This is a genomic window from Verrucomicrobiia bacterium, assembly GCA_035946615.1.
Classification (GTDB): Bacteria; Verrucomicrobiota; Verrucomicrobiia; order Limisphaerales; family UBA8199; genus DASYZB01.
This window is the reverse complement of the sequence record DASYZB010000040.1, coordinates 1-42,076: the sequence shown is the minus strand read 5'-3', so window position 1 is coordinate 42,076 and position 42,076 is coordinate 1. Positions and strand designations below refer to the sequence as shown.

The window sequence follows — 42,076 nt, the reverse complement described above, 5'->3', positions numbered from 1 at the left end:
AAATCCCGACTGAATCCGAAGAGCAATAATCCGAGCCGCCGGCTTACAGAGGAGTCCGCAACATGCGCTACAACACGAAAGCTGCCGCGTCTCTGTCGATTGATGACGTGTCAGGTCACCCCTACGGGGTTTGGCGCCGCTCATAGCGGGACGGGTACTATAAACAGGTTACCCCTACGGGGTTTGAACCCGCGGCTAGCTCTGGGGCCAAGCCACCGAAAACCACCTGCGATTAGAAGTCCTCAAGTTTCCTCGAAGAAAACGTGGGTAACTACAAGGGTTGGAACCTGCGCTACGAAGCGCTGGCGCGAGCGGGCTAAACAGATACCCCTTCCGACTCGCCGCGCTGTCGCGCCGTCGCAGCGGGAGGGGAGAGGGGTCCTTGCCTGTAATCTATGCCGCGGCCCCTTATATAAAACACGCTCTAGCACCTTCCCGAACTCCGGGCGAGCAGCATTTCCATGAAAAACCCAACCTTCAGGCGCTGTTGCGCAGTCGCTAGCCTCCTCTGGTTGGCCCTTTGGCTCGCCGGGTGCAAAGTCGGCCCGAATTACCAACGCCCTGCCCCTGCCGGCGCCAATGCCATGCCAGCGGTCTTTTCCGAGCCGCTCACCCACGCGGGCTCTTGGAAACCCGCCGCTCCTTCCGCCGGTCTCCCGCGCGGGGCCTGGTGGCGAATCTTTAGTGAGCCTGAATTGGACCGCCTGGAAGACCTCGCCTTGGCCAACAACCAGGACTTGGCGGCGGCCCTCGCCCGGTTCGATGAAGCCCAGGCCTCCGTCAAAGCCGCAAGGGCCCAGTTGTTTCCTCAAGTCCAAACAGCGCCCAGTTACGCCAGGCAACGTACGAGCCGGAACGCCCCTTTCAACGGGCGGCCCGCAGGGGTGAGCCCTACCTTTAACACCTGGAGCGCCACACTGACCGCAGGCTGGGAAGCCGACCTCTGGGGGCGCGTGCGACGCCAGGTCGAGTCGGCGCGCGCGCAACTCACAGCCAGCGCTGACGATCTCGAAGGGGTACGGCTCGCCATCAGCGCTGAGCTGGCCTCCGATTACTTCCTCTTGCGCGCCTTGGATAGCGAGGACGACCTCCTGGTGCGCACCATCGAGGCCTATCGCCGCTCGCTTGAGCTCACCCTGAACCGCCGGCGCGGCGGAGTTGCCAGCGATCTCGATGTCTCGGAAGCCCAAACCCAGCTCCGGACGACCGAAGCTGCCCTGCCCGCCCTTCGTCTGCAACGGGCGCAGGTGCTCCATGCGATGGCCACCTTGTGCGGGCGCTTGGCCACAGGGTTCGCACTCGCGCCGGCCAGCGCGGAACTCGCCCCCGCCCCAGCCATCCCCCTGCTCTTACCCAGTGAACTGCTTGAACGGCGGCCAGACATTGCTGCTGCGGAAGAGCGGATGGCTGCGGCCAATGCGCGGATTGGGGTCGCCCAAGGCGCCTTCTTTCCGGCTGTCCAGTTCAATGGCCTGGCTGGATTTGAATCGCTCAGCGCATCGACCTGGTTTGATTGGCCCAGCCGGTTGTGGGCGGTCGGTCCCAGCCTTCAACTGCCGCTCTTCACCGGAGGCGCACTGCGCGCTCAACTGGCTCTGGCCCGCGCCACCTACAAGGAGACCGTGGCCGCTTACCGCCAAACGGTCCTCGGCGCATTCCAGGAAGTCGAAGACCAAATCGCCACTCAGCGCCTGCTGCAAGCCCAGGCCGATGCCCAATTCCAGGCGCTCACCGCCGCCCGTCGCACCCTCGACATCGCCAATAACCGTTACAAAGCCGGCCTGGTAACCTACCTGGAAGTTGCCACAGCTCAAAGCGCAGCCCTCGACATCGAACGCTCCGTTGTTGAGCTTCAAGGCCAGCAAAAAATTGCTGCTGTGGCTTTGGTCAAAGCCCTGGGCGGAGGATGGGAAAGGTTGAGTGGGGCCAAGAACGAAGCGCGGAGGCAGAATAAAGCTTAACGATTCAAGAGCGTGTTTGGAAAATGGTCGGGCTCCCGTCCTCCTCGTCCTCGAAACCCCTGGAGAAATGGAGGACGAGGAGAATGGGGGAATCCAGGCGAGGTTTTGGGAATACCATCACCCCTTATCGCTCTGCAGCACTTCCAACATCTTGCGGTCGAGTTTCTGGCCGCGGAAATCTTCGTAGGCGACGTCTTCGCGCTGGCTGTCCAGAACGCCAAAGCCGCCTTGCAAATTCCATAAGGCCCAGCCCCAGCCGGCTTCTTTCCATAACGCCAGGCAATCGCGCATCCAGGCCAGCACGACATCGTGCGGCGTGCGATTGAACGCGCCCCATTCGCCCACATGAATGCCCACCCCCTTGCTTTCAAGCCGCTGCCAGGGCTCGATGTGTCGGCGGCGGAGGGTCTCTTTGTTGATCTCGTCCTTTTGGCCTTGGCGCAGCGGCCAGGTCGGGACCGGCCACTTGTCTGAACCATGCATCCAACTGGCTTTGTAGTGCGAAATCTGCACCGGCTCATAGCCCCGGGTGCTTTGGGCAATACCCAATGAAGCGAGGCCATTGACCGGACTGCCACCCCAGCGCAGGCCATCGGCAATCACGAGCCGGGCCGGGTCCTCAGCGCGAATGGCCTGCACCAGACGGGTCACTACGCGCACATAGGTTTCTTCGTTGATGTCTGGAGGTTCGTTCAGCAAATCAAAACTCACTCGGGCATTGGGAATGCCTTTGTATCGTTTGGCCAAATGCGCCCAGTGAAAGGCGCAGGCATCCAAGGCATTCTCATCTGTCCACAAGTCCAGCGGTTCCCGGGGCGGGTTGACGCAGTAACCGGGCGCGCGGTGGAGGTTCAAGTTGGTATGCACACCGTGTTTCCTGCCCAACTCGACAGCGGCATCGACGTCCTTTAACTCCGGCTCTTGCAGCTTCAGCCAGTCAGCCGGGTCGGTCCAACACAGGTACGACATCGGCATCCGGGCGAAATCGAAGCCCCATTCCTGCAGAAGAGCAAAATCCCTCTCCTGGTACGGCGGGTTGCCCTCAGGGCGTTTGGTGAACTTTTCCAGCAGGTTAAAGCCGCGCCAGCGGGGCAGGTGTTGCGCGGTCGGATTGGTGGCGAAGGCGGCATAGACCACGGGGGCCGCAGCGGCAGCGGCAAGCGCGGTGGTGGTGTGCAGCAGGAATTGCCGGCGATTCATTTGAACCCGCGCTCCATCGATCTGGTGATCACGCTGATTGGGCCGGTTGACCGTGTTCGGACGCGCCAGAGCCAAATCATGCCCAAGGCTAACCCGAAACAGCCGCCCCCCGCAAGCCAGAGGAACGGGTTCAATGAAATTCGATTGGAAGGGGTTGTCTGGGCCGGCGGGCTCAATGGTGAGGCCGCGGATGCCACGAGCTTTGGCATGTCGCTGTGGCCGCGAACCTCGAGGGCCGTTTTTGGCGCAATAGGTGACACTGGCTGTGCCGTGCCTGATGCTGCAGATGCTCCTGTTTTGACCGATTGCCCGAGGGGTTCCGGGCTTACAGTGCGGTCCTGACCCGCGCTCGATGCTCCCGTTGTGGAGGCCAAAACACCAGTGCCGCCAGCCGGTTCGGTTGCAGCCGCCGCGACCGGAGCTATGCTTTTGAGGTTTGCGGGCTGCTGGTTCGATGTGACAGAAGCTGTGCTGGATGGAGTCCCAGCCGGCCCGTTCGAGGCTGTAGCAGGGGAGGTATTCGCCAACTGGTCGGCGGTTGCCGTGGAGCCGGTGGCTTTGGCTGTCTCCGTTTGGAGCGTCGTTTGGGAGACAGGTTTTCTCCCGATAAAAATCAGCGGGGCCACAGTGGCGGCGGGGGCGTGGTGGGTAACGACGGGGGCAGGCTTTGGCGCTTCCTGCGCCGCCAGCAATTCCTTAGGTAACGGGGGCAGGGCCGGGGTCCATGGCGCGGGGTTGGCGCAGTAATCCGTGATGGCGCCGCCCTTGGCTCGGAGCACCGTGACGAAGGGCATCCGGTTTGCTCGCTGCTGGTCGCGCCAGGCGCTATAGGCCGCATTGATCTTGTCATCAAACGGTGTGCCGTGCATCTCCTGGGCGCCGTCTGTGATCAAAATCACCGTAATGAAATCCGATTTGTTGATAATACTGCTCATCACCGGCAGCACCTTCTCCAGCCGCGCAGAGTTTTCAAATTTCTGCGCTTGAAGGTAGCCCAGCAAGCGAGCGGTGATCTGTTGCTGCGAATTGGGCAGCCAGTGTTGGAGTCGAAACTGGCCGCCATGGAGCCGGTCGTTATAGGTCCACAGGCCAATCGTGTCGCCCGGGAGCAATTGGCCGTTCATGGCCGAGCTAAATAACTCCTGGATCACCTGCACAACCCCCTCGGAGCGGTGCTGCATCGAGCGTGAGGTTTGGACGATCAACAGGTAGCGATTGTGAATGCTCGCCGGCGCGTTGGTTGCCGCTGTGGTTTCGCGCGGGAGCAAGGCGGCAAAAAGAGCCAGGCACAAAACACCCCACCAAAGGGCGCGCCGCGGCGCCATCGCGGCTAAGACCCCGTCACTGGCGCTTTTGGAACCGGCGCCGTTCCTGCCTGTTGTGTTGTTTGATGTCATCAGCCAGGTCCGCTAAAGTGTTTTCAACCGTTTGAATAAAATTGCGGCAACTGGATACCAGCCCGCCGACGCTGCTGACGGTCTCCCGCTCGGCGAGGTCATCGGTCACTGCCAGCACTTCCCCATAAGGCTCGAAACGATGCGCCGCCCGCTCGATCATCTGGTCAGCGGTTTGTCCGGCGCGCGAATAAAGGACTTCCAGTTCAGGCTTAGACACAGCAGCCGGCGTGCCGAACCGGGCGGTGGCGCCGTCGAAAAAGATGGTAATGGGGGTGCCGATGGCGTCCTGGTACAAGGTCATCCGGCGAATGAGTTCATCGCGGGCGGCGGCTGAATGGCGAGCATGGCCTCGGGCCAGCTCAGGCCAATGATGCAGCAGACTGTAACCGTCTATCAGGATGCGTATCAATGCCATGGCTTACATTCCCTTTTAAAGCTGGTGGAGTCCAATGCCAAAGGAATGCCGCAGCAATCCGCATTTATGCGGCAGCGGCTCCAAAATGAGAATTGTCTCTGATCAAAATTGTCTGCCGGCCGCCTTTGCTTTACCCAGAAGTTGCTGATCAGAGACTCCTTACGTCGTCTCCTACATTCAGCCCGTTGCTTGGACTTTTTCACGAGCCCCGCTAACGCCTTTTTGTGCTCCTAAAAGAAGGATTGCTCTGAGCAGGGCTTTTGTTATTGTAAGGCATAGCGAGGCTCTGATGCGGCATGGATTAACCGTTCTTTTGGCCCTGCTGCTCGGCGGGGTGGTCTGCTCTTTCGCCGCGCCCCAGGTTGGCCTGATTAGAATCGACGGCGCCATTGGACCCGCGACGGCGAGTTATGTGGCGCGAGCCATTGACGAGGCGGGGGCGCGCCACGATGCCTGCTTGGTGGTTGAACTGGATACACCGGGGGGCTTGCTGGATTCCACAAAGGAAATTGTCCAGAAATTCTACGCATCGAGTGTCCCAATCGTGGTTTATGTGGCGCCCTCGGGCGCCGGGGCCATGAGCGCCGGTTGCTTCATCACCCTGGCCGCCGATGTGGCCGCCATGGCCCCCCATACCAGTATCGGCGCCGCCCATCCCGTTTCCATGGGCATGGGTGGTGAGGAAAAGATGGATGATGTCATGAAGCAAAAGCTGGAGAACTACGCCAGCAGTTGGATCGAAACCATCGCAGAAAAGCGCGGACGCAACGTCGAGTGGGCTAAAGCCGCCGTCATGAAAAGCGAATCGATAACATCCGAGAAGGCACTCGAACTCAAAGTCATCAATCTGATTGCAACCGATATGCCTGATTTGCTGCAGAAGCTCGATGGACGCCTGGTCAATGGCAAGCCTCTAAAGACCGCCGCGGCCACCGTCGTCGAGATTCCCGTGTCCGCCCGCGAGCGGCTGTTCCAACTGCTCTGGCGTCCGGAGGTGATGTTGATTCTTATGCTGGCGGCCATCTATGGCATTATCGGTGAGGTCAGCAGCCCGGGAGCAATCTTGCCCGGGGTGATAGGCGGCATCGCCCTCATCCTGGCGCTTTATATGGGGTCCATTCTGCCGGTCAATCTTGCCGGGGTCGCTCTCATTGGCCTGGCCATCTTCCTGTTCATTACCGACATCTTCGCGCCAACACATGGCGTGCTCACCTTCGGCGGCATCATCGCGTTCTTCCTCGGCGCCCTGATGCTCTTTAATCGCGCCGAACCGGCCTTCCGGTTGTCTTTGGCTTATATCATTCCCGCCACGCTGGTCACGGCTGCCTTTTTCATTTTCATTGTTGGCGCAGGATTGCGCGCCCAGTTCCTCCCCTCGCGCACCGGCAAAGAAGCGATGCTGGGCAAAACCACCGCCGCAATTGCCCACATCGATGCCCATAGCGGCAAAGTCTTTGTCGAAGGCGAATATTGGAACGCTATCAGCGACGCCCCGGTCGAGCCGGGGCAACCCGTTGAGATTATCGGCATCGAGGGCCTCACGCTGAAGGTCAAACCAAAGTTAACATGAACAAATAGCGAAAGGACCTATGGAACAGTTCTCCGCCCTTGCTAAAATTATCCCCTCGGTCATCGTCGTCTTGATACTGGTGGCAACCATCATGCCCCAGGCTCTGCGCATCCTGCGCGAATATGAGCGGGGCGTTATCTTCCGGCTGGGCAAACTGCTCGGGGCAAAAGGGCCGGGGGTGATCCTGCTCTGGCCGATGGTGGACCGGATGGTCAAGATGGACCTGCGCGTCGTTACCATTGACGTCGCCAAGCAGGAAGTCATGACGCGCGACAACGTCCCGGTGACCGTCGATGCGGTGGTTTATTTCCGTGTCATTGATCCCATCGCCGCCGTGATCAAAGTCGAGAATTTCTGGAAGGCGACTTCGCTGATTTCCCAGACCACTCTGCGCAGCGTATTGGGCCAGGCCGAGCTGGACGAGTTGCTGTCCCACCGTGACAAGATCAACCAGACGCTGCAGGAGATCATCGACCGGCAAACCGACCCGTGGGGCATCAAAGTCACCTCAGTGGAAGTTAAGGACGTCTCGCTGCCTGAAGGGATGAAGCGCGCCATGGCCAAGCAGGCCGAAGCCGAGCGGGAACGCCGCGCAAAAGTCGTCAATGCCGAAGGCGAATTCCAGGCGGCGGAGAAAATGGTCCAGGCCGCCGCGATGATGGCCAAGGAGCCAATCGCCCTGCAGTTGCGTTTTCTGCAGACGATGCGCGAGATTTCAAGCGAACATAACACCACCACCTTTTTACCTGTGCCTATCGATTTGTTCGGCCCATTTTTGAGCGGGCGCCCCAAGAGCTGACCCTATGCCCTTATACGAGTACGAATTGTGCGAAGGCGACTGCGCCGTGTGCGGCGGAAAATTCACCCTGCGCCGGCCCTTGTCCGCTGCGCCATTGACCCATTGCCCGGCTTGCAAGAAGCCGGTGCGCAAGGTCCTGTCCTCATTCAATTCACCCAAAACAGCCTCGATTTCCGACGCCAAAAAAGCCGGCTTTACGGTGCTCAAACGAGTGAGCAAAGGGGAATACGAGAGGCAATAATCCGAGGCGCATCAACAGTCCGGGTCACGTGTCTTCGTCGAGCGGCTATCGAATCGTTAAACTCACCAGTGGCGCCCATAGCGTCCACTCGCTCGAACACGGCGAGACCTTTCATCCGGGGGTGGGTCCGGTGGCGGAAGCCGAGGCGCTTTATGTGCGCCAACTCGAGCTTTTGGAATGGTTGCGGTGTCACACCGGAGAGTTTGTCGTGTGGGATGTTGGGCTGGGAGCCGCAGCCAATGCGGTAACGCTGTTGCGCGCGGCGCGTGATGTTCCAGCCGCCATTCGCATCGTCAGCTTCGATCACACGCTCGAGGCGATCCAATTTGCCCTGGAACATACCGGGGTTCTCGAGTACCTCGTTGGTTACGAGGCTGGTCTGCGGCAACTTCTACGCGATAAACACGTTTCATTCCGCCACGGCGCGCTGGCCGTGAACTGGACCCTGCACCTGGCTGATTTCCCAAGCCTCATCGCACAGCCGGCAGCAGAGACTTTTCCCAAGCCGCATGTCATCCTGTTCGATGCCTTTTCGCCTGCCAAGAATCCGGCGATGTGGACTCAGCCGCTGTTTGCAAATGTTTTCAAATTGCTCGATCCCAAACGTCCGTGTGTCTTGCCCACCTACTCGCGCAGTACGCTGCTCCGGGTTACCCTCCTGCTGGCAGGCTTTTTTGTTGGTATTGGGCACCCGACGGGCGAGAAGGAGGAAACCACCATGGCCAGCAACACATTGGACCTGATCAAAGAACCTTTGGAGCGGCGTTGGCTGCAGCGGGCTCGGCGCTCGACCAGCGCCGAGCCCATGTGGGACGCGGCCTATCGACAGCTTCCCCTCTCGAAAGCGACCTTGCAAAGATTGGAACAGCACCCGCAGTTCGTACAAGGCCTGTTTTAAAATTCCGCCGGGTCATGGTGACCCTGCGAGTTCGTAGCTGCTTAACCATTCCGCTCAGCAACCCGGCACCATTGGCACTCCGGCATGACATTGATGCGTCGTCGCAGGATTTGCTGCTGCCGGATGGCTCAGCGATACCATATCCCGCTGAATTGAAAGGAATTTAAAGGAATTTGCTTTTGGCTCCGCCGGGTATGACCTAGGTGGCGTCGAAGTCGGTGGCGAGGCCGACAGCGGGTTCCTGGTGGGCGCGGGTTTGGGCGAGCCAAGCCTGTTCGAGGAGCCAGTCCTGGTGGCCTCGCTTTTTCCAAGGGGAAAGGTTGTCGGGTGTGAGGTTTTTGCCCTGGTCGCCGAGGCGCTGGATGATGTTGGGGTAGGAGAGGCCATCGAGCATCCAGTTGGAGATGGTGTCGCGGATGGGTGGGGAGTCTGGCGACTTTGCCGTTGCCGCGGTAGGCGAAGGGAGTGGGAGGTTTGAGGTTAGCGGTTCAGGCGAGGAGACCGGGGTTTCAAGTGGGGATGTGGGTATCGGGGTTCATCTGGGTGAAAAAATTACTCAGATTTAGTCAGATTTGGTCAGATGGACGGTTGGAGAGGGGTTGGCAATGGGAGTGGCAGTTCGGTGTTCACTTTCGATTCTGATTTTGAGTGCATCGTGGGTCTTGTCGAGACCCGGACTTTAGACTTTAGGCAACAGCCCCGGGACAGTGGCCGCTGAGTTGCAAGGGTCTTTAATACAGATATAATGATTTCTGGCCAAACCATCGAATCATCCAGCACCATGATTTGCACCCAATAAGGCACCGAGTATACCACATCCGAGTAGAAACATGGGGCCGAATAAAAGCCCAATCGCAATAAGCCGGTGTAGTCGATTTCCGAGCACAACCACAGGCGCCAGGGTGATCACTGCGCAACAGGGGAGAACAACGGCGAGTAACCCTTTCAGCGCTTCACCGCCATACGAATGAGGTTGTGACGTGAAGAAGCCAATAACGATATTGAGAAACAAGCCAGATGCGATGCGATAGTTTGGGTGAAGGTTTTTACCCCCCGGATAAAGTGGCAAGCGCAAATTCACCTAAAATCAGGATTTCAAGGGCTTGCGGAGGTTGCGGCATTCGATATCCCACCTTGGGTGGGAAGTCGAACCGAGTGCAGGAGGAGCATGTTGCTACGACCAACATCAGTTAACGTCTCAAACTCCCGGTCTGAAATCATTAACAGCTTTTCAGGATCGACAATGGCCAATGGGGGACCCAGGAAAAGGCTCTTGTCCATCACGTGGTACTCTATTAACTGACGCGTTGCGCCAAAGACCGCAGCACTTGCAGTAACGCGCGCACGCGACCCCGGTTCAGCGCTGGAGGGGGACCGCCACTCGACTCTGAACACAGGCAACATTACGCTTTTGCCTTCGCCGTTAGGATCGTAATGCCGTTGAACGATTTCGACGGGGCAGTTTTTCTCGAGAATACTTGTGTTTACGCCAATGGACCGCAGTTTTTCCACTGCGAGTTGATGCGCCCCATTGGCATCAATCAGACAGGGCAGCTTGGCAATTTTCGCGTTGTGCTCTTTTATAGATTTCTCGGAATTGGGGTGAAACTCCCATACCCAAAAAAGTTCGCTGGCTGGCCCCAGAAGTACCCGAAAAAGAACTTATCTGAGACTAGGCTTCCTGTAAAGTTCGTGGCAAAACTGCCGTCCGGCCTTGGCACGGTGAGCGGCAGGAAGTGACTCCCTGGACGGATGTCCCCATATGCCAGCGGGTGTCGCAACGAAAAGCCTGACTTTGTGGCCACAAGGTTGGCAGCCTGTAACATAAGTGAAATCGCTATAAATTTATAAGCCAGATTTAAGGTATTTGTACTCATAGGGTCAAGAGGGTGTTTTAAAAGCGGCTCTACCACCATCGGGTCAAATCATGGCATCCCGAGATGCACCAGGAATCCTGTCCGTAGAAATTGTAGGACAATGCGGTGCTCGCAAAATTGTCGAGGCATGAATCGAGAGGAAATCCTGCCATCCAACTGCCAAAGAGTTGTAAACCATAGAAAAGTTCATCTTTAATCTATTGACATCGGCGTGAGGAAGACTCATGTAAGGCGTGATGCCACGCAAGCTGCGGGTGGAATGCGCGGGTGCTATTAACCACGTCATGAGTCGTGGGACCGGGACGAGGACATTTTTCTAGACGACGTCCCGCCAGCTTGCCCAGTTCAGCCAGGCTCAGGCCTCCCCGTTTGCGGCCCAGCCACAGCGCCGCGTCCCGGCCCCAATCACCATGGCGTTGGGCAAACTGATCCCAGGTTTCACCTTTGAGATATTGCACTGCACTCACAATTTGCGCCCAATCGGCACGCGCGGCAAGCTTTCGCACTGCAAGCTGCTCCCGCCGGTTGCCGCGAACCTCCCGACTCAAACTCCGGGCGAAGGCTTCGGTTCCCAGCACCAGGCCCGCCACCAGGCGGTCCCATGGCCGCTCGACTGTGCCCTGACGGACCGCTTGTTCGGTGTACTTTCGGAAGGCCGCGCGTCGCTCCGGCTCCCCCTGCCGCCGCAAAGTCGCTCCACAGGCTGGCACTAGAGCCAGCCGACACCGGCGCCGTACCCCGCGTAAGCCCGATACGAACTCCAGCGAAACTCGCGCAATTGCCGGAACCGTTCTGCCACCAACTCAGGGTGCGGGGCTCGAATGGCGCCGAGGCGGGCGGCCGCTTGCTGCCGTTTGTTGAGGCCCAGGCCAGCTATACGGACAGGATTGAAGTGGACGTAACGGGCCACTTCTTGCCACCCGAGGTTGTCTTGCACCACCACAGCATTGAACCGACCCTGGAAAAGGTGTCCCACTCTTTGGCGCCTGCGGTTAAACCAGACACTGTGGCTGACGTTCAGCCACTGTATGGCCCGGCTGAGGTTGGCCTCCGGCGCTTCCGCCATCAGGTGAAAGTGATTGTCCATCAGCACATACGCATGGATTCGTATTCCGAAGCGTTCGGTTGCTTCGCAGAGCAACCCCAGGAAATGGGCGCGGTCAGAGTCGTCACGGTAAATGGCCTTGCGCTCGTTCCCCCGAGCCATCACGTGATAGCGCCCGTCCGGCCACGTCTATTCATTGTTTCTTTTTGCGCCGCATCCGGGTCTGGGTCGCCGCCAGTGCGTCGCGCAGAATCGGGATCGTCAGCTTATCCTTGGGCCGATTCGCAGCCAGTTTGCTGGCAAGAATTCGGTCAAGCCCAAGCACCTTGAGCTTTTGGCGGCCAAGCGGGATTTCAACGCAGTGTTTGATTTCGTCGGCAAATGTTCCCAAACCGTCCATTCGGATCACGATGTCGAACAGCTCCGAACCAGCGCCCGCGAGCATAGGCGGATTGTTGATCGACGGCGGCACATAGGCGGCTCCGATTTCTCGCAAGGCGAGGGAGATTGTTTCATCTCCAAGCTTCTCGAACCAAAGATCGATGTCCTGCGTAACGACCGGCGCGCCCTGCAGTGTAGCGGCCGAAAGGCCCACAATCATAAAACGGACTTTGTGCTTGAGCAAATTGCCAAGCAGGCGAATTTCACTTTCTGTAAATGGCAGAGGTGCGGCCACGGATCAGACTCCTTTGCAACCGTTCCAAAGGGGGTTGCTCGAGCAAAATAAGAGTGTGGCGGACATTATCACGGTCTGCAGAAGGATGGGCCGCGAGAATCTTCTCAATCCGGGCAGACAGCCGTCTCGCCCAGCGTTTTGCGCTGGCGGGGCTTTTGGATCGGGCGCGACGTCCCATGCTCCCCGAGAATATAAGGCTCCTTCTTGAACGCTGTCACGGAAATTTCCATGGCCTTTGCATCTGGTGAGCATCTCAAATTTTGGTCATTCAGTTCTCTCATTAACACCCGGCTTCAGCCGGGTGATCCTCGGGGCGAGGGAGCGTTGACCCGTTTCAACGGCTTTTGAGGTTTCCGCCACGTGGCCGCGACAGCAACACCGAGAAGCACCGGCCGTGTATTCACTCGTCGTCGCCCAGCCACAGGAAAACTCTGCTGCTAATGCCCCGCCTCAAAAATCCCGCGCTAGCCCGCACCGCCCGTGAACTGCAGCAATACCCGATCGCCGCCGTTGACCTGAACCTCAATTCAACGATGCATTCCATCTCCGCAACGGGCGCTTCCAGGTATCATTGTCGGCACATGCTCATTGAGGAGTTTTGCCAGAATGGCCGGGCATTCCAATGGAATGAAATGCCCAGAAGCCACGGAGGCGGTCTGGGCGTTGGCTAAATACGGCAACACGCTCGCGCGCTGATACGCCTCCCCGTAAACGGGGTCGCTCCTACCCATCACCAATAAGGTGGGCAACGGGAGGTTTCCAACCACCCGCTCAATGGATGTCCACAAAGTCATTTCCGCGGTGGCCATCAACACATCCACCGGGGTCGCGGCGATGGTGTCGCAATAAGCATCCACGACTGCCTTAGCCGCTCGAGGGCCAAACCAATTCCCAAAAAACAGCTTGTTTTTGTTTCGGTCATTCGCCGCGCGGCAGATTTGCAAACCCGCCTCGCGCTCGATCGGAACCAACCCGGGCCCGGCTGAGGAAACCAATACCTGCGCCGGAATTCGTTCTGGATGAAGCGCGGCCAGATGGCACGCCAGCTTCCCGCCCATGCTGAAGCCAACCGGAACAAATCGCGATAGCCGCTCGCGGTCAGCAACAGCCAACACATCCTGAGTAAAATCCGTCCATGTGTAACCGACGGCCGGTTGGCCGGACTGCCCGTGCCCGCGCAAATCCACACAAATAGATCGAAATTGCGCGGCATCCAATTTGGGTAAGATCGGGTCCCAGGTGCGGCAGTTGCCGCCCCAGCCATGGAGAAACATCAACGGGACCTGCCCTGTCCCGTGCGGTTCATAGTGAATCTCAACGCCATCGAAGTCCGGGGTGACGGGCTTCTTGCCGCTCACCATCCCGGGAAAAGCGTCGCACGGACCTCGGATTTGGCTCGTTGCAAAAGGCATCGCTGGGAAAGCTCAGAGCCGGCGCAGGTCCCTACCCACTCGCTGCGCCGCCGCCCGATTGGCAACCGCGAGTTTAGCGAATAAATGCTCGACGTGCTTGTGAACGGTGCGGGGGCTGATGCCCAGAATAGCTGCGATCTCTCGATCCGCTTTCGCCTCCGAAATCCAAAACAAAATCTCCCCCTCGCGCTGGGTCAGCCCCAGTGAATTGACCAGAGTCTTTCCAATCACCGCGCGCTCGCGGTCGAGCACGATCACGAATTTTCCTGGAGACGTTTCGATAAAGCGCGCGGTCAGTTGCTGCGCAGGAGAAATAGAGAGGTGCGCTTCAAAGCACGACTGTGGCTTGTCCCGCCTCGACTCCCTTAGGGACAGCCTGTTTAAAAGCGGCGGCGGCAGGCGCATGACCGAATTCAAACTTTCGGGGAAAAGTTCAAGGAGCCATTCTCTCGCCAGAGTGCTCAACCAAATCATTCTTCCATCAGCGATGGCGAAGATGACCGCGCGTTCTATCGCAGCCAGACCTTCGCCAATTTGCGCGAGGTCGGCGGTCCATTCGGCTCGCGCGCGCGCATTGTGGTAAGCCTGGCTAACGTGCGGCGACAAAAAGGCCGCAACCCCCTTGTCTCGCGAGGAAAAACACCGCCCCTGCCGATTCAGAGCAATCACGGCGCGCGGCTGTTTGCCCCCTTCCTCCTCCAACGCGAAGGTCATCTGGCTCGTCACATGAATATGCCGGTAATATTCCCGAAAGACGGGCGTTTCGCGGAACTGCAGAGAACTCGCCACGTCCACAATCCTATGCGGCGACGTTTTGAACATATGGCTGGTGAGAGGATGGGTATGGAAATAGGCCCTCAATTGGGGGAGCAACCGCCGGGCGTCGGGGCGTTCGGGGACAAATTGCGCCACCGATATCCGCGCCTCGAGACCGATTTCATTGAACGTGAGATGTTCCACCGGGACGAGCTCCGATAAAGTGGTGAGGGCTCGCCGGGGAAAGTCCTCGGGGGTGGACGCTTCGGCATATAGGGCGCTCACAGCGCGCGAGCACGCTTCCAAATCCCGGCAAGAGAGTCGCATCATACGCACTTTGGCGGCGGGAGGCCGCCTTCGGATAATCGCTTCTTCTTACCACAATGAGAAAAAATACGCAAGATTGCGTACAGACAAATTCCAGGCTGTGCGCACAATGATTCGGCCATGAAAACCATATCTCCGTTCCGAACCGGCGCCGCTCTGGCGGTGGCCGCCTTGTTGGCTCAAATGACCACCGCACAGAATAGCTTGGCCGGGCAGCAAATAGCCCCGGGCTATGCCCATCCGGCGAGTCATGTGAAAGTGGCTCGATCGCAACCGGCGGCCACGACTTCGCCGACAGGCTTTACCCCGGACCAAATCCGGCAGGCCTACGGATTCGACCAGCTTTCGCTGGATGGAACAGGTCAAACCATTGCCATCATCGATGCCTTTGGTGACCGCTACTCAACCATTACCACCAATACGGTCACCGTCCACCACAAAACCAAGACCACTTACACCACAAACTACTTCGACGCCACAGAAGGCGACTGGACAACTTTCTGCAACCAGTTCGGCCTGGCGACCAATGGCCTCACAGTGGCGTATCCGCAGGGGCAGGGTAGTGTCAGTACGGATTGGGCGCGGGAAACCGCGTTAGACATCCAATGGGCGCATGCTATCGCGCCAAGGGCGAAGATCATGCTCGTTATCTCTTACGATAACACTATGGCGAACCTGTACGGCGCTGTGGATTATGCGGTGAGCAATGGCGCCAACATCGTCTCAATGAGCTGGGGCAGAGGCGAATTCAGCGGTGAGGCAAGTGATGACGCGCATTTCAATCATCCTGGGGTCACGTTCCTGGCTGCCTCGATGGACTCCGGCGAGATCAGCAGCGGGGTTTTCTATCCGTCGGCTTCGCCGTACGTGGTTGCGGTGGGCGGCACCCAATTGACCAATTATAATGGGACCTGGTCTGAAACCGCCTGGTCTGGTAGTGGCGGTGGCATCAGTCTCTACGAAACCATGCCCGCTTTTCAGAGCGGCTGGCAGCAATATACCACTGGCAACATGCGCTCGGCGCCGGATGTCTGTTACCAGGGCGGTCCTAGCCCGGGTGTCTCGGTTTACGTTACGCCCTATTATGGCGGATGGATTCAGGTCTATGGCACCAGCGTGGGCACCCCGCAATGGGCTGCCTTAATAGCGCTGGTCAACTCGGGGCGTGCATCGAGCCTCAGTTCTGCCAACTCCGCCATCTATTCGCTGGCCCCGACGGGCACCACTCCGCCCAGTGTGGATACGGGACTCTTGAACGATATAATCTCGGGCAGCAATGGCGGCGACCCGGACGATTTCGCGATCCCAGGTTACGATTTTGTCACTGGGCTGGGTTCGCCGGTAGCCAGCCAACTGGTCCCCGCGCTGACGTCCTGGTGAGCAGTTTCCGGGGTCTGTATCTTGCCGGTATTGCCTGGCTGCTATGCCACGAAATAGGCGAAAAGGGGGAAGTGGACTGGAGAGCCAGATCCAGCAGGAACTATCGGACGATTGGACAATCGCCCGATAGTTCCGCTACCCTTTGCGCGGCGGTCATGTGCTGACTTGCGCGCCGTCCGAGCGCCACGGATTCGACTCTGGACGTTTATGCGGGGGTCGCCCATGCTCGGGCCATGCGAGTTCACTTTTTTGGGGCAACGCGCACAACGACAGGGTCGATGTACCTGTTTGAGATCAATGGGAAACGGCTGTTGCTCGAATGCGGGCTGTTCCAGGGCCGGCGGGGGGAGTCGATGGAGCGCAATCGCAACTTCCCGTTTGACCCAAAATCGATTCACCACGTTGTGCTGAGTCATGCCCATATTGATCATTGCGGAAACCTTCCCAACTTGTGCCGGCAGGGTTTTGAGGGGGACATCCACTGCACGTTTGCCACTCGCGACCTGGCCAGCATTATGCTGGAAGACTCCGCTCAAATCCAACGGGATGATGCCGCTTTTGTTTCGAAGAAGCGAGCCAAACACGGCTTGCCGCTGGTCGAACCGCTCTATAGCACCACCGACGCCGAGAAAGCTGTGCGGCAATTTGTTGCTTTTAATTACGATCGGCCATTTGCCGTGATGGAGGGTACGACGGTCACGTTTCGCGATGCGGGGCATATCCTGGGCTCTGCGCAGGTGGTATTGGACATCGAGGACAACGGGCGGCGGTTTCGCTACCTGTTCAGTGGGGATGTCGGGCGCGGCGGAGATGATATTTTACGGGACCCGGAGGCAGTGGAGGGGGTGGACTACTTGCAGGTCGAGAGCACCTACGGGGCGCGGGAGCACGCGCCCAAAGCCCATGCTAATGACGAGGTGGGCCGGCTTGTGCGCCAAACGCTGGAAGCTAAGGGCAAGGTCATCATCCCCTCGTTTTCGGTGGGGCGCACCCAACAGATTGTCTATACGCTCCATCAACTCACTCTTGCGGGGCAGCTTCCCCGAGTTCCGATTTTTGTGGACAGCCCGCTGAGCGTCAATGCCACCGAGGTTTATCGGCTGCATCCGGAATGCTTCAATGCGACCATCTATAAGTTTCTGCGGGAAAAAGAGAATCCGTTTGGGATGGAGAACCTGACGTACATCCGGGAGGTGGCCCATTCGATGAAGCTCAACGACCTGCACGACTCTGCGATTATCATAAGCGCCTCGGGCATGGCCGAGGCTGGGCGTATCCGGCATCACTTGGCCAATAACATCGGCAATCCTGCCAACCTCGTACTGTTCATCGGCTATTGCGCCGAGCACACCCTGGGCGCGCAGATTCTCTCGCATCAAAACCCGGTGAACATTTTCGGCGAACCCTACCCCGTGCGGGCCCGGATTGCTTCACTCGATTCTTTCTCGGGGCATGCTGATAAGAACGAACTGCGCCGCTACGTCGAGGCCACCGGCGGGGACATAAAGGGGATTGCCGTGATTCACGGGGAAGAACCGCAAGCCCTGACGCTCGGTGAAACACTGCGCTCGATAAAACCCAAGGCTGAGGTCATCGTTCCGGAGTACCGGCAGGTTTGGGAAGTATAAAAACGTATCTTGCAAATGGCCGGCATGTCCTCTCCTTTGGGCTGTGTCAAATCCAGACAGTCGATGTGTCCAGAATCTGAGCAGGGCTGATGATCTGGCGCCGGTAACGTCCCCGTCGGAGGGCGAGTGGGAGCAGGAGCAAGAGCGGGAGTAAGCGTAAGAGTAAGAGCAAGATATAGAGGCGGCGCGGACGCTGGCGCAGCAAAGTCGGACCGGGCATTTAACTCATGCAGCGTTGGGATGAACCCCAGGCGCGCCGCTTCTTTAGGGAAAGACCCGAGGGTTGGTGTGGGGCATTTCCCAAAGGAGGTCCGAGGAAGAGAGGTTTTGCAGGCATTGACCTCATGACACGGCCTATTCTTTTTTGGAAAGCGTTGCAACCCAGGCATCGGGAGTCAATTGGGAGAAGTTGGCCCATGAACTGCTTTTCTGCAGCCAGGAAGTATGAAAATGACGTACCGCTCCGCGGCAAATTCCGGTTTTACCCTGCTCGAAATCATGATCGTCGCGGCCGTGATTGGGCTGCTGGCCGCCCTGGCCATACCCAGCGTGGTGCATGCGCACGACACGGCCCGCCTGAATACCATCTACCGCAATCTACGGACACTGGAAGAGGCCAAAGACCAATGGGCAATCGAGAATAAAATGCCGACCGGGGCGAGCGTGGACAACGTCCAGGTTTTGAATTTATATCTGCGAGGCGGCGGCATTGCGGATGTAATGCAGGAAACCTATGTGCCCAATCCTGTGGGGACACCTGCAGAAGCGACGTTGCCCAACGATGTAGCTCTCGGACCGTATGCCCCTGGGGCGGCGATTCCTGCCCCCTGAGTTCAGAGCGAATTGACTTTCCGGATTATAGCCTCCGAGTCCAAGCCATACTTGGCCAGCAACTCCTCGGCTTTGCCCGAACGCGGCAGCTCGAATACAGCCAGTTTATGCACCTTCACGCCGGCGGAGCTGAGTTCTCCGGCGACGGCATCACCAAGACCGCCCTCGGCGTAATGGTCTTCAACCGTCACCACCAGATTGTTGGTCTTCTGCGCAGCAGTCAGGATTGTGTCGCGTCCTAAGGGTTTAATGCTATAAGCGTCAATCACGGTGATGCCCACCCCTTGGGCTTTCAAAGCATCGGCGGCTTTTAAGGCCTCGTATAAAGTGACTCCCGCAGCCACGACGGTGACTTTGTCATTAGTTTGCTGCCGCAACACTTTGGCGCCGCCAATGGGAAAGGATTCTTCGTTTTTATAGAGCACCGCCGTTTTTGGGCGCGAGGTGCGCAGGAAGAAAATCCCGCGTTGGCTGGCCATTTGGTCCATGAGCTTCTCGGTGCTGACGGCGTCGCTGGGGTACAGGACAGTGCTGCCGGCTACCGCGCGCATCATGGCGATATCTTCCAGTCCCATTTGGGAAGGACCATCCTCGCCGATGCTCACCCCGACATGGGACCCGACTAATTTGAGATTCGCTCGAGAGATGCCGGCCACGCGGATTTGATCGAAGGCGCGGGTGAAAAAGGTGGCGAAGGTCGAGGCAAATGGCACCTTGCCGCGGGTGCCAAAGCCGGTTGCCACGCCGACCATGTTCTGCTCGGCGATAAAGCATTCCGTCGAGCGATGGGGAAATTTCTTGAAAAACTTATCAGAATGGGTGGAGTTTTTCGTATCTCCATCCAAAGCGACCACTCGCTGGTCGGCAGTCCCGATTCGGAGCAAGGCGTTGCCGAATGCTTCCCGCGTGGCAACCATATCGCCGAGGTTATAACTGGCTGACGGATAGCTTGCCGGCGCGTCGTTTCTGGGAGGCGGCAAAGGGCTGGGAGGGGTGATTGGCAGGCCGATCCCGGATTTTGCGGTTGGCTGCAGCTCGGCAATCGCCTGGGCGGCCTCCTCTTTGGAAAGGGCTTTGCCGTGCCAGCCTTCTTTGTCTTGAATAAAAGAGATGCCGGCGCCCTTGAGGGTTTTTGCCAAAATGACCAGCGGCTGGTTGCCCAGGCCGACAGCGGCGAGGACCTCAAGGATTTCCTCCATGTCATGCCCATCGATTTCTTCGGTTCGCCAGCCAAAGGCCTCAAAGCGGCGTTTGAAAGCATCGAGGTTATGGCCCAAAGGAGCCGGATCGCTCTGGCCGAGGCGATTCACATCGACAACGGCGATCAGATTGTTGAGCTGATTTAATCCGGCGAGGGCGGCGGCTTCCCAAACTGAGCCTTCAGAGCATTCTCCATCGCCCAGCAGCACGTATGTGCGGTAGTCCAGGCCGTCCAATCGGGCGCAAAGAGCCATGCCCACGCCCACACTCAAACCCTGGCCCAGTGAGCCGGTAGCCACATCCACGAAGGGCAGGCGCGGCGTAGGGTGCCCCTCCAAGTCGCTGCCCAATGTCCGCAGCTTCAGCAGCTCTTCGGTTGGAAACAAACCGGTCTCGGCCCAGGCGGCGTAGAGCAGGGGAGCGGCGTGGCCTTTGGAAAGGATAAATCGATCGTTGTTGTAATAATGGGTGTCCTTGGGGTTGTAACGCATGTGGCCGAAGAACAGTGCGGCGACGACATCGGCTGCGGAGCAGCAGGAGGTGGGATGGCCGCTGCCGGCAGCAGTGGTAGCGGCAATGGAATGGATGCGCAACTGGTTGGCGATGCCTTTAAGTGTTTCTGTATCAAAATCGTTCATGGATGCTCCCGATAGTTGTCCGTGTGGCCCGTAAGGAAATTCTAATCGTTCCGTTCCCCAACGACCCAGCGCGCAAGAGCGTATGGTACGCGAGGCGGGGGTTGAACCCACAACCTTCGGCTCCGGAGGCCGACGCTCTATCCAATTGAGCTACTCGCGCACTGGACGGGAGCAAAGTAGGTCAATCCCCTCCTGTCGGCAACCGTTTTATCATTTGGAGAATCCAGCCGGATGAGCGATGTTTGGGGCAACATTGGTTAGGGCCTTGAGGGCCGTTGGGCAAATGGACGAAAGGGTAGGGGCTCATGAGCATGTTGCTGCGGTCGGTAAATGGAGAAAAAAGAGGAACACACAAAGCGGTTGGATTCCTCGACGAGTTCGCTATCAATCATCATCCCGTTTGCCTGGAAGCCAAAGCCCGCATCCGGCCCTATCTGGATTCAGACCGTCCGGCTATCCGCCGCCTCTGCTGTGACACCGGTTTTTTGGGCAACCCGGTGGATGGTCTGTTTCAGGATCGGGAGCTGTTCGCCGATTTGTTCACCAAACCGTATCTGGAATATGAACCCGAATGGGCGCTGGTGGCGGAGGTCGATGGGCGTGTTATCGGTTACCTGCTCGGGGCGGTCAGGCGCAACTTTGATTTCATGCTGATGCGCTCCGGCTTTGAGACCGCCGCCAAAATGGTGTTCCGCCTGGCAGCGGGCCGCTATGCGGGGCATCCGCGCAGCCGGCGCTTCATCCGATGGCTCCTCACGACGGGCTTCTGGGAGCAACCCCGCCATCCCAGTAACGCCGCGCACCTGCATTGGGACCTGGACAAAGGATTTCGTGGGCGTGGTATTTGTCTGCGCCTGTGGACCATTTACGAGCACCGGCTCCGGCAGGCCGGAGTTAAGCGGTGTTACGGCGCTTTTTTCTCTTACAAAAGACGGCGCCCGGAATCGGTTTATGCCCGCTACGGGTTCAGCGTTTTCGACCGCAAGCGCACGACGCTGTTCCAGCCTGAGATAGCCGAACCGATGGAGGTCGTTTGCGTCCAGAAGGCATTCGAAGGCGCGTGAAACTGATAATATTCACTCTGACAAGCGCCCGGTCGGGGACGCTCTACCTGAAGCACCTGTTTCAAAACAACATCCGGGATTGCGTGTGTCGGCATGAGCCTTTTTTTGATTGGGGCAATCCCACCTTGTTTGGCCGCGCCATTTACGATGCGTCTGCGGGGCAGTTGGGGCGGCTTCGGGCTCTATTGCTCAAGAAACAGCGTTATATCGAACGATTGCCGGGCAAGGTTTATCTGGAATCCAGCCACGCTTTTTTAAAATCCGCCTATCGCGCGGCCACTGAGGTCTTCCCCGAGTTGCGTTTAGTTCACTTGATTCGCGACCCGCTCAAGGTGGCAAAAAGCGAGGCATATCGCGAAGCCTGGCGGCGGCGGGTCCATGCCCCTTTCCATTTTTACAAAGGCGACGACAACCGCCGGCATTTCGTCTGGGCATTGACCGGCAACGAAGAGATTTTTCGGCATTTTGCAGGGCGCTCACTGAGTTTATTTGAATGGTATTTGATAGAGTGGATCGAGATCGAAAACCGCGCGATGCGTTTTCTGCGCGAGCACCAGCTCCAGCAGCGCTGCTTCACCATGCACGTTCCAAAGGACTTGAACGCCCCCGCGAGAATCCGTGCGATGTTCCATTTCTTCGGCCTCAGCCTCGCAAGTCCGGACCTTGTGCTGCCCGGGCGCAAGAACCGGAGCCTGGGTTATTCTCGCCGGATCACGCCGGAGGAGGAGGGCCAGTTCGCTGGGGTGCTGGGGCAATTGCCTTTGGAATACTTGGAAATCTTTCAGCAGGAACCGTATGTTCAGCAGCCTTGGGCGTCTCGATTTAAGGTCCCGGGCGTGCTTGCGGCCCAACAGACGTAAACCACAAGAGGCGCTTGACATTTTCGGGCTGGGGCAACCTCATAGTCTGGAAGCAGATAGGCTGAGAAACGAGAGGCATAATGGCCTTCCAGGACCTCCCGATTAAACGCAAGGTCACAACGGTAATCATGCTCACCACCCTGAGTGTGCTGCTGTTGAGCTCGAGCGCCTTCGTCATTTATGACTCGGGCAGCCATCGCCAGATGGTCCTCTCGAACCTGTCCACGCGGGCTGCTATTCTGGCCGGACAAAGCGTTTCCGCTTTGGCATCGCAGGATGCGCGCCGGGCGGACGAACTCTTCGGCGCCCTGCGGGTGGACCCGCACCTGATGGCCGCCGCGCTCTATGACGCACAGGGGCGGCTTCTTGCCCACTTCCCCCGACAGGCCCCGGCCAATTCGTTCCCGGCCACTCCCGGCACGCCCGGATCGAGTTTCCAAAATTCGGAGATTATGATTTTTGAACCGGTGATGCGAGGAAACGTCCGGCTTGGGACGGTGTTCTTGAGTTCCGAACCTCGGCCATTTTATCAACGTTTCCATGTTTATGTAGCAATGGTTTTGGCTGTCTTCGCGGGGTCGGTGTTGATGGCGCTGTTGCTGTCCCACGGTTTGCAGCGGCGCATCACCGGCCCGATTCTTGCCTTGGCCAGCACTGCCCGCGCGGTTTCCGAGAGCACCGATTTCTCCGTGCGCGCTCCCAAGAGCGGTGAGGACGAACTGGGGACTCTTTCAGACGCCTTCAATCACATGCTCGAGCGCATTGCGCAGGCGGAAGCCGCCGGGTCTTTTCTCGCGGCGATTGTGCAGTCTTCCGATGCGGCTATTATTGGCAAGGACCTCGAGGGCCGGATTGTCAGTTGGAACGCTGGGGCCGAGCGGTTGTTCGGCTACAGCGCTGCGGAAATGGTTGGCGGGCCTATCGCCACGATTATTTCGCCCGAGCGCCCCGATGAGGAGGAGCGGATTCTACAGGAAGTGCGCCAGGGTTCTATCCGATACTATGAGACGGTGCGCGTGCGCAAGGATGGCACACCAATCGAGCTTTCCTTAATTACATCCCCCATCAGGGAGAGCCAGGGCCGAATTATCGGGGTCTCCTCAATCGCTCGGGATATTACCGAGCTGAAGCGGGCTGAGCGCGAATCTTATGAGAGCCGGGCACGGCTGGAAGGGATTATCGGCTCGGCTATGGACGCGATTATCAGCGTTGATGAGCAGCAACGGATTACTTTGTTCAACAGTGCTGCCGAGCGGATGTTCCGCTGCAGCGCTCACGAGGCCCTGGGTCAACCTTTGGACCGCTTTATACCGGCGCTTTTCCGCGAAACGCATCGGCAGCACCTGCGCGAATTCGGCGCAAAAGGGACCACCAGCCGCGCGATGGGACATTTGCAGCCGCTGTCCGGAGTGCGCGCGGACGGCGAGGAATTCCCTATCGAGGCCTCAATCTCTCAAATCGCGGTCGGGGGACAGAAGATTTATACGGTGATTCTGAGGGATATTACCGAGCGCAAACAAGCCGAGGACCAGATTCGCCAACTCAATGCGGACCTGGAGCGCCGGGTCCAGGAGCGGACTGCTGAATTGACTGCCGCAAATCTCGAACTCGAGGCATTCGCCTACAGCGTCGCCCACGATCTGCGCGCTCCCCTGCGGCACATTGATGCTTTTGCTAAAATCCTGCATGAAGAATTTATGGCGGCTCTGCCTGCCGAGGCCCAACGGTACATCGGCAATATCCACCAAGGCAGCCGGTACATGAGCCAATTGGTGGATGATTTGTTGAACCTCGCCCGCATTGGCCGCCAGCCGCTCAATCGGCGTCTCATCCCTCTCAACGATTTAGTCCAGGAGGTGGTTGGCAGCCTGAAGGACGAACTCGAGGGCCGCTCGATACAATGGAAGCTGCAACCGCTCCCAACCGTCCAGTGCGATCCGGGTTTGATGAAGATCGTCTTTGCCAATCTACTGGGCAATTCGATCAAATACACCCGCCCACGGTCACCAGCCATCATCGAGGCCGGCACCGTCGAGTTCAAAGGGCAGCAGGCAATCTTCGTGCGCGACAACGGCGTCGGTTTCAACATGAAATACGCTGATAAACTGTTCGGCGTCTTTCACCGGCTGCACCGGGCGGAGGAATTCGAAGGGACCGGCGTAGGATTGGCCACCGTCGAGCGCATCATCCGCAAACACGGCGGTTGTATCTGGGCTGAAGCCGCAGTGGACAAAGGCGCGGTGTTTTATTTCACGCTCCCTTAGAGCGCGTTTAAAAATAGATTGCCGCCATCCTCCTCGCCCTCGTCGGTAGCAGCCGACGCCCTTTATATTCGATCTCGGTTCTCCACGTTAATCTCAACGGATTTGGCCCCTAGAGACGAATGGACTGCCTTTATGGTAATCCGCCCGGGACGGCCAGGAAGGGTGCGGACCCAAACGGCGCCTACACCGCCACTATCAGCGAGTGAAAAAGGGTTGTCCCCAACCAACTCTCCCGGTCCGCTTAATTCAAAGGCGACTTGCCCGGTTGCGAAGGCACGGTCGCCGCCGAATTTATCCACGACTTTGAACGCCAGGCGGGTGGCGTCCGGCAGGTCACTCGATAACTCCTTATTGTCTGCCTCGAAGATGAATTGATCCTGGCTCGGATCGGAAGAAAACGAGCGCGACAGTATGAGCCGGCCCCAGGCATAGCCATCGATGCGCAATTCCGGGTGTCCGGCCCCGTCCATCTCCAGATCAGTGAAAAAGGGCGGATACTGGATATGAGGGAAATTCGTTGAGTCCGGCTGTAGCGCAACGTGGATGCGCCCGTCGAGGAATACCTCCAAATGCTGGCAATTTGAAAAGATAGCCGCTTGTTTCCCAGGGCCACGAGGGGTTTGGGGGCCAAAATCCCAATAGAAATTGGGCTGGATGACCGGACGCACCTCGGGGCTGATTTGCGCCAGGTAAAAGGAGGCCCCCAGCTTGGGGATTCGGAATACGTCTGCGACACCGGGAGTTTTGACGTTATTGAAGGAGTTGATGAGACTGGCGTAATCAAATCCGCACCAGGCAATGACGCCACAGATGCGGGGATTGGCGGCGGCCTTGCTGTGGGCCTGGGCATGCCAGAGGGCCTGATGTTGTTGCAGCGTCACATCACCGGCGCGGCGGTACTTGCTATCAAAGCCTTTGCCTTTGCCATAGTTAAACTGACCCACCGCCTCAGCCAGCATATAGGGGACACCAGGCACAGGAGCGGCGATACCGACGCTGCCATCCCGGGCGGCATGGTAGTCGTCAAAGGCAAATACATCCTCGTGCCAATCTTGTTGCCAGTTTTTGCGCGAGCCGGGAGTCATCGAGCCGGAGCTGGGGCGCGAATCATCGAGCGATTTCGCCAAGGCCCTTGTGCGTTGATAAAGGTCCACTTCATTGGCCGATTCGTTAGCGCGCGTTCCCCAAATGATAATCGCCGGATGATTCCGATCCCGCAGGATCATATCCTTGACATCACGGACCAGCAGTTCCTTCCACGCGTCGTCCCCGATATAGCCCCAGCCGGGGACTTCCTCCCACACCATCAAGCCCAGCTCGTCGCACGCGTCAAGGAATGCCTCCGATTGCGGATAGTGCGAGCAGCGTACGACGTTGCAGTTGAAATCGCGCCGCAGAATTTCAGCATCCCGGCGCAACACGCGCGCGGGCATCGCCCCGCCGGCGTACGGAAATATTTCATGACGATTCAACCCGAAGAGCTGCAACCGGCGGCCATTCAGAAAAAAGCCGTCGAGTTCGAAGCGGGCGTCCCGAATCCCGATGCGCGTCCGCTGCTGATGCGCCGGCTTGCCGTCAATAACGAGCCTTGTCACGACCTCGTAAAGGTGCGGTGCGTTCACATCCCAGAGCGCGACATTGCCCAAATTGGAAAGCGTCAGCGGTATCTGCTTTGGACCGGCCAGCTCGATGTTCACTGTCTCTTGAGCGAGGGCCAGAACTCGCACGCCATTGCGCAGCTCAACCTGGATTTGGACCGGTTTAGGACTGGGCGCAGCGGCGTCGAGCGAACAGAGGACCTCGATGCGCCGATCCGCATCGAGCACCTTGACTGGTTTTGCGAAAACGTCGCTGATGAAAATCCGGGGCACGACTTTCAGGCTCACGCTGCGGTAGATGCCTCCGGCTTCCAGATAGTCAACGCGCTTGGCCCCCACCGCCGCCCCTTCCGGGGGCACATTGCTCCAACGCGAATCGACGGCGACGGCCAGCACGTTGTCGCCTTGACTGAGCGAATCGGTGATTTCGCATTCAAATGGAAGATAACCACCCAAATGTTGCGCCAGCGCATGGCCATTGAGGGTTGGGGTCGCCCCGACCATCACCCCGTCGAAATGCAGGAACGTGCGCATCCCCCGGTTTTCCGGCGGCAGTTGGAAATGGCGCCGATAAATCCAAAGGTCTTGCCAGGCTGCCGGGTCCCACTTTTCCCAGGAGAGACGCGCGACACAGTGCGGCACGGAAACCCGCGAAAAAGCCGTGTCATCAAAATGCGGAGCGAGGGCGGTGGGGTCAAATTTTCCGCCGAAAAGCCAATCGGCATCCAACGGGATGGTCCCGTATCCTGGCTTGTTTCCTTGCGCTGTCCCGGCCGGGCCGGCGCTCCTGCATCCTAAAATGGGAGCGGAGGCCAGAACCATGCACCCAAGGGCGCAATGGCGGACGAATTCTCTTCGTGAAATGCTTGCCGGCTCTTGGTGGGTCTTGCTCATGGCCTTTGTGCTCATTTTGTTTATTTGGACGAGTTGAGGAAAGCGCGCATTCTACGGCATCGGAATCCTTATGACCAGAACACACCAGGCACAGACCCACTGAGCAACCCGTTTCCGTTGGATTCGGCAGGCCATGAAGATTACTGAGAGCTGAATTTGACTATGGTTGCCGAAGCGGCGCGCACAGTCACGGTGCACCGGTCATTAGTCATATCCAGGCTGGTCCATTGTCCATGCCAGGGAGCGCTATTAGTGATTGCGTCGCCGCCCAGGGTAACCCCACGGATCGCCGCAGCGTCGCCGTTCGGAGCGCTTAGGTAAATTGCGGCGGCTTTGTTCAAGGAACGGTCCCTGGGCACAAACGTCACCTCTGCATCGCGCGGGCGCGCGCCATTTTCTTTGTTGATGATCGTCACATTGACTTCCGACCCATTGCCGACAGCATAAGCAGTCAGGTTCAACTCGTCGGGATTACGCATCGTCAGCGGCTCGACGGACCCGCGGGCCCCCAATTCAAAGGCCTTGATGCCGTACCCCTTGGGGTTGATGACCAAGGCGCGATGGGAGTCCAGGGTAATGACATCATTCACAACCCACTGGGTATTATGAAAATCGACCCCGCTGGCGTGATGTGCAGCCCACTAATGCAGGAAATCCAACGCCCACAAAGCCCCGGCAAAGGTGTCGCTGGCGCCCGGGACCCCGCCGCTATAATGGTCATTGGCTTCCGTGAATCGATAAGGCAAACCATTCGCGAGAACAGGCGCCGCCATTTTGTCATAGAGCCTCTGGTTCGCAGCAATCCAAGCCGGGGACAACAGAGCTTGAAGTCCCTGGCGGGCAGCCACACCCCGGCCCGCTCCGCCGACATAAAAATGCTCGGTAATGATTCGGATGCATCCGCTCGTCTTTTCCGCCTGCGCGAAGCGGGTTGTCCAGTAGATATTGCCGCTTCCGGCATCCGGCCCAGCGAAAGCCGCTGCGGGGATTGCGCTGGTGATGGCCGAGGCAAATTGCTCCCACTTGCGCAGGTAGCTGACACAATTGGTTATCACGATGTCCCGGGCATAAATTTTCTTTCGATCAGGCTCATTGCCGATAGCGAAACAGTCCAGAAGCGGCTGGTAATGTTGCCAGATATACTTGGCGATAGCCGCATTGGTTGCGGCGTAGTGCAGTTCAGGGGCGCTCTCGAGCAAGGGAAACGAATAGATGACCTTGTTCACCCCGGCAGCGTGGACGAAGGCGAAGAGACTATCGATGTCACCCTTGCCGGGAATGCCCAGCGTCGGCGGCCACTCGACGGTCGTCCCGCCCAGGCGCAGGTGTTTGATACCGAGATTTTGGAACAGCATCACGAGCGGTCTGTTGGTCGCGGCGAAAAAATGGCCTCCAGACCCGCTGGGCAAGAGCGCTTTCATACCAAAGCTCATCCCGATAAAATCCTCCGGGATGGCGGGCCCGGCTACGCGCGGTCCGAGAGTTATGGTGACCGGAGACTGCGCCCAACCGGCGGTGGTGAGAAGAGCGCAGCAAATCGCAAGGCCGGCAAATAGTTTCATCAGATTCGGCGGCAAAGGCTTGCTATTTGATGGCCGCGGCCTTGCCTTCGGAGCCGACAGCCCGGATGATTTCCTTAATGTCCTGCTTGAGTTTGTCCTTTGCGGCGCGAGCGATCCGCCAAACGTGGTGTTCATGATTGAAGGTCTGGCTCAGCTCATTGAAGTAACGGATGTAATTCATCCGCAGCCCCTCGCCAAAATTGATCTTGGTCATCCCCGCCTTCACGCTTTGCGAAATGTCTGCCATGGAAACCCCGGAAGTGCCGTGCAAGACCAGCGGCGGGCTGACGGCGCCATGGATGCTCGAAATCAATTTGAAATCAATTCCATGCTGTTCCTTGAAGATGCCATGGGTAGTGCCAACCGCCACCGCCAATAAATCCACATCCACCCTGGAAGCGAATTCCTTCGCTTCAGCGACACTCACCACGCCGGCGCGCTGCCCCGAGGCATCCGAGCTTTTGATGATGTGCCCAATTTCTGCCTCGACGCTGATGCCCAGCGGCCGAACCAGGTCAACAATCTGCTGGGTTCCGCTGACATTTTGTTCGATTGGCCGATCTGCGTAATCAATCATCACATGGGTAAAGCCGGCCTTTACCGCGCGCAGCACGGACTGGGGGCTCCTGCCGTGGTCCAACGCGATGGCCATGGGGATGGCGCTCTCCGCGGCAAGGAACTTGATGAGCTGGCCCGCATAATCGAACCCGCGGTACTCGAGGTTGGGTTCGTAACACTGAATGATCAGCGGCGATTGCAATTCCTCCGCCGCCTCGATGATGGCGCGGCAGATGTCATAGGTTCCGCCGTTGTTATTCAGAGCCGGAATGCCGAAGCCTTTGGCGGCAGCCTGGTCACAGAGATGTTTTGCATTATAGAGGTTCATTTTGGTTTGGATTAAGTGAAAGCCGTGAGCCGGGATGATGCAGTCGAAATGGGAAGCGCGCCTTCAATGGCTTCCCGTTCGTGGGCGAGCCCTTGGGAGATCTCGTCGAAGCCGTGCTTGGGCGCTGGAGTCAATCGGCTGACCACAACGTGAGCAATCAATCCCACTACCGTCGCGGGAATGGTGGGGTTTTCGCGGAACTTGGCTGCCGCCGGTAGAAACATCAGAACCAGCGATGCGGCTGGCGTGGTAATCAGGGCGGCGAGCGCTCCCTGCCAGGTCGAGCGCCCCCAAAAGCGGCCCAGGATAATAATCACGCCCAAGCCGCTCATCGTCAGGGGCAAGAACTTGACTACAAACCCGACGATGCTTCCGGTGTGAAGGGCCAAAAGCGTGGAGAGAAAAAAAGCGCATGCCAAAGCCCACCGCGCCGCGGCGACGGGCCGTTGGGGATACCGTCTGGTGGCCAGCGGATAAATATGCCGCACGAAAAACGTGCCTGCGGCGGCGGCATTGCCGTTGGCCGCTGAGGACATGCCCGAGACGGCGGCAACGACCACAAAAGCGGCTAACCACGGCGGCAGGACATTCATTACCAGCCATGGCAGGGCCTGGTCGGGCACCGCCAGATGCGGGTTGAGTTTGAAGGTGTACATGCCGGTAATCCCAATGGCCACAGAGAAGAGCATTACAACCAGCCCAGAGGTTATCATGCTCCACTTGGCGCCGGATTCAGTGTGCGCGCTGTACATGGTCAACCTGCGCCCCGGGTCGGCAATCGGATTTAACGTGAGCACCAGGACCAGCCCCAGCACGTTCCAGCCGCCGAGCGAGCCAATGCCCAGAATCGAAAAGTAATCACCCGGAACCGCCTGGCGCAAACCGGCCAATCCTCCGCTGACGCCCAATGCCGAGCGCAACAGAAAGACAAAGCCGCCAAACAGAATCGTTGTCTGCAGCACGTCGGTATAAACCACCGCTTTGAGCCCGCCGGGGATCGAAATAATCGCCTTGGCGAAGCCGGCCAGCACCACGCAAATTCTGTAGGGCAGTCCAGTAACCGCCCCGAGCACGGCAGCGCCGCCCATGATCTGTATGGTTAACCAGCAAAGTTGCGAAAGGAACAACGTAATATTGGAAAACTCGACTATAACCCGCTTGCGTTCGTAGTAGCAGGCGATTTCTTCGCTCAACGTCATGAATTTGAAGCGGCGCATCCGGGCGAAGAACAGGCCGGCAAGCAGCGTGCCCAGTCCCAAACCGATGGGGTAGGCGCATCCGGCCCAGCCATGTTGATAGGCCAGGCCCGTTCCGCCGATGATCACTCCCGTGCCGATACAGGTGCCTATAATCGTCCCGGTCAGCACCCAATAGGGCAGGCCGCGTCCGGCCACTAGATAATCGGCCGGCTTGCGTACGCGCGACATCCAGAAGAACGAAACCGCCGTCGTCAGGACAACGTACAGAATCAGGCCAAGCGTGATGGCAGCGCGAACCCCCATCAAATGAACGGCATGCCCAGCGCGCGCCCGAGCCGGCGCAAGGCTGCCTGGTGATGTCCCTGGACCACGGCGACGTGGTGCGGCATGCCCTGGTGACACAGCTCGTCCAGCCATTCCCGTGGGTCCTGGTGATTAAGGCGCGCCAACGCGTTGGTCGCCATCAGGTGTCGTTTAGGCCGGATTGTCTCGCCTTCGCGCGCAGTCAGGAAGTACTGCCCATCCAGCCGCCAGAAACGGAAGACCGTCACGGGCATCTTGGCGCGTATCGTGGCCTCGATGACCGCCGGTTGCTTGAGGTTAAAATGCCGGGCAATGCGCGGGCCGCCAGGGCTGCCCACCGGCTCGCAAAGCGATGGCGGCGCGGCGCCCCCATGCCAAAGAGTGATGGTCTCGCGGTCATGTTCCAGCCAGTCGGATAAATAGCAGCGGCCCAGCCCCAAACTCTCCGCTATCCAGGCCGAAAGCCCGCCATCCGCGTCGCCCTCGATGCCTACCGCGCGCCCCTCCTCGACCAGGCGCGCGACGCCCAGATAAGGCCATTGGCCAAATGCATTGGGCATTTCCGGCCATTCGCGCACAGTCAAAACGTCCAGGTTTTCTCCATCGAGAAATGACCGCATCGCCAGGTAAAGCCGCGACGCCGTGGGCAAGTCATCGTCCGTGGTGTCTTTGTGGGGCAAGCCCAGGGCCTTGAACCGCTCCACGTCGGCCACGACAGCTTCCGCGCTGACCTCCTTTACGGCGCTGGCAAACTCCAGCAGGCTGAAGTTCTGCATCTGCGCCCCCAACCCCTTGTGAATCGAAAACGGCTCGGCGCTCATTGCAAAAAAGCCGGGCGCCTGTCCGCCAATCATGCCCAGCCGCACGGTACGGAGCCGGCGCACAGTGACCGCCAGGCGCACGGCGTCGCTGAAGGCCCGCTGAGTCTCAGCCGCCTCAGGCGCGCCATAAACCAATTCAAAAGAATGTCCCATTTGCCGCAACACCGATCCCCAGCAATGCGCCCCTACCAGCGAACAGGAGCTGATCATGTCCCCATCGGGTTTTTCCGGTGTGGCCCAAAGGATGAGCGGATCGGGCCAGAGTTGAGCCAGCGTCGGCGCCAGCCGGCCATCGGCCATGGTGGTCTGCAGCGAGACGACGGCATCCACGCGTTGCGCTTCGCATGAGGCCATCGCGCGGCGCAAGGAGCCTTCATCAACAGCCTTCTCCGGCGGTTCCAATACCGTGAACGAGATTTGCCGCAACGACTGGCGCGCCCGCTCCTCCATCTGCCGGCCCCATTCCATGTCGAACCCGGGCCGGCGGCGGCCAAGGAAAATGAAGCCGACCCTGGGTTGATTATCTTTGTTCATAGCATCTCGTTAATCGGAGGGTCGCGTTCCACGAGACCCTGTTCACTGTTTGGGCACTTTCTTCCAATCATTCAAAAACATCTCGATCCCAATATCGGTCAGCGGATGGTCATAGAGTTGCCGAAGCACATCGAAGCTCATCGTGCAAATGTGCGCGCCCGCCAGCGCCGCTTCCAGCACGTGCAACGGGTGGCGCACTGCGGCGACGATGATTTCCGTTTTGTAGCCGTAGTTGTCGTAGATGGTTTTGATTTGGCGGGCCAGGTCCATTCCAACATGTCCAACCGCATCCAAACGCCCCACGAATGGGCTGATATAATTCGCGCCACACTTGGCCGCCAGCAACGCTTGCAGCGGCGAAAAGGTAACCGTGACGTTGGTCTTGATGTCTTCAGCCGCGAATTGCTTCACCGCTTTCAAACCTTCCTTGGTATTGACGACCTTGACGACCACGTTGTCGTGGATTTTCGCCAATTGCCGCCCTTCACTAAGAATTTCCTCAGCCTTCAGGCCGATGGTTTCGAGGCTAATGGGGCCTTTCACGATTTCGCAAATCTCGCGATAGACCTCGGCGGGGCGCCGGCCAGTCTTGGAGACATGAGTTGGGTTGGTTGTGACGCCGTCGATCACGCCCCAACTCCAGGCTTCTTGAATTTGTTTCACATCGGCTGTATCGAGGAATATTTTCATTTTTTCACGTGGTCTGGTTATGGATTCTAAAGGAGTTTTAGGGAAAAAACAGGTATTTGAGTCCCATCACGCCGAGGAACACAAAAGTGACTTCTCTTAACAGCGGCTGCGGGATGCGGGTGAAACATTTCTGACCCAGGAAAATGGCTGCAATAAGCGGCACGACGCTCCAAAGCCCTGTCACCAGGAGCGGGCCGCCCATCAACCCGGCGCTGCCAAGACACACCAGGCGCAGCAGCGCGCTCAACCCAAACACCACTTGCAGCACCGCCACGATTTGTTCCTTGCTCCAGGGTTGGGAGTAAGTGAACGCCACCACCGGCGGGCCGCCCATGCTAAAGGCCCCGCTCAGCCCGCCGCTGATTAGACCTATCGGCAAGCCCAATCGCGGCGACAAGTGGATGCGCCGGGCGCGGCCCAGAATCACTTGCACAAAATTGCAAAAAGGGTCCAACCAGCAATCCTTCCCGGCGCTATTTGATTGGGTTGGATGGGACGCTTTTCGGCAAAGGTATCGGCACAGGTCTTGAATGCGGCTTTTCGCAACCGGGCTTAATTCATTGGCCGAGAATGCCAGCATCACCGCCCCTAAGACGCGGAGCAGGAGTTGCTGGTCCAGTTCCACGAGCGCATAAATGCCCAGCGGCACGCCTAAGCAGGCGCCAACAACCAGCCCTAGTCCCTGCCGCAGTGAATAATGGCCGCGAATGGAGAAGAACGTCATCCCGCAAACAATGAGATTCAACAGCACCGTTAAAGCCGCCGCCTCTTTCAAATTCATCAGAAACAACAGCAGAGGCATGGCGATCAATCCAAAGCCAAACCCAGTCATGCCCTGGATGAAACCGGCAAGGCAGATAATGATAATGATGATGGGGAGACTCATGAGCGGTCGCATGCTGGTTTCCACTCGTGCAGCGCCAGGGCCGCGGCCCCCCATGCCCCAATGTATTCGCCCATGGCCGAGTTCATAATGGCAGGCATTTCAGCGCCGCAAGCGCGCAGGACCTCCCGGGCCCGCCTCTGCAGCGGGTCCAGCAGGGCATCGCCCAGCGGCGTTAAGCGTCCCGCCAGGATTACGCGCGAGGGGTTCAGCGCCAAAACCAGTTGGGCCACCGCCCACCCCAACACTTCCGCCACGACCGCTATCAGTTGCATCGTCAAAGCATCCCCGCGCCTCGCTTCCGAGACCAACTCGGAAAACTCCGCATCGAGAAGGCGCGCCGGCCGGCCATTTTTTCTGTCGCCGTTTTGCGCCCGTTCCCAAGCCGCCAAAAGGGCCCGCGCAGAAGCGACCTCCTGCAGTTCGGCGTCTGCTGCGCGCGCAGACCCGCTGCCCATGAAGAAGCGAGTTGCCGGATGCTCTGGCCAGGGACAACGCCACCGGCCAATCTCGCCCGCCTGGTAGTGCGCCCCGCGCTGCAGTTGTCCGCCCGCGACAATCCCAGCGCCAATCCCGCTGCGAATCCCCAAACACACCCAATCGCTTACCCCGCGTCCCTGGCCAAACCACAACTCCGCCAGAGCCATCGAGCGAATGGTGTTTTCGAGATAAACGGGCGCCCCAAAGCGGCGGGCCAGTGGCGCGGCCAATGCAATATTGCGCCAACCCTTGATGTACTTGTAATCCACAGCGACTCCTTTGGCCGGATCGACAAGCCCGGGCGCCCCGATCCCGATCGCCAGTGGCCGCCGTTTTTTCCCCGGCAGCATATCCAGTATGAGCCGCTCGATCCTTTTCAGAATCACGCTTGCCGAATCCCCTGCTTCAATCTCCCCATGCGCCTGCCGGAGCGGGTTTGCAGAAAAATCCACCGCCATTGCGGTCATGCTGCGCGCTTCGAAATCCACACCAATGAACTGCCCCCCATTCGGGTTTAGTTCCAAGGCCGTGGGAGGGCGCCCGGGCGTCGAATCCACGCTTTGCGTTTCCGCCAGGAATCCATGGCTCACTAATCGCCCCACGTACACCCCAACCGTCGAAGGCGCAATTTGCAGCTTCCGCGAAAGCGCAACGCGCGAGATGCCCGGATGCGCCCGCACGCGCTTCAGAATCTCCGACTCAACCACCGCTCTCTGTTCGACACCGAGCTTCATGCGATTTATTTCGAATGAAAAATAATTAAGCAAAAACCCCGGCTCATCGCAAATCAAATCTTCATGCGCCACGTGGTCACCGCCTATGGATGGGTAACCGAAGCACTTCCACAAGCCGCCGCGCTATTAAATGACGGCGGCCTTTGCGAGGCGGTTATCTTCAGCGATTTCGGCTTGGCTGTAGCAGTTGGCGAAGTAGTCGCGTGGCCGGATGGGAATCGGGTCGATAGAGGGAACGTGCTGCAAGAGAAAGCGGTCTTGGCCGCGCACGATATACACCGGTTGGCCCTTGCCGGCTTTCTCGGTTAGCCTTCCCAGGTAAGTCTTGGCATCACTCAGGGTGAACACATCAGATTGAAAACTCGCCCTTCGCCTTCGGGAGGCTCGAGTTGCGCGTTTCATAGGCCAAGCATAGGCTGTTGTCCATGGCATTCCTTCTTCGGCATGCTCCCTCACGCTGCCTCGCGTCGTGAGCAGCCCAAATCGCCATTTGCGCTCTTTTGCGTCCAATAAAGTTCGCGTTCTTTGGTTCTCTCAAAAACTTGCGCCGGACCCTGCGATTGATAATGCTGTCGAGCTATGTCAAATCTTAAAAAGCTTTCCGTCTTCGGGATGGGCAAACTCGGCGCCTGCATGGCAGCCACCTTTGCCCAACGCGGTTTTGACGTCCTGGGCGTCGATATCAACCCCGAGGCGGTCAGCAAGCTCAATGCCGGCCAAGCGCCTGTGGACGAACCGCGCCTGGCCGAAACCATTGCCGCCGCAAAAGGCCGGCTGCGCGCCACCACGGACGCCAAAATGGCCGTCGATACCGACGCCACCTTTGTCATCGTCCCATCCCCCAGCCTGCCCGACGGCAGCTTCTCGAATGAATTCCTCATGCGCGCCCTGCAGCCGGTGGCTGCGGCGGTTAAAGCCGCGCGAAAAAAGAACCACCTGTTTATTGTCAGTTCCACCACCACCCCCGGCGCCTGCCGCAAAGTCATTATTCCCATGCTCGAACAGCAGGTCGGCGGCGTTTGCGGCAAAGATTTCGGCTTTTCCTATAACCCCGAGTTCATTGCCCTGGGCAACGTGATTCGCGGCTTGCTCGAACCGGACCTCGTGTTAATCGGCGAATCCGACCCAGCCACCGGAGACCGCCTCGAGGACCTTTACAAAAAGTACAACACCAATCAGCCCCGGATTGCCCGAATGTCCATCACCAGCGCCGAGCTGACGAAGATTTCGGTCAACAGCTACATCACCGCCAAAATCAGTTTCACCAACCAACTCCGCATGATCGCCGAGCAGTACTCGGATGCTGACATCCACGCCATTCTCGATGCGATTGGCTCCGACTCGCGCATCGGCAAAAAATATCTGCGGGCGGGTTTAAGCTACGGCGGCCCGTGCTTCCCGCGCGACAACCGGCTGGTGGCCTACGCGGCCAAGCAGGTTGGCCTGAGCGCCCCGCTGGCCGAGGCGACCGACCTGGTAAACGAGTTCGCCAAGGAACGCCTGGCACAGCAAGCCCTTGCCTTCGTCAAACCGGGTGACACCGTCGCCGTCCTCGGGATGGCCTACCGCCCGGATACATACATCGTCGAAGAATCCGCCGGGCTGCACATAGCGCAGACCCTCAAGCGCAACGGCTGCCGGGTCGTCGTTCACGATTACGCCGCCAATCCCAAAAACAGCCCCAGCCTCCTCGAATTCGAACCACTGGGAGACCTGGCAACCTTGAAAAAGGACAAGCATATCAAAGCCTTGCTCATCTGCTGTCCATGGCCCGGCTACAAAAAAGTTGCTTTCCCGAAAGGCGCCAGGATCTTCGACCCTTGGGGGGTATTGGCCTAAGAGCGTGTTTTGTAGCACCCGACGTAAGGAGGCTCTGATCTACGCTAAAACCGCTTGAAATCTGAGCCTCCTTACGTCGGCTGCTAATTGAACAAGGTTTTTCAAACCTCCTCTAAGAGCTTCGACTTAGAACATGTTCGAAAAATGCTGAGGCTGCCCCTTCTTCCCCCTCTCCTCTTTGGGGGAGAGGGAGATATCGCGCCCCTAAACCCGCGCTGCTGACCGCCGTCCCATCCGCTCCAGTAAACTGTAGTACAGATAAAGCGCGTTATACTGCAGATACCGGGGTCCGAGCCGCCCGGGCTCGTGCGACAACCTGTAAATCCAAGTCATTCCCAGGCGCTGCATCCATCGGGGCGCGAAACGCCTGCGGCCAGTCAATAACGTAAACGCATCCCCCACCGCCAGGAACACCCCGCGCTTGTAGCGCGACTGGTTCTCGATTATCCATTGCTCCATGCGCACCCCCGGCAGCGCCACCCACACGAAATCCGGCTCCGCCCGGTTAATCGTGTCGGCAAAAGACCTCTCATCCTCCTCCGTCAACGACCGGAAAGGCGGGCTGATAGCCCCCACAATTTCGATGTCGGGTTGCAATTCGTTCGCCACACGGCGCATGTCAGCCAGGCAGGCCTCGCTATCGCCGAAGAAGAAATGCCGCCATGGCCGCGGGGTGTTGCGAAGCGTGTGCCGCATAAAATAAGGGCCATAAACACGGTCCGGCAGCCTGGCGCCGCGCCTGTTCAGGGCCCAAACCACCGGCATCCCATCCGGCAGCACCAGGTCGAACCCTCCCAAGACCTTCCCAAAGGCGGGATTATGCCGCGCCTCAGCGAGGATATGCGTATTGGCCGGGCAAACCGCTGTTGGGCGCGGCTCGCGCGCCAGTTGCTTCACGCCTTCCAGCGCGCTCTCATACGTCGCGCAGGCCACAGGCACCCCCAGAATCTCCAACCGGGCGATAGCATTCTCGTCCACGCCGCAGAGAATACCGGCGCCGCTCACGTCCGCCAACGACTTTTTGCGCAGGCTTGCCGCCCTGCGCGCCAAACCGCTATTCTCTGAGAACTTTTGAGCATCTGACGCCGCTTAATGAATTTCTCGATCGTGACTCCCAGTTTCCGCAGTGCACGGTGGCTGGGGCTTTGCATCGCATCAGTCGCCGACCAGGCGGGCGTCGAGTTCGAGCACATCGTCCAAGATGCGGGCTCAGACGACGGCACACTGGAATGGCTTCCGAATGACAAACGTGTCCGCGCCTATGTCGAAAAAGACTCGGGCATGTACGACGCGGTTAACCGGGGTTACCGTCGGGCCAAAGGCGACCTGCTGGCCTATTTGAATTGCGACGAGCAATACCTTCCAGGCGCCCTCGAAAAAGTGCGCGAATTTTTCGAACGGCATCCCGAGATTGACGTGGTTTTCGGCGATTGCCTTGTGGTGGGCCAAACCGGGGCTTACATCTGCGAGCGACGGGCCTTGCCGCCCCAACTCCTCCACACTTGGACTGGACCCAGCCTGAGCTTCCTAACTGCCGCCACCTTTATCCGCCGCCGCGTTCTCGATGAGAAGGGGCTCTTCTTCCGGCCAGAGCTACGGGACCTGGGTGATGCCGAATGGGCGCTGCGGCTTGTAAAAACCTGCGTTCGGACGGGAATACTGCCCGAATTCCTCAGCATCTTTACCGAGACGGGACAAAACATGAACCTGGGCGCCAACGCTGCCACAGAGCGAGCCCAGTTCCGGGCCAGCGCCCCAGCTTGGGTCCGCGCCCTGGGCCCCTTGGCTCTGGCCCATTATCGGCTACGCCGCTGGCGGGCCGGGCATTACTCCTGCCGACAGCACGATTACGCTATCTACACGAGCCAGAGCCCGGGTGCCCGCAAGGTCTTTCATGTCGCCCACCCGACCTTCAGATGGCTGGGGCGGGTGTAGTCGGTTTTCTTTGGCCCAAATGCATAGCCACGAACTGCTGAACCCGCCCCCATACCTCTTCTTCTCCCAGGTCCCAAAGGCAATTCGGGACCGGGAACCGGCAGTAATCCGAGCAAGGTTTATAAGGACACGGTTTGCCCTCGAGCCACTCGGAGGCCGGGTGCAGCGGTGCGAACCACTCCGGAAGTTGCGGGCCGAAAATTGTGAATGTTGGCACCCCGCATAATGCCGCCAGGTGGCCTGGGCCGGAGTCATTGCCGATAAAGAGAGCGGCGCGATCAATCAGGTTGAAGAGCTGTGAAACGTTGCGCGGGGCCTCGGCCTCAGGTTCGCCGGCCGCCACCCAGAATCCCTTTTGCTCGGGGTCGCACGCCACCTGAACGCGATAATTGCGCTCGCGCAACCGGGTTACCAGCCGCCGGTATTGGTCCAGCGGCCACACCCGCACCGGCTGGCCTGCGCCGGTATGCACCAACACCTCCCCGGAGCCTTGAGACTGCGGGAGCGGAATCTTATCCCGGGCAGGCAACTCCAGGCCCAGCGCCCGGCCCAGCACCCGCCAATACTCATACCGGTGCGCCCTCGGGCCGGGCCGGGCCAGGGGCTCACTGAGAAAAATCCGGCTGCCCAGGCGCGGGAATCCCAAGCGCCGCTCGGCCCGGAGCGCGCGCAACAACAAGTGGTCTCGCGGGTCCCAGCGGGCCGACAGCCCCACCCCAAAGGTTTCCGCCACGAGCTTGCGAAGCTGGAGCATATCGCGCCACGGCCAGGCCAGCAGCCGGTATTTGCGGCGGAAGGCCGTCCAAGGGGCAACAAACGGCACCACCTTCACCTCGGGCCAAAATCGCGCCCGCAAATCCTCCGCGTAAGGTTTGGCTAGAAGCGTAAGCTCAAACCTCTGGCTGGCCGCCTGCAGGAAAGGCGTTGCGATTATCAAATCGCCCAGCCCCCACAGTTCAATCACCACCAGCTTCGGTTTCGCACGGTCCACAGTCGCCCGATTCTACCCGCCGGCGCTGGCGCTGAAAAGCCGCAAAGCTTTTGTAACCTGTTGCACCCACCCTGCGTCTATGCGAGCAGCAGGCCCTTTCGTCGGATAAGTAAGGCTTTTAGGGTGAGGCGAAGCCGAAAAAGACTGGGGGAAATCTTGACGACCGAGCGGTTTTGCTTATTCTGCGTGTTTTGCTGGTTTTATGATTATTTTAGCCTATGTCGATCCTGGGTCAGGTCTGCTGATTTGGCAGGCCATCATCGCAGCGTTTCTGGGCCTGCTTTTTTACCTAAAGAAAAGCCGCGACTGGATTCTCGGGAGCTTCAAGAAACCCTCTCGCCCGGAGAAGCCTTCAGAAGCGGGCCCGGTTGACGTGCAGCCGCCTCCGGTTCGGCGATGACCCATCCCGCCGCTTCGTTTCGGGATCCTACCGGCTCCTGCTGCATTATTGACGGCCACTTCCTCCGCCTGCTGACTGCTGAAGGCGCTTCTGCCCTTCAAGGATTTCTCCAAACGCCCGTTGCCCGCGCATTCAGCGCCCGCCGGGAACTCGTCGCCACTCGCTCCCTTGGCGAGCCGGAGCTGAACGGGCTTCGAGGTTCTCCAAAGCTTCCCGATGCTTTTCGCAACGGCCATCTGGCCGCAGTGGTCGAGCATGATCGAATCCCCTTTCCCAGTTACCCTTACGAATGGCCCGCCGAGATGCTTTGGGAGGCCGGGCGCCTTACCCTCGAACTGGCGCGCGCCTCGCTCGGCGACGGCTATGGATTGAAAGACGCCACCCCTTACAACGTCCTCTTTCGCGGCTGCCAACCGGTTTTTGTTGACCTCCTGTCGTTTGAAGCACGCGCCCCAGGCGATCCGGTCTGGCTTGCTTATGCCCAATTTGTCCGGACGTTCCTCTTGCCGCTCCTGGCAAATCAATGCTGGGGCTTGCGCCTGGCCGATATTTTTACTTCCCGGCGCGACGGCCTCGAACCGGAGGAACTGCACGCCATGTGCAAGGGCTTGCAGCGTTTGAACCCACGGATTCTTTCCTTAGTCTCGATGCCCACCTGGCTCAAATCCAAGGCGCATTCCACTGGTGGAGAGCTTTACAAATCGCAAATCCTTAAAAATTCCGAGAAAGCGCGTTTTATCCTCGATTCACAGCTCCGCCGGCTGCAAGCCGCCCTGAACGGCGTCCAGTCCCGCCCCCGGCAGGATTCGACGTGGTCGGATTACATGGCCACTCACAGCTACAGCCAGGATGCCTTCGACGCCAAGGAAAAGTTCGTGCACCAATTGCTCGCGGAATTCAAACCCGCACGGGTCCTGGATGTCGGGGCCAATACCGGGCATTTCGGCGTGCTTGCTGCCCGCAGCGGAGCCGAGGTCCTTGCCATTGACCTCGACCCGGTCTGCGTCGGGGCGATCTGGCGGCAGGCGCGCAAAGAGAACTTGAACATTCTCCCGCTTGTCATCGACCTGGCTCGGCCCAGCCCGGCCCTGGGCTGGCGCAATGCCGAATGCGCCTCCTTCCTGGACCGCGCAACCGGCGCATTTGAGGGCGTGCTGATGCTCGCCGTGCTTCATCATTTGCTGGTCAGCGAGCGCATCCCGCTGCAGGAAATCATCCGGCTGGCCTCGGAACTGACCACCTCGCTGCTGGTTGTTGAATTTGTCGGCCCGCAGGATGAAATGTTACGGCAATTGGCGCGCGGGCGCGACCAGCTCCACGCCGGCCTGAACGAAGCGGCCTTTGAAGCCGCTTGCGCGCCGCTTTTCGAGACCGTCCGCTCACTGGCGCTCCCGGGCACACACCGCCGCATTTATGCGCTGAAAAAAAGGGGGGCTGGGGCGTGAGTGAACCGCGGGCGGACTCTCCCTCGTCAAGGCCGGGCTCTGTCCGTGACGTGGCCGAAAATCCTTATGGCCATAAACTCCGGGACGTTTTGATCGCGATGTCGGTAGCCAACCTTTTTTTCATAAATGCCTGGGCGCCTCTTCTGTATTCAGCAACCAAGGGATATTATAATAAACTTCCGGTCACCTCGGTTACGCTCCTTGCGCTCCTGACCGATTTTGCATGGTTGGGCCTATTGGTTTGGATTATCCTGCGTGCGAACAGGCGATCTCCGAGCAGGTGGCTGATCCTTGCGGGGCTTGTGATTCTCGTGCCCTCGATGTTGTTGCCACTCGATTATTGCCGCTTGTACGTATGGGGACTTAGCGGTGATCGGATTGTCACGGCTTTTAAGAAACCGTTGCTGGCGATACCACTTTTTAGCCTGGGTATTGTTGGTCTC

38 protein-coding genes and 1 tRNA gene are annotated in these 42,076 nt (G+C 58.8%); 16 read left to right on the top strand and 23 right to left on the bottom strand.

The window, feature by feature from the left end:
* Positions 1-461: 461 nt before the first annotated feature.
* Complete coding sequence (locus VG146_06540; protein HEV2392005.1) at positions 462-1,961, top strand: efflux transporter outer membrane subunit; 1,500 nt, start codon at positions 462-464, stop codon at positions 1,959-1,961.
* A gap of 117 nt (positions 1,962-2,078) precedes the next feature.
* Here the strand turns inward: VG146_06540 and VG146_06535 are convergent, their stop codons facing one another.
* From VG146_06535 to VG146_06525, 3 genes are read right to left on the bottom strand one after another with little or no spacing between them, the layout of a single operon-like run.
* The gene (locus VG146_06535) at positions 2,079-3,161 is read right to left on the bottom strand and encodes a cellulase family glycosylhydrolase (GenBank protein ID HEV2392004.1); all 1,083 of its coding nucleotides are present in this window, start codon (positions 3,159-3,161) and stop codon (positions 2,079-2,081) included.
* A complete protein-coding gene (locus VG146_06530; protein ID HEV2392003.1) occupies positions 3,158-4,558 on the bottom strand; it encodes a hypothetical protein in 1,401 nt (466 codons plus the stop codon). Before VG146_06530 ends, VG146_06535 begins: the two co-directional genes overlap by 4 nt.
* Positions 4,503-4,973 (bottom strand): NYN domain-containing protein, encoded by a 471-nt coding sequence (locus VG146_06525; GenBank protein ID HEV2392002.1) that lies wholly within the window; start codon positions 4,971-4,973, stop codon positions 4,503-4,505. The genes VG146_06530 and VG146_06525 overlap by 56 nt, the downstream gene beginning before the upstream one ends.
* Positions 4,974-5,262: 289 nt before the next feature.
* Between VG146_06525 and VG146_06520 the strand changes: the two genes are divergently transcribed.
* The 4 genes from VG146_06520 to VG146_06505 are packed head-to-tail and all read left to right on the top strand — an operon-like array spanning position 5,263 to position 8,481.
* The gene (locus VG146_06520) at positions 5,263-6,543 is read left to right on the top strand and encodes a nodulation protein NfeD (protein HEV2392001.1); all 1,281 of its coding nucleotides are present in this window, start codon (positions 5,263-5,265) and stop codon (positions 6,541-6,543) included.
* Positions 6,544-6,562: 19 nt separating this feature from the next.
* Positions 6,563-7,342, top strand: a complete 780-nt coding sequence (locus VG146_06515; GenBank protein HEV2392000.1) for a slipin family protein — start codon at positions 6,563-6,565, stop codon at positions 7,340-7,342.
* 4 nt (positions 7,343-7,346) lie between these two features.
* Positions 7,347-7,583: a zinc ribbon domain-containing protein gene (locus VG146_06510; protein HEV2391999.1), complete on the top strand. Its 237-nt coding sequence runs from the start codon at positions 7,347-7,349 to the stop codon at positions 7,581-7,583.
* Positions 7,584-7,611: 28 nt separating this feature from the next.
* Positions 7,612-8,481 (top strand): MnmC family methyltransferase, encoded by an 870-nt coding sequence (locus VG146_06505; GenBank protein ID HEV2391998.1) that lies wholly within the window; start codon positions 7,612-7,614, stop codon positions 8,479-8,481.
* Positions 8,482-8,680: 199 nt separating this feature from the next.
* Here VG146_06505 and VG146_06500 read toward each other — a convergent pair whose 3' ends face one another.
* The 6 genes from VG146_06500 to VG146_06475 form a co-directional block, all read right to left on the bottom strand.
* Positions 8,681-8,875 carry a hypothetical protein gene (locus VG146_06500; protein HEV2391997.1) on the bottom strand — a complete coding sequence of 65 codons (195 nt, stop codon included), beginning with the start codon at positions 8,873-8,875 and terminating at the stop codon, positions 8,681-8,683.
* Between the two features lie 1,680 nt (positions 8,876-10,555).
* Positions 10,556-11,047, bottom strand: a complete 492-nt coding sequence (locus VG146_06495) for a hypothetical protein (protein ID HEV2391996.1) — start codon at positions 11,045-11,047, stop codon at positions 10,556-10,558.
* Positions 11,048-11,067: 20 nt separating this feature from the next.
* Positions 11,068-11,565, bottom strand: a complete 498-nt coding sequence (locus tag VG146_06490; GenBank protein ID HEV2391995.1) for a transposase — start codon at positions 11,563-11,565, stop codon at positions 11,068-11,070.
* Between the two features lie 31 nt (positions 11,566-11,596).
* Positions 11,597-12,079 (bottom strand): hypothetical protein, encoded by a 483-nt coding sequence (locus VG146_06485; protein ID HEV2391994.1) that lies wholly within the window; start codon positions 12,077-12,079, stop codon positions 11,597-11,599.
* Positions 12,080-12,606: 527 nt separating this feature from the next.
* On the bottom strand, positions 12,607-13,491 hold the full coding sequence (locus tag VG146_06480; protein HEV2391993.1) for an alpha/beta hydrolase: 885 nt from the start codon (positions 13,489-13,491) through the stop codon (positions 12,607-12,609).
* A gap of 12 nt (positions 13,492-13,503) precedes the next feature.
* Complete coding sequence (locus VG146_06475; protein HEV2391992.1) at positions 13,504-14,577, bottom strand: LuxR C-terminal-related transcriptional regulator; 1,074 nt, start codon at positions 14,575-14,577, stop codon at positions 13,504-13,506.
* Between the two features lie 117 nt (positions 14,578-14,694).
* Here VG146_06475 and VG146_06470 point away from each other — a divergent pair, with 117 nt between their 5' ends.
* From VG146_06470 to VG146_06460, 3 genes are all read left to right on the top strand, one after another.
* A complete protein-coding gene (locus tag VG146_06470; GenBank protein ID HEV2391991.1) occupies positions 14,695-15,954 on the top strand; it encodes a S53 family peptidase in 1,260 nt (419 codons plus the stop codon).
* A gap of 233 nt (positions 15,955-16,187) precedes the next feature.
* Complete coding sequence (locus VG146_06465) at positions 16,188-17,582, top strand: MBL fold metallo-hydrolase (GenBank protein HEV2391990.1); 1,395 nt, start codon at positions 16,188-16,190, stop codon at positions 17,580-17,582.
* Positions 17,583-18,032: 450 nt separating this feature from the next.
* Positions 18,033-18,413, top strand: a complete 381-nt coding sequence (locus VG146_06460) for a prepilin-type N-terminal cleavage/methylation domain-containing protein (GenBank protein ID HEV2391989.1) — start codon at positions 18,033-18,035, stop codon at positions 18,411-18,413.
* A gap of 2 nt (positions 18,414-18,415) precedes the next feature.
* Here the strand turns inward: VG146_06460 and VG146_06455 are convergent, their stop codons facing one another.
* Both VG146_06455 and VG146_06450 read right to left on the bottom strand, forming a co-directional pair.
* Positions 18,416-20,251: a transketolase gene (locus VG146_06455; GenBank protein ID HEV2391988.1), complete on the bottom strand. Its 1,836-nt coding sequence runs from the start codon at positions 20,249-20,251 to the stop codon at positions 18,416-18,418.
* 83 nt (positions 20,252-20,334) lie between these two features.
* Positions 20,335-20,411 (bottom strand) — tRNA-Arg (locus VG146_06450).
* A 145-nt stretch (positions 20,412-20,556) separates the two neighbouring features.
* On the opposite strand from VG146_06450, the gene VG146_06445 reads away from it, so the two are divergent.
* The 3 genes from VG146_06445 to VG146_06435 all read left to right on the top strand — a co-directional run bounded on the left by VG146_06445 (position 20,557) and on the right by VG146_06435 (position 24,439).
* Entirely contained in the window at positions 20,557-21,315 is a 759-nt protein-coding gene (locus VG146_06445; protein ID HEV2391987.1) for a hypothetical protein, read from the top strand.
* Positions 21,312-22,175 carry a hypothetical protein gene (locus tag VG146_06440; GenBank protein ID HEV2391986.1) on the top strand — a complete coding sequence of 288 codons (864 nt, stop codon included), beginning with the start codon at positions 21,312-21,314 and terminating at the stop codon, positions 22,173-22,175. The genes VG146_06445 and VG146_06440 overlap by 4 nt, the downstream gene beginning before the upstream one ends.
* An 80-nt stretch (positions 22,176-22,255) precedes the next feature.
* On the top strand, positions 22,256-24,439 hold the full coding sequence (locus VG146_06435; GenBank protein HEV2391985.1) for a PAS domain S-box protein: 2,184 nt from the start codon (positions 22,256-22,258) through the stop codon (positions 24,437-24,439).
* A 62-nt stretch (positions 24,440-24,501) separates the two neighbouring features.
* Here the strand turns inward: VG146_06435 and VG146_06430 are convergent, their stop codons facing one another.
* The 10 genes from VG146_06430 to VG146_06385 all read right to left on the bottom strand — a co-directional run bounded on the left by VG146_06430 (position 24,502) and on the right by VG146_06385 (position 35,425).
* Positions 24,502-26,946 carry a glycoside hydrolase family 2 TIM barrel-domain containing protein gene (locus VG146_06430; protein ID HEV2391984.1) on the bottom strand — a complete coding sequence of 815 codons (2,445 nt, stop codon included), beginning with the start codon at positions 26,944-26,946 and terminating at the stop codon, positions 24,502-24,504.
* Positions 26,947-27,071: 125 nt separating this feature from the next.
* Entirely contained in the window at positions 27,072-27,521 is a 450-nt protein-coding gene (locus VG146_06425; GenBank protein ID HEV2391983.1) for a glycosyl hydrolase family 79 C-terminal domain-containing protein, read from the bottom strand.
* Between the two features lie 51 nt (positions 27,522-27,572).
* Complete coding sequence (locus VG146_06420) at positions 27,573-28,493, bottom strand: hypothetical protein (GenBank protein HEV2391982.1); 921 nt, start codon at positions 28,491-28,493, stop codon at positions 27,573-27,575.
* Between the two features lie 22 nt (positions 28,494-28,515).
* Positions 28,516-29,379: a class II fructose-bisphosphate aldolase gene (locus VG146_06415; protein HEV2391981.1), complete on the bottom strand. Its 864-nt coding sequence runs from the start codon at positions 29,377-29,379 to the stop codon at positions 28,516-28,518.
* Positions 29,380-29,390: 11 nt separating this feature from the next.
* A complete protein-coding gene (locus VG146_06410) occupies positions 29,391-30,881 on the bottom strand; it encodes a sodium:solute symporter family protein (GenBank protein ID HEV2391980.1) in 1,491 nt (496 codons plus the stop codon).
* On the bottom strand, positions 30,881-32,236 hold the full coding sequence (locus tag VG146_06405) for an L-fucose/L-arabinose isomerase family protein (GenBank protein HEV2391979.1): 1,356 nt from the start codon (positions 32,234-32,236) through the stop codon (positions 30,881-30,883). Before VG146_06405 ends, VG146_06410 begins: the two co-directional genes overlap by 1 nt.
* A 42-nt stretch (positions 32,237-32,278) precedes the next feature.
* Entirely contained in the window at positions 32,279-32,926 is a 648-nt protein-coding gene (gene fsa, locus VG146_06400; protein HEV2391978.1) for a fructose-6-phosphate aldolase, read from the bottom strand.
* A gap of 37 nt (positions 32,927-32,963) precedes the next feature.
* The gene (locus VG146_06395) at positions 32,964-33,812 is read right to left on the bottom strand and encodes a sulfite exporter TauE/SafE family protein (protein ID HEV2391977.1); all 849 of its coding nucleotides are present in this window, start codon (positions 33,810-33,812) and stop codon (positions 32,964-32,966) included.
* Positions 33,809-35,023, bottom strand: coding sequence for an ROK family transcriptional regulator (locus VG146_06390; GenBank protein HEV2391976.1), 1,215 nt, complete (start codon positions 35,021-35,023; stop codon positions 33,809-33,811). The genes VG146_06395 and VG146_06390 overlap by 4 nt, the downstream gene beginning before the upstream one ends.
* 126 nt (positions 35,024-35,149) lie before the next feature.
* Positions 35,150-35,425, bottom strand: coding sequence for a hypothetical protein (locus VG146_06385; protein HEV2391975.1), 276 nt, complete (start codon positions 35,423-35,425; stop codon positions 35,150-35,152).
* Between the two features lie 177 nt (positions 35,426-35,602).
* On the opposite strand from VG146_06385, the gene VG146_06380 reads away from it, so the two are divergent.
* Entirely contained in the window at positions 35,603-36,862 is a 1,260-nt protein-coding gene (locus VG146_06380; protein ID HEV2391974.1) for a nucleotide sugar dehydrogenase, read from the top strand.
* A gap of 204 nt (positions 36,863-37,066) precedes the next feature.
* On the opposite strand, the gene VG146_06375 is transcribed toward VG146_06380, so the two are convergent.
* On the bottom strand, positions 37,067-37,867 hold the full coding sequence (locus VG146_06375; GenBank protein ID HEV2391973.1) for a WecB/TagA/CpsF family glycosyltransferase: 801 nt from the start codon (positions 37,865-37,867) through the stop codon (positions 37,067-37,069).
* A gap of 87 nt (positions 37,868-37,954) precedes the next feature.
* Here VG146_06375 and VG146_06370 point away from each other — a divergent pair, with 87 nt between their 5' ends.
* Positions 37,955-38,797, top strand: coding sequence for a glycosyltransferase family 2 protein (locus VG146_06370; GenBank protein HEV2391972.1), 843 nt, complete (start codon positions 37,955-37,957; stop codon positions 38,795-38,797).
* On the opposite strand, the gene VG146_06365 is transcribed toward VG146_06370, so the two are convergent.
* Positions 38,775-39,788, bottom strand: coding sequence for a glycosyltransferase family 9 protein (locus VG146_06365; GenBank protein ID HEV2391971.1), 1,014 nt, complete (start codon positions 39,786-39,788; stop codon positions 38,775-38,777). The genes VG146_06370 and VG146_06365 overlap by 23 nt on opposite strands.
* Positions 39,789-39,990: 202 nt before the next feature.
* Between VG146_06365 and VG146_06360 the strand changes: the two genes are divergently transcribed.
* The 3 genes from VG146_06360 to VG146_06350 form a co-directional block, all read left to right on the top strand.
* Entirely contained in the window at positions 39,991-40,188 is a 198-nt protein-coding gene (locus VG146_06360; GenBank protein HEV2391970.1) for a hypothetical protein, read from the top strand.
* On the top strand, positions 40,185-41,633 hold the full coding sequence (locus VG146_06355) for a class I SAM-dependent methyltransferase (GenBank protein ID HEV2391969.1): 1,449 nt from the start codon (positions 40,185-40,187) through the stop codon (positions 41,631-41,633). Before VG146_06360 ends, VG146_06355 begins: the two co-directional genes overlap by 4 nt.
* A 50-nt stretch (positions 41,634-41,683) precedes the next feature.
* Positions 41,684-42,076, top strand: a 393-nt coding sequence (locus tag VG146_06350; GenBank protein ID HEV2391968.1) for a hypothetical protein, incomplete at its 3' end; no start/stop codon positions are given.

Excerpts from the sequence above, each read along its gene's own strand:
- VG146_06540 (HEV2392005.1), top strand. The coding sequence starts at position 462 with ATGAAAAACCCAACCTTCAGGCGCTGTTGCGCAGTCGCTAGCCTCCTC.
- VG146_06535 (HEV2392004.1), bottom strand. The coding sequence starts at position 3,161 with ATGAATCGCCGGCAATTCCTGCTGCACACCACCACCGCGCTTGCCGCT.
- VG146_06530 (HEV2392003.1), bottom strand. The coding sequence starts at position 4,558 with ATGACATCAAACAACACAACAGGCAGGAACGGCGCCGGTTCCAAAAGC.
- VG146_06525 (HEV2392002.1), bottom strand. The coding sequence starts at position 4,973 with ATGGCATTGATACGCATCCTGATAGACGGTTACAGTCTGCTGCATCAT.
- VG146_06520 (HEV2392001.1), top strand. The coding sequence starts at position 5,263 with ATGCGGCATGGATTAACCGTTCTTTTGGCCCTGCTGCTCGGCGGGGTG.
- VG146_06515 (HEV2392000.1), top strand. The coding sequence starts at position 6,563 with ATGGAACAGTTCTCCGCCCTTGCTAAAATTATCCCCTCGGTCATCGTC.
- VG146_06510 (HEV2391999.1), top strand. The coding sequence starts at position 7,347 with ATGCCCTTATACGAGTACGAATTGTGCGAAGGCGACTGCGCCGTGTGC.
- VG146_06500 (HEV2391997.1), bottom strand. The coding sequence starts at position 8,875 with ATGCTCGATGGCCTCTCCTACCCCAACATCATCCAGCGCCTCGGCGAC.
- VG146_06490 (HEV2391995.1), bottom strand. The coding sequence starts at position 11,565 with ATGGCTCGGGGGAACGAGCGCAAGGCCATTTACCGTGACGACTCTGAC.
- VG146_06480 (HEV2391993.1), bottom strand. The coding sequence starts at position 13,491 with ATGCCTTTTGCAACGAGCCAAATCCGAGGTCCGTGCGACGCTTTTCCC.
- VG146_06475 (HEV2391992.1), bottom strand. The coding sequence starts at position 14,577 with ATGATGCGACTCTCTTGCCGGGATTTGGAAGCGTGCTCGCGCGCTGTG.
- VG146_06470 (HEV2391991.1), top strand. The coding sequence starts at position 14,695 with ATGAAAACCATATCTCCGTTCCGAACCGGCGCCGCTCTGGCGGTGGCC.
- VG146_06465 (HEV2391990.1), top strand. The coding sequence starts at position 16,188 with ATGCGAGTTCACTTTTTTGGGGCAACGCGCACAACGACAGGGTCGATG.
- VG146_06460 (HEV2391989.1), top strand. The coding sequence starts at position 18,033 with ATGACGTACCGCTCCGCGGCAAATTCCGGTTTTACCCTGCTCGAAATC.
- VG146_06455 (HEV2391988.1), bottom strand. The coding sequence starts at position 20,251 with ATGAACGATTTTGATACAGAAACACTTAAAGGCATCGCCAACCAGTTG.
- VG146_06445 (HEV2391987.1), top strand. The coding sequence starts at position 20,557 with ATGAGCATGTTGCTGCGGTCGGTAAATGGAGAAAAAAGAGGAACACAC.
- VG146_06435 (HEV2391985.1), top strand. The coding sequence starts at position 22,256 with ATGGCCTTCCAGGACCTCCCGATTAAACGCAAGGTCACAACGGTAATC.
- VG146_06430 (HEV2391984.1), bottom strand. The coding sequence starts at position 26,946 with ATGAGCACAAAGGCCATGAGCAAGACCCACCAAGAGCCGGCAAGCATT.
- VG146_06420 (HEV2391982.1), bottom strand. The coding sequence starts at position 28,493 with ATGAAACTATTTGCCGGCCTTGCGATTTGCTGCGCTCTTCTCACCACC.
- VG146_06415 (HEV2391981.1), bottom strand. The coding sequence starts at position 29,379 with ATGAACCTCTATAATGCAAAACATCTCTGTGACCAGGCTGCCGCCAAA.
- VG146_06410 (HEV2391980.1), bottom strand. The coding sequence starts at position 30,881 with ATGGGGGTTCGCGCTGCCATCACGCTTGGCCTGATTCTGTACGTTGTC.
- VG146_06405 (HEV2391979.1), bottom strand. The coding sequence starts at position 32,236 with ATGAACAAAGATAATCAACCCAGGGTCGGCTTCATTTTCCTTGGCCGC.
- fsa (HEV2391978.1), bottom strand. The coding sequence starts at position 32,926 with ATGAAAATATTCCTCGATACAGCCGATGTGAAACAAATTCAAGAAGCC.
- VG146_06395 (HEV2391977.1), bottom strand. The coding sequence starts at position 33,812 with ATGAGTCTCCCCATCATCATTATCATTATCTGCCTTGCCGGTTTCATC.
- VG146_06390 (HEV2391976.1), bottom strand. The coding sequence starts at position 35,023 with ATGAAGCTCGGTGTCGAACAGAGAGCGGTGGTTGAGTCGGAGATTCTG.
- VG146_06385 (HEV2391975.1), bottom strand. The coding sequence starts at position 35,425 with ATGAAACGCGCAACTCGAGCCTCCCGAAGGCGAAGGGCGAGTTTTCAA.
- VG146_06380 (HEV2391974.1), top strand. The coding sequence starts at position 35,603 with ATGTCAAATCTTAAAAAGCTTTCCGTCTTCGGGATGGGCAAACTCGGC.
- VG146_06370 (HEV2391972.1), top strand. The coding sequence starts at position 37,955 with ATGAATTTCTCGATCGTGACTCCCAGTTTCCGCAGTGCACGGTGGCTG.
- VG146_06360 (HEV2391970.1), top strand. The coding sequence starts at position 39,991 with ATGATTATTTTAGCCTATGTCGATCCTGGGTCAGGTCTGCTGATTTGG.
- VG146_06355 (HEV2391969.1), top strand. The coding sequence starts at position 40,185 with ATGACCCATCCCGCCGCTTCGTTTCGGGATCCTACCGGCTCCTGCTGC.